Annotated in this window: 64 protein-coding genes and 2 tRNA genes (2 of these 66 only partly in view); 25 read left to right on the forward strand and 41 right to left on the reverse strand. The window is 61.9% G+C overall.

The genetic code is table 11. The annotated features are described in order from the left end of the window. The 8 genes from G6N78_RS04440 to infC all read right to left on the reverse strand — a co-directional run. Positions 1-266 carry the 5' portion of a DUF2442 domain-containing protein gene (locus tag G6N78_RS04440; protein ID WP_165216067.1) on the reverse strand. 13 nt of this gene lie to the left of the window's left edge, so the window shows 266 of its 279 coding nt (coding positions 1-266); it begins with the start codon at positions 264-266; its stop codon lies beyond the left edge, outside the window. Then, on the reverse strand, positions 250-483 hold the full coding sequence (locus G6N78_RS04445) for a DUF4160 domain-containing protein (protein ID WP_165216069.1): 234 nt from the start codon (positions 481-483) through the stop codon (positions 250-252). Before G6N78_RS04445 ends, G6N78_RS04440 begins: the two co-directional genes overlap by 17 nt. Before the next feature lie 4 nt (positions 484-487). Continuing rightward, entirely contained in the window at positions 488-850 is a 363-nt protein-coding gene (locus tag G6N78_RS04450; protein ID WP_165216070.1) for a BrnA antitoxin family protein, read from the reverse strand. Beyond that, positions 786-1,082 carry a BrnT family toxin gene (locus G6N78_RS26020; RefSeq protein WP_165216072.1) on the reverse strand — a complete coding sequence of 99 codons (297 nt, stop codon included), beginning with the start codon at positions 1,080-1,082 and terminating at the stop codon, positions 786-788. The genes G6N78_RS04450 and G6N78_RS26020 overlap by 65 nt, the downstream gene beginning before the upstream one ends. 37 nt (positions 1,083-1,119) lie before the next feature. Beyond that, positions 1,120-2,205, reverse strand: a complete 1,086-nt coding sequence (gene pheS, locus G6N78_RS04460) for a phenylalanine--tRNA ligase subunit alpha (protein WP_165216073.1) — start codon at positions 2,203-2,205, stop codon at positions 1,120-1,122. 144 nt (positions 2,206-2,349) lie between these two features. Then, positions 2,350-2,754 carry a 50S ribosomal protein L20 gene (gene rplT, locus G6N78_RS04465; protein WP_165216075.1) on the reverse strand — a complete coding sequence of 135 codons (405 nt, stop codon included), beginning with the start codon at positions 2,752-2,754 and terminating at the stop codon, positions 2,350-2,352. 39 nt (positions 2,755-2,793) lie between these two features. Next, positions 2,794-2,997 (reverse strand): 50S ribosomal protein L35, encoded by a 204-nt coding sequence (gene rpmI / locus G6N78_RS04470; RefSeq protein ID WP_165216076.1) that lies wholly within the window; start codon positions 2,995-2,997, stop codon positions 2,794-2,796. Between the two features lie 195 nt (positions 2,998-3,192). Continuing rightward, entirely contained in the window at positions 3,193-3,729 is a 537-nt protein-coding gene (infC, locus tag G6N78_RS04475) for a translation initiation factor IF-3 (protein ID WP_165221277.1), read from the reverse strand. Between the two features lie 181 nt (positions 3,730-3,910). Here infC and G6N78_RS04480 point away from each other — a divergent pair, with 181 nt between their 5' ends. Next, complete coding sequence (locus G6N78_RS04480) at positions 3,911-4,705, forward strand: alpha/beta hydrolase (RefSeq protein ID WP_165216078.1); 795 nt, start codon at positions 3,911-3,913, stop codon at positions 4,703-4,705. A 139-nt stretch (positions 4,706-4,844) separates the two neighbouring features. Beyond that, positions 4,845-5,459 (forward strand): transglutaminase-like cysteine peptidase, encoded by a 615-nt coding sequence (locus G6N78_RS04485; RefSeq protein ID WP_165216079.1) that lies wholly within the window; start codon positions 4,845-4,847, stop codon positions 5,457-5,459. 99 nt (positions 5,460-5,558) lie between these two features. On the opposite strand, the gene mbfA is transcribed toward G6N78_RS04485, so the two are convergent. Beyond that, complete coding sequence (mbfA, locus tag G6N78_RS04490) at positions 5,559-6,539, reverse strand: iron exporter MbfA (protein ID WP_165216081.1); 981 nt, start codon at positions 6,537-6,539, stop codon at positions 5,559-5,561. A 232-nt stretch (positions 6,540-6,771) separates the two neighbouring features. Here mbfA and G6N78_RS04495 point away from each other — a divergent pair, with 232 nt between their 5' ends. From G6N78_RS04495 to G6N78_RS04505, 3 genes are read left to right on the forward strand one after another with little or no spacing between them, the layout of a single operon-like run. After that, positions 6,772-7,878 carry a TRAP transporter substrate-binding protein gene (locus G6N78_RS04495; protein WP_165216082.1) on the forward strand — a complete coding sequence of 369 codons (1,107 nt, stop codon included), beginning with the start codon at positions 6,772-6,774 and terminating at the stop codon, positions 7,876-7,878. Positions 7,879-7,896: 18 nt separating this feature from the next. Beyond that, positions 7,897-8,343: a hypothetical protein gene (locus G6N78_RS04500; RefSeq protein WP_165216084.1), complete on the forward strand. Its 447-nt coding sequence runs from the start codon at positions 7,897-7,899 to the stop codon at positions 8,341-8,343. A 42-nt stretch (positions 8,344-8,385) separates the two neighbouring features. Next, entirely contained in the window at positions 8,386-8,637 is a 252-nt protein-coding gene (locus G6N78_RS04505) for a hypothetical protein (RefSeq protein WP_165216085.1), read from the forward strand. Positions 8,638-8,671: 34 nt separating this feature from the next. Here G6N78_RS04505 and G6N78_RS04510 read toward each other — a convergent pair whose 3' ends face one another. Next, positions 8,672-8,854 carry a hypothetical protein gene (locus tag G6N78_RS04510; protein WP_165216087.1) on the reverse strand — a complete coding sequence of 61 codons (183 nt, stop codon included), beginning with the start codon at positions 8,852-8,854 and terminating at the stop codon, positions 8,672-8,674. Positions 8,855-9,029: 175 nt separating this feature from the next. Between G6N78_RS04510 and G6N78_RS04515 the strand changes: the two genes are divergently transcribed. Then, complete coding sequence (locus tag G6N78_RS04515) at positions 9,030-10,094, forward strand: alpha/beta hydrolase family protein (RefSeq protein ID WP_165216088.1); 1,065 nt, start codon at positions 9,030-9,032, stop codon at positions 10,092-10,094. Position 10,095: 1 nt separating this feature from the next. On the opposite strand, the gene G6N78_RS04520 is transcribed toward G6N78_RS04515, so the two are convergent. Together G6N78_RS04520 and G6N78_RS04525 are read right to left on the reverse strand one after the other, a co-directional pair. Beyond that, entirely contained in the window at positions 10,096-10,614 is a 519-nt protein-coding gene (locus G6N78_RS04520; RefSeq protein WP_165216090.1) for a GNAT family N-acetyltransferase, read from the reverse strand. Between the two features lie 24 nt (positions 10,615-10,638). Continuing rightward, a complete protein-coding gene (locus G6N78_RS04525) occupies positions 10,639-11,214 on the reverse strand; it encodes a helix-turn-helix domain-containing protein (RefSeq protein ID WP_165216091.1) in 576 nt (191 codons plus the stop codon). Positions 11,215-11,403: 189 nt separating this feature from the next. Between G6N78_RS04525 and G6N78_RS04530 the strand changes: the two genes are divergently transcribed. Continuing rightward, a complete protein-coding gene (locus G6N78_RS04530) occupies positions 11,404-12,693 on the forward strand; it encodes an MFS transporter (protein ID WP_165216093.1) in 1,290 nt (429 codons plus the stop codon). On the opposite strand, the gene G6N78_RS04535 is transcribed toward G6N78_RS04530, so the two are convergent. Next, positions 12,684-13,085 (reverse strand): ketosteroid isomerase-related protein, encoded by a 402-nt coding sequence (locus G6N78_RS04535; protein ID WP_165216094.1) that lies wholly within the window; start codon positions 13,083-13,085, stop codon positions 12,684-12,686. The two genes, G6N78_RS04530 and G6N78_RS04535, sit on opposite strands and share 10 nt — an antisense overlap. A gap of 122 nt (positions 13,086-13,207) precedes the next feature. Between G6N78_RS04535 and G6N78_RS04540 the strand changes: the two genes are divergently transcribed. The 5 genes from G6N78_RS04540 to G6N78_RS04560 all read left to right on the forward strand — a co-directional run bounded on the left by G6N78_RS04540 (position 13,208) and on the right by G6N78_RS04560 (position 17,155). Next, on the forward strand, positions 13,208-13,798 hold the full coding sequence (locus tag G6N78_RS04540) for a GNAT family N-acetyltransferase (protein WP_165216095.1): 591 nt from the start codon (positions 13,208-13,210) through the stop codon (positions 13,796-13,798). Beyond that, positions 13,795-14,667, forward strand: coding sequence for a carbon-nitrogen hydrolase family protein (locus G6N78_RS04545; RefSeq protein ID WP_165216096.1), 873 nt, complete (start codon positions 13,795-13,797; stop codon positions 14,665-14,667). The genes G6N78_RS04540 and G6N78_RS04545 overlap by 4 nt, the downstream gene beginning before the upstream one ends. A gap of 73 nt (positions 14,668-14,740) precedes the next feature. Continuing rightward, positions 14,741-16,561, forward strand: coding sequence for a translation elongation factor 4 (lepA, locus tag G6N78_RS04550; protein WP_165216097.1), 1,821 nt, complete (start codon positions 14,741-14,743; stop codon positions 16,559-16,561). 64 nt (positions 16,562-16,625) lie between these two features. Then, positions 16,626-16,856, forward strand: coding sequence for a type II toxin-antitoxin system CcdA family antitoxin (locus tag G6N78_RS04555; RefSeq protein WP_165216098.1), 231 nt, complete (start codon positions 16,626-16,628; stop codon positions 16,854-16,856). Continuing rightward, positions 16,856-17,155 (forward strand): CcdB family protein, encoded by a 300-nt coding sequence (locus G6N78_RS04560; RefSeq protein ID WP_165216099.1) that lies wholly within the window; start codon positions 16,856-16,858, stop codon positions 17,153-17,155. Before G6N78_RS04555 ends, G6N78_RS04560 begins: the two co-directional genes overlap by 1 nt. A gap of 61 nt (positions 17,156-17,216) precedes the next feature. On the opposite strand, the gene G6N78_RS25690 is transcribed toward G6N78_RS04560, so the two are convergent. From G6N78_RS25690 to G6N78_RS04585, 5 genes are all read right to left on the reverse strand, one after another. Next, on the reverse strand, positions 17,217-17,963 hold the full coding sequence (locus G6N78_RS25690) for a PRC-barrel domain-containing protein (protein ID WP_206531603.1): 747 nt from the start codon (positions 17,961-17,963) through the stop codon (positions 17,217-17,219). 113 nt (positions 17,964-18,076) lie between these two features. Further along, a complete protein-coding gene (locus G6N78_RS04570; RefSeq protein WP_165216100.1) occupies positions 18,077-18,265 on the reverse strand; it encodes a YegP family protein in 189 nt (62 codons plus the stop codon). Between the two features lie 156 nt (positions 18,266-18,421). Next, on the reverse strand, positions 18,422-19,204 hold the full coding sequence (locus G6N78_RS04575; RefSeq protein ID WP_165216101.1) for an ATP-binding cassette domain-containing protein: 783 nt from the start codon (positions 19,202-19,204) through the stop codon (positions 18,422-18,424). A gap of 1 nt (position 19,205) precedes the next feature. Then, positions 19,206-20,354 carry an ABC transporter permease gene (locus tag G6N78_RS04580; protein WP_165216102.1) on the reverse strand — a complete coding sequence of 383 codons (1,149 nt, stop codon included), beginning with the start codon at positions 20,352-20,354 and terminating at the stop codon, positions 19,206-19,208. Positions 20,355-20,502: 148 nt separating this feature from the next. Next, positions 20,503-21,444: a sugar ABC transporter substrate-binding protein gene (locus tag G6N78_RS04585; RefSeq protein ID WP_165216103.1), complete on the reverse strand. Its 942-nt coding sequence runs from the start codon at positions 21,442-21,444 to the stop codon at positions 20,503-20,505. Between the two features lie 438 nt (positions 21,445-21,882). On the opposite strand from G6N78_RS04585, the gene G6N78_RS04590 reads away from it, so the two are divergent. Together G6N78_RS04590 and G6N78_RS04595 are read left to right on the forward strand one after the other, a co-directional pair. Beyond that, positions 21,883-22,182: an Rdx family protein gene (locus tag G6N78_RS04590; RefSeq protein ID WP_165216104.1), complete on the forward strand. Its 300-nt coding sequence runs from the start codon at positions 21,883-21,885 to the stop codon at positions 22,180-22,182. Positions 22,183-22,316: 134 nt separating this feature from the next. Continuing rightward, positions 22,317-22,403: transfer RNA gene (locus G6N78_RS04595), tRNA-Leu, on the forward strand. 83 nt (positions 22,404-22,486) lie between these two features. Here G6N78_RS04595 and G6N78_RS04600 read toward each other — a convergent pair. The 4 genes from G6N78_RS04600 to G6N78_RS04615 all read right to left on the reverse strand — a co-directional run bounded on the left by G6N78_RS04600 (position 22,487) and on the right by G6N78_RS04615 (position 25,608). Continuing rightward, positions 22,487-22,843 carry a hypothetical protein gene (locus tag G6N78_RS04600; protein ID WP_165214233.1) on the reverse strand — a complete coding sequence of 119 codons (357 nt, stop codon included), beginning with the start codon at positions 22,841-22,843 and terminating at the stop codon, positions 22,487-22,489. 89 nt (positions 22,844-22,932) lie between these two features. Continuing rightward, positions 22,933-23,784, reverse strand: coding sequence for a C40 family peptidase (locus tag G6N78_RS04605; RefSeq protein ID WP_165216106.1), 852 nt, complete (start codon positions 23,782-23,784; stop codon positions 22,933-22,935). Positions 23,785-23,807: 23 nt separating this feature from the next. Then, entirely contained in the window at positions 23,808-24,158 is a 351-nt protein-coding gene (locus G6N78_RS04610) for a MarR family winged helix-turn-helix transcriptional regulator (protein ID WP_165216107.1), read from the reverse strand. 61 nt (positions 24,159-24,219) lie between these two features. Beyond that, positions 24,220-25,608 carry a leucyl aminopeptidase family protein gene (locus tag G6N78_RS04615; protein WP_165216109.1) on the reverse strand — a complete coding sequence of 463 codons (1,389 nt, stop codon included), beginning with the start codon at positions 25,606-25,608 and terminating at the stop codon, positions 24,220-24,222. 146 nt (positions 25,609-25,754) lie between these two features. Here G6N78_RS04615 and G6N78_RS04620 point away from each other — a divergent pair, with 146 nt between their 5' ends. Beyond that, positions 25,755-26,597: a tetratricopeptide repeat protein gene (locus G6N78_RS04620; protein ID WP_165216110.1), complete on the forward strand. Its 843-nt coding sequence runs from the start codon at positions 25,755-25,757 to the stop codon at positions 26,595-26,597. Between the two features lie 85 nt (positions 26,598-26,682). Here G6N78_RS04620 and G6N78_RS04625 read toward each other — a convergent pair whose 3' ends face one another. The 9 genes from G6N78_RS04625 to G6N78_RS04665 all read right to left on the reverse strand — a co-directional run bounded on the left by G6N78_RS04625 (position 26,683) and on the right by G6N78_RS04665 (position 35,503). Then, positions 26,683-27,663, reverse strand: a complete 981-nt coding sequence (locus G6N78_RS04625) for a type II secretion system F family protein (protein ID WP_165216112.1) — start codon at positions 27,661-27,663, stop codon at positions 26,683-26,685. Between the two features lie 10 nt (positions 27,664-27,673). Continuing rightward, the gene (locus tag G6N78_RS04630) at positions 27,674-28,678 is read right to left on the reverse strand and encodes a type II secretion system F family protein (RefSeq protein ID WP_165216113.1); all 1,005 of its coding nucleotides are present in this window, start codon (positions 28,676-28,678) and stop codon (positions 27,674-27,676) included. A 22-nt stretch (positions 28,679-28,700) separates the two neighbouring features. Further along, complete coding sequence (locus G6N78_RS04635) at positions 28,701-30,197, reverse strand: TadA family conjugal transfer-associated ATPase (protein WP_165216115.1); 1,497 nt, start codon at positions 30,195-30,197, stop codon at positions 28,701-28,703. Positions 30,198-30,229: 32 nt separating this feature from the next. Next, a complete protein-coding gene (locus G6N78_RS04640) occupies positions 30,230-31,516 on the reverse strand; it encodes a CpaE/TadZ family protein (RefSeq protein WP_165216116.1) in 1,287 nt (428 codons plus the stop codon). Positions 31,517-31,540: 24 nt separating this feature from the next. After that, positions 31,541-32,191, reverse strand: a complete 651-nt coding sequence (locus tag G6N78_RS04645) for a CpaD family pilus assembly protein (RefSeq protein ID WP_234905878.1) — start codon at positions 32,189-32,191, stop codon at positions 31,541-31,543. Between the two features lie 13 nt (positions 32,192-32,204). Beyond that, positions 32,205-33,779: a type II and III secretion system protein family protein gene (locus G6N78_RS04650; protein WP_165216118.1), complete on the reverse strand. Its 1,575-nt coding sequence runs from the start codon at positions 33,777-33,779 to the stop codon at positions 32,205-32,207. Positions 33,780-33,797: 18 nt separating this feature from the next. Further along, a complete protein-coding gene (cpaB, locus tag G6N78_RS04655) occupies positions 33,798-34,619 on the reverse strand; it encodes a Flp pilus assembly protein CpaB (protein ID WP_165216119.1) in 822 nt (273 codons plus the stop codon). Between the two features lie 106 nt (positions 34,620-34,725). Next, positions 34,726-35,238 (reverse strand): A24 family peptidase, encoded by a 513-nt coding sequence (locus tag G6N78_RS04660; protein WP_165216121.1) that lies wholly within the window; start codon positions 35,236-35,238, stop codon positions 34,726-34,728. Positions 35,239-35,320: 82 nt separating this feature from the next. Then, positions 35,321-35,503 (reverse strand): Flp family type IVb pilin, encoded by a 183-nt coding sequence (locus tag G6N78_RS04665; protein ID WP_165216122.1) that lies wholly within the window; start codon positions 35,501-35,503, stop codon positions 35,321-35,323. Positions 35,504-35,941: 438 nt separating this feature from the next. Here G6N78_RS04665 and G6N78_RS04670 point away from each other — a divergent pair, with 438 nt between their 5' ends. From G6N78_RS04670 to G6N78_RS04700, 7 genes are all read left to right on the forward strand, one after another. Then, positions 35,942-36,307: a pilus assembly protein N-terminal domain-containing protein gene (locus G6N78_RS04670; RefSeq protein WP_370691507.1), complete on the forward strand. Its 366-nt coding sequence runs from the start codon at positions 35,942-35,944 to the stop codon at positions 36,305-36,307. 136 nt (positions 36,308-36,443) lie between these two features. After that, positions 36,444-37,034: a TadE/TadG family type IV pilus assembly protein gene (locus tag G6N78_RS04675; protein ID WP_165221286.1), complete on the forward strand. Its 591-nt coding sequence runs from the start codon at positions 36,444-36,446 to the stop codon at positions 37,032-37,034. Continuing rightward, positions 37,031-37,642, forward strand: a complete 612-nt coding sequence (locus G6N78_RS04680) for a TadE/TadG family type IV pilus assembly protein (protein WP_206531604.1) — start codon at positions 37,031-37,033, stop codon at positions 37,640-37,642. The genes G6N78_RS04675 and G6N78_RS04680 overlap by 4 nt, the downstream gene beginning before the upstream one ends. A 100-nt stretch (positions 37,643-37,742) precedes the next feature. After that, complete coding sequence (locus tag G6N78_RS04685; RefSeq protein WP_165216124.1) at positions 37,743-38,963, forward strand: phosphopentomutase; 1,221 nt, start codon at positions 37,743-37,745, stop codon at positions 38,961-38,963. Further along, entirely contained in the window at positions 38,960-39,967 is a 1,008-nt protein-coding gene (locus G6N78_RS04690; RefSeq protein ID WP_165216126.1) for an adenosine deaminase, read from the forward strand. The genes G6N78_RS04685 and G6N78_RS04690 overlap by 4 nt, the downstream gene beginning before the upstream one ends. Positions 39,968-40,042: 75 nt before the next feature. Continuing rightward, entirely contained in the window at positions 40,043-40,672 is a 630-nt protein-coding gene (upp, locus tag G6N78_RS04695) for a uracil phosphoribosyltransferase (protein WP_165216127.1), read from the forward strand. A gap of 105 nt (positions 40,673-40,777) precedes the next feature. Beyond that, positions 40,778-41,317: a TIGR02281 family clan AA aspartic protease gene (locus G6N78_RS04700; protein WP_234905880.1), complete on the forward strand. Its 540-nt coding sequence runs from the start codon at positions 40,778-40,780 to the stop codon at positions 41,315-41,317. A 4-nt stretch (positions 41,318-41,321) separates the two neighbouring features. On the opposite strand, the gene deoA is transcribed toward G6N78_RS04700, so the two are convergent. From deoA to G6N78_RS04750, 10 genes are all read right to left on the reverse strand, one after another. Then, on the reverse strand, positions 41,322-42,632 hold the full coding sequence (deoA, locus tag G6N78_RS04705; protein WP_165216131.1) for a thymidine phosphorylase: 1,311 nt from the start codon (positions 42,630-42,632) through the stop codon (positions 41,322-41,324). Positions 42,633-42,638: 6 nt separating this feature from the next. Further along, positions 42,639-43,409 carry a deoxyribose-phosphate aldolase gene (gene deoC, locus G6N78_RS04710; RefSeq protein WP_165216132.1) on the reverse strand — a complete coding sequence of 257 codons (771 nt, stop codon included), beginning with the start codon at positions 43,407-43,409 and terminating at the stop codon, positions 42,639-42,641. Positions 43,410-43,525: 116 nt separating this feature from the next. Further along, positions 43,526-44,329, reverse strand: coding sequence for a purine-nucleoside phosphorylase (locus G6N78_RS04715; RefSeq protein WP_165216134.1), 804 nt, complete (start codon positions 44,327-44,329; stop codon positions 43,526-43,528). Beyond that, positions 44,326-44,718, reverse strand: coding sequence for a cytidine deaminase (locus G6N78_RS04720; protein ID WP_165216135.1), 393 nt, complete (start codon positions 44,716-44,718; stop codon positions 44,326-44,328). The genes G6N78_RS04715 and G6N78_RS04720 overlap by 4 nt, the downstream gene beginning before the upstream one ends. 6 nt (positions 44,719-44,724) lie before the next feature. Next, on the reverse strand, positions 44,725-45,696 hold the full coding sequence (locus G6N78_RS04725) for an ABC transporter permease (protein ID WP_165216136.1): 972 nt from the start codon (positions 45,694-45,696) through the stop codon (positions 44,725-44,727). A gap of 10 nt (positions 45,697-45,706) precedes the next feature. Continuing rightward, a complete protein-coding gene (locus G6N78_RS04730; protein WP_165216138.1) occupies positions 45,707-46,810 on the reverse strand; it encodes an ABC transporter permease in 1,104 nt (367 codons plus the stop codon). A 13-nt stretch (positions 46,811-46,823) separates the two neighbouring features. Next, positions 46,824-48,335, reverse strand: coding sequence for an ABC transporter ATP-binding protein (locus G6N78_RS04735; protein WP_165216140.1), 1,512 nt, complete (start codon positions 48,333-48,335; stop codon positions 46,824-46,826). A gap of 78 nt (positions 48,336-48,413) precedes the next feature. After that, on the reverse strand, positions 48,414-49,406 hold the full coding sequence (locus G6N78_RS04740; protein ID WP_165216141.1) for a BMP family lipoprotein: 993 nt from the start codon (positions 49,404-49,406) through the stop codon (positions 48,414-48,416). Positions 49,407-49,640: 234 nt separating this feature from the next. Beyond that, positions 49,641-50,294 carry a peptide-methionine (S)-S-oxide reductase MsrA gene (msrA, locus tag G6N78_RS04745; RefSeq protein WP_165216143.1) on the reverse strand — a complete coding sequence of 218 codons (654 nt, stop codon included), beginning with the start codon at positions 50,292-50,294 and terminating at the stop codon, positions 49,641-49,643. A gap of 75 nt (positions 50,295-50,369) precedes the next feature. Beyond that, entirely contained in the window at positions 50,370-50,684 is a 315-nt protein-coding gene (locus tag G6N78_RS04750) for a hypothetical protein (protein WP_165216144.1), read from the reverse strand. A 203-nt stretch (positions 50,685-50,887) separates the two neighbouring features. Between G6N78_RS04750 and G6N78_RS04755 the strand changes: the two genes are divergently transcribed. The 3 genes from G6N78_RS04755 to G6N78_RS04765 form a co-directional block, all read left to right on the forward strand. Beyond that, positions 50,888-50,977: transfer RNA gene (locus G6N78_RS04755), tRNA-Ser, on the forward strand. Between the two features lie 188 nt (positions 50,978-51,165). After that, the gene (locus tag G6N78_RS04760) at positions 51,166-52,584 is read left to right on the forward strand and encodes a phosphomannomutase (protein ID WP_165216146.1); all 1,419 of its coding nucleotides are present in this window, start codon (positions 51,166-51,168) and stop codon (positions 52,582-52,584) included. A gap of 79 nt (positions 52,585-52,663) precedes the next feature. Continuing rightward, a protein-coding gene (locus tag G6N78_RS04765) for a mannose-1-phosphate guanylyltransferase/mannose-6-phosphate isomerase (protein ID WP_165216147.1) crosses the window boundary here: on the forward strand, positions 52,664-53,256 show its beginning. 841 nt of this gene lie beyond the right edge of the window; 593 of the gene's 1,434 nt are visible here — the first part of the coding sequence; its start codon is at positions 52,664-52,666; the stop codon falls past the right edge of the window.

Genomic DNA, 53,256 nt, shown 5'->3' on the forward strand with positions numbered 1-53,256 from the left:
TCCGGCGCCTTCGCACCCGGGGCCTTCCAGCCGGCCAGCATTCCACGAATGGACAGATCCTCATCGACATCAGGCCAGTGAACACCGGCCAGCATGAGATGGACATTGTTGCGCTGTGCCGGCGTTGCGTTCAGGAGGCGAGGATACCACCACAGAGGCGTGGAAACCTGTCGCCCATCGGCGAGACGCACATGCAACGTGTGCAGGTCGCACCAAGCCTCGGTCGGTCGCTCCGCCTCGATATAGGAATCATGCGAAATATTCATTCCATGCCTCCAGCATCTGCTGCCTGTGTTCCTCGACCACTTCCAATATACGGGCAAGGTCCCTCTGGCTAAAGCCCCCTGCTTCCGCAACCTTTAGATCCGTCAGCCAGACTTTCGCTTCACCTCCCTGTCCATCGACATGAATATGAGGCGGCTCATATCGGTCAGCGGAGTAGAAATGGAAGCGGAACCCATATTTTCGAAGGACAGTCGGCATCGGATCAATCCTTGGCTCGACCTGGGCCATCCTTCACATAGTTCTCGAGCACCTCATTGATCCGGCTTTGCCAGCCCGGCCCCGTGTTTCGAAAATGCTCGACCACAGTCTTGTTAAGACGAAGCCCGACGCGTTCCTTGACCGGCGCCTTCTGCGGACCGCGCTCGCCGCGCTGCCTGAAAAAACCGGCGAGTTCCGGAAACTCCGACACCGGACGCGCCTGCGTCATGGTGTCGTCCGTCAGTTCCGCGCTGTCTTCGCCATGAGCGATTTCATACTCCTCGAGCGTCACTCGTCCCGCGTCAACATCCGCCAGACTTGGGAGAGCATGTCCTTGCTCTTTCGTAGACTTTGCGTTCGCGGTCATTGATCTTCCTCATCGAAATGATGCGCATTTTGCCATGTCTCGGAGTCCAGCAGATCCGACAAAGGACACCGTCCAGGGAGCCGGTCATGTTATAGCGAATTTCGCCGTAGTCGCGGCGGGTATCAAGATCGATCACGACACTCGCCGGATCGAGATACACGACATCGGCAAAATCCAGCCCACGCTCCCGAAGGGTCGCCTGCCGCTTCTCCTCATCCCACTCCAGGTCCATAGCTTACCACGCACATTTGTTTGTGGCCACAAATAAATCAGCTACTCAAACCGCCGAACAAAGTCGGCATGTCGAGCGGGCGGAAGCCGTAGTGGCTCATCCAGCGCACATCGGCGTTGAAGAAGTCGCGCAGGTCCGGCATGCCGTATTTCAGCATGGCGATGCGGTCGAGGCCCATGCCCCAGGCAAAGCCCTGGTACTCGTCGGGATCGAGGCCGCCGGCGCGCAGCACGTTCGGGTGCACCATGCCGCAGCCGAGGATTTCCATCCAGTCGGTGCCTTCGCCGAACTTGACGATCGGGCCGGAGGAGCGGTCACACTGGATATCCACCTCGAAGCTCGGCTCGGTGAAGGGGAAGAAGGAGGGGCGGAACCGCATGGTGACGCTGTCGACCTCGAAGAAGGCCTTGCAGAACTCCTCCAGGATCCAGCGCATGTTGCCGACATGGCTCTTCTTGTCGACGACGAGGCCTTCCACCTGGTGGAACATCGGCGAATGGGTGGCGTCGGAATCCTGGCGGTAGGTCTTGCCGGGAAGGATGATGCGGATCGGCGGCTTCTGCGCTTCCATGGTGCGGATCTGCACCGGCGAGGTATGCGTGCGCAACACCTTGCGCTCACCCTTCTCGTCCGGCTGGAAGAAGAAGGTGTCGTGCATTTCGCGGGCCGGATGGCCTTCCGGGAAATTGAGGGCCGTGAAGTTGTAGTAGTCGGTCTCGATATCCGGACCTTCGGCGATGGAAAAACCCATGTCGGCGAAGATCGCGGTGATCTCGTCAACGATCTGGCTGATCGGATGGATGCGGCCACGCTCGGCGGGCGAGGAGCGGACCGGCAGCGTCACATCAAGCGTTTCGGCGGCGAGCCGCGCATTGATCGCGGCGTCCCGCAGAACCGTCTTGCGGGCGTTGAGCGCCTCCGTCACCTCGGTCTTCAGGGCGTTGATCGCCGCACCGCGGGTCTGCCGCTCCTCCGGGCTCATGGCACCCAGCGTCTTCAGGAGGTCCGAGACAGATCCCTTCTTGCCAAGCGCTGCGACGCGCACGGCTTCGAGGGCCGCTTCTTCGCCAGCAGCCGCAATTTCCGTCAGAAGCGAGGTTTTCAGGTTTTCCAGATCGGACATGGTGTCTTCCGTGTGATGCTCGGCAAAAGTTCGGGTGCGGGACCCTGACGTGCGATCGTGACAATCCAATGAAAAACCCGCGCCAGCCCAAACCAGCGCGGGTTTCCCAAATCTACGAAGCTTTTTAAGCCTGGGAAGCGCTGGTTAACGAACCGCGCTTTCAAACTCGTTGGTCGTGCCGGCGTCCTTGAGGTACTCGAGTGCCTTCTTGGAAGCTTCGACGAGCGCACCGAATGCGGCCGGCTCATGGATGGCCATGTCGGACAGAACCTTGCGGTCCACTTCGATGCCAGCCTTGTTCAGGCCGTCGATGAAACGGCCGTAGGTCAGGCCGAATTCGCGAACAGCAGCGTTGATACGCTGAATCCACAGAGCGCGGAAGTTGCGCTTGTTGACCTTACGGTCGCGCGTGGCAAACTGACGCGAACGGTCCACAGCCGCCTTTGCGGCGCGGATGGTGTTCTTGCGGCGGCCGTAGAAACCCTTGGCGGCCTTGAGGGTCTTGGTGTGCTTGGCGCGGGAAGTTACGCCACGTTTTACGCGTGCCATGTCATGATCTCCTTAACGTGTTCCGGTAGCGAATGGGTCTCAGAGACCGTTCGGCAGGTAGTTCTTGATAACCTTCTTGCCATCGGGTTCGGCAAGGATCATCGTGCCGCGAGCATCGCGGATGAACTTGTTGGAACGCTTGATCATGCCGTGACGCTTGCCGGCGGCGGCTGCAACGACCTTACCGGTCGCGGTAACCTTGAACCGCTTCTTGGCGGACGACTTCGTCTTCATCTTGGGCATTTTGCTACTCCATAATTCTTGTATCGGATCCGGCTGATGAGGCCAGTTCCAAGCTATTCAAAAACGGCCACGGCATGCCCTGCCGGACCGTTCGGACGCGCGCTTATAGCGGCACATACCGCAAAGCGCAATGGGGGTGGTGCGGATTGCGATGAGATGACCGGTGGCGGCGATGGCCGGCAACCGGAGCTGGCCTCAGCGAGGGGCCAGCACCATCATCATCTGACGACCTTCGAGCTTCGGTTCGGCTTCCACCTTGGCAATCGCCGCGGTGTCTTCCTTCACCTGAAGCAGAAGCTTCATGCCGAGTTCCTGGTGCGCCATTTCGCGGCCACGGAAACGCAGCGTCACACGAACCTTGTCGCCATCCTCGAAGAACCGAATGATGGCCTTCATCTTCACCTCATAATCATGGGTGTCGATGTTCGGGCGCATCTTGATTTCTTTGATTTCGACGATCTTCTGCTTCTTGCGCGCTTCGGCCGCCTTCTTCTGGTTGGCGTATTTCAGCTTGCCGAGATCGAGGATCTTGCAGACCGGCGGGTCGTTGTTGGGAGAAATCTCGACCAGATCGAGCCCCGCCTCTTCCGCCATCTTGAGCGCCTGATCTGTCGGCACGATGCCGAGGTTTTCACCCTCTGCGTTGATCAGCTGAACGCGGGGGATGCGGATTTCCCGGTTTGAGCGCGGCCCGTCCTTGACTGGAGCGTCGGCTTTGAAAGGTCTGCGAATGGTCGTATTCTCCTAGAATTATCCCTGGATCGCAACGGCGATCATCTGCGCCCAGCGCAATAGCGGGCAATGTCGTCAACGCTGCGGCGAAGTCAATAGCATAGTTCGTGCAGGAAATCACCTGCTGCCGGGTTTTTGCGAATCTGTTTTATAGAGTGCCTCGATACAGATGGAGGCAGACATGAATTCAACGCAATCGACGCCCGCACTTCGGACCCTCTCCGTCGGCCAGGCGGGCGATGAACGCGCGATCGCCGTGCTGCACCGCGAGGCAACCGATGGCGGCAACACCCAGCTCGTCTGGCTCGGCGGCTACCGCTCCGACATGACGGGAACGAAGGCGGCCGAAACGGACAGGCTGGCGGCAGAGCTCGGCCTTGCCTGCCTGCGCTTCGACTATTCGGGTCACGGCCAATCCGGCGGCGCCTTCCGGGACGGCACGATCTCGCGCTGGGTGGAGGAATCGCTCGCCGTCATCGACGCCCATCCGGCCGAACGGCTGGTCCTGATCGGCTCGTCGATGGGGGGCTGGATCGCGCTTCGGGTCCTGCAGGAGATCCGCAAACGCGGCAGCGGTCCGAAGATCGCCGGCATGGTGCTGATCGCGCCGGCGCCGGACTTCACCAGCGCGCTTATCGAGCCGGCGCTCACGGAAAACGAACGCCGGCAGCTTTCCCAGCGCGGGTTTTTCGAAGAAGTCTCCGAATACAGCCCGGAGCCGAACATCTTCACGCAGGCCCTGCTGGAGGACGGACGCCTCAACCGCGTGATGACCGGCCTCATCGAAACCAGGTGCCCCGTGCACATCCTGCAGGGCATGCGGGATGAAGATGTTCCCTACCGGCACGCCATGACGCTGCTGGAGCACCTGCCGGCGGACGATGTGGTGCTGACGCTCATTCGTGACGGCGACCACCGCCTGTCGCGGCCCCAGGACATCGACAAGCTGCAGGCGGCGATCCGGGCAATGGTCTGATCGGCCACACCGTTAGCTGCTGCTAAAATGCAGCAGTCTTAACCATAAATTGCGAGAACAGCCGTTAAGACTTCGTTCATAATTGACACCCGCCCCTTCCCGATCTTAACGTTTCGTTAGGATTTTAAGGGACGGGTCCATGATGAATGCCCTCAAGGCACGGCACTTTGCCGTGGCTGTTGTTGCTATGCTTGCTCCGGCGACTGCCGCCATTCCGGCTCCGCGCTCGATGGCCCACATGACGACGGGTCAGATCACCTCGCAGCCGATCGGCCACTACGAATTTTGTCAGACGCATGTGGACGAGTGCAATCAGCGCTTCGCCTCCACCCCGGCGCCGAAGGTGACGGAATTCGGCTGGTCCGCCATCCGCGACATCAACATCTCGGTCAATCACCGCTACGAAGCCAAGACGGACATGGAAGTCTATGGCCGCGAAGAGGTCTGGGCCTATCCGGTCACCGCGGGCGACTGCGAAGACTATGCGCTGGAAAAGCGCAAGGAACTGGCGGAAAAGGGCTTCTCGCTCGCCGACCTGCTGATTACCGTGGTGCGCAAGCCGGACGGCGAAGGCCATGCCGTGCTGACGGTGCGCACCTCCGATGGCGATTACATCCTCGACAATCTGACAGACGACGTGAAGATGTGGACCGATACGTCCTACACCTTCCTGAAGCGCCAGGCCTCGTTCAACACCGGCCGCTGGGTGACGATCGAAGACGGTCGCGAGATCGTCGTCGGCGCTCTGCGCTGACCACGCTCCGGATCGCCGGATCGAGCACTGAAATCAACAAACTCTAAGGCCGGCGCGAACCGGCCTTATTCGTTCCTGGATATGGCGCTGCAGGCCTGATCATCCGTTGCCGATGAGAATGCCCGCCGCCAGCACCAGCGAGCCACCGAACACGACCTGGAAGACCGCCCGCAGGAAGGGTGTTTCCATATACTTGTTCTGAATGAAGGCGATCGCCCACAATTCGAAGAACACGACGATGGCTGCGACAATGGTCGCCGTCCAGAAATGCGGGATGAGATAAGGCAGGGCATGGCCAAGGCCGCCAAGCGCCGTCATGATGCCGGAGGCAAGACCACGCTTGAGCGGCGAACCGCGGCCCGACAGCTTGCCGTCATCATGGGCGGCTTCCGTAAAGCCCATCGAAATGCCGGCACCGACGGAGGCCGACAGGCCGATGAGGAAGGTCTGCCAGGTATCCTGCGTGGCAAAGGCCGCGGCGAAGATGGGGGCGAGCGTCGAGACGGATCCGTCCATCAGGCCGGCCAGGCCCGGCTGCACATAGGTGAGGATGAACTGCCGGCGCTCCGTCTGGTCCTCCTCCTCCCGCACCTCATCCGGCGTATGTTTTTCGCCCAGCCGATGGGCGATTTCCCCGTGTCCCTGTTCGGCCAGCGCCAGGTCGCCCAGCAATTGCCGTGTGCCGGCATCGGTGACGCGCTTGCCTGCTTCGGTATAGAAGCGGAAGGCCTGGGCCTCCATCAGTTCCGCCTGGGCGCGGATGGTCTCCAGCGACAGATTGCTCATCAGCCAGTCCGGCCGCCGCTGGTAGAAGCCACGCACATGTTCGCGGCGGATCAGCGGGATATCTTCGCCGAAACGCTGGCGGAACTGCGAGATCAGCATGTTACGGTGCGCCTGCTCCACCTCCGCCATATCCCGGAAGACCTTGGCGCTGTCGGGTGCCCGATCGGACAGGGAGGCAGCATAGGACTGGTAGATGCGGGCATCCTCCTCTTCCGAGGAAATGGCAAGCGCCAGAATTTCCGGCTCGCTCAGGCTTTCAAAGGCACGGCGGCCGCCGCGAAACAGATCCAACATGGGAAAATCCTTTTTAGAATTATTCTAATTCTATTCCACCGTTTCGAGATTTCAAGAGGCTCTTTCACGGCCGCGGCTGACGCAAGGACAGATCAAAAACCGAGCAGGGCACGCAATTTTCCGTCCTTTTGCCTTGCAGGGCAGGCAACAAAGTGGTTTAGCACCGCCGAGCGTGAGCGTTTGCTCACACTCCGTCCTTCCATCGGCCGTCATTTCAAAGGCATCGCGTATCATGAACCGCAGATCATTCTTCCGCCAGGCCGGCGCTGCCGGCGTTGGCGCGGCTGCAGCCACCGCTCTCGCCGCACCGGCACTCGCTCAGGAAAACCCCGAAATCACTTGGCGCCTGACCTCGTCCTTCCCGAAGAGCCTGGACGTGCTGTTCGACAGCGCTACCGAAATTGCCAAGAGCGTGTCCGAGGCGACCGGCGGCAAGTTCCAGATCCAGACCTATGCGGCCGGCGAAATCGTTCCCCCGCTGCAGGCCGCCGATGCGGTGGCTGCCGGAACGGTCGAGATGGCGCATACCTGCGCCTATTATTACGTCGGCAAGGACCCGGCTTTCGCGCTCGGCACCGCCATTCCCTTCGGCCTCAATGCACGGCTTGCCAATTCCTGGTTCTCCGTCGGCGGCGGCAACGAGCTGATCAACGAATTCCTCGCCGGCTATAACCTCTATGCGCTTCCCGCCGGCAATACCGGCGCCCAGATGGGCGGCTGGTTCCGCAAGGAAATCAAGACCGTCGATGACCTGAAGGGCCTGAAGATGCGCATTGCGGGCCTCGCCGGCCAGGTGATGACCAAGGTGGGCGTGACCCCGCAGCAGATCGCCGGCGGCGATGTCTATGCCGCGCTCGAAAAGGGCACGATCGACGCCACCGAATTCGTCGGTCCGTATGACGACCACAAGCTCGGCTTCTACAAGGTGGCCAAGTACTACTACTACCCGGCCTGGTGGGAAGGCGGCCCGACGGTGCATGCCTTCTTCAACCTGGAGAAGTTCAACGCGCTGCCGAAAACCTACCAGCGTGTGCTCACCGATGCCTGCGCCCGCGTGAATGCGCTGATGCTGGAAAAATACGACGCGCTGAATGCCAAGGCGCTGCGCGAACTGGTGGCGGAGGGCGCGATCCTGCGTCCGTTCAGCCAGGACATTCTGGACGTTTGCTACAAGGCGGCCCAGGAAACCTATGCGGAGATCTCGGCCAAGAACGCCGCCTTCAAGAAGATCTACGACAGCCAGCAGGCGTTCAAGAAGGACGGTTACCTGTGGATGCAGATTGCAGACTACAGCTTCGACACCTTCATGATGATCCAGCAGCGCAACGGCACGCTCTGAGCCCTGCACAAGCACCGCATGTCCGTGCGGCGTAACTTTTTCGATCTCCTGCGGATCCTGCAGGAGATCGATCCTCTCCTCCTGATCACCCCGCATGCGATGAACGGGACAACAAAACGACTGACCTTCATGGTGATCGGCCCCGCCTCGTTCCTCAAGGAACGGACACGGGGGGTCTGGTCGGATGCCGCCGTCGATCTCGTGGGGCCGGTCGCGGCTGCCGATCTGTCGACGATGGTGTTGGACGGAGATCTGGACGGCGCCATCATCGACGTGCGCTACGACCCTGACATCCTGCTCTCGATCCTCGATATCCTGCAGGCGCAAAAGACACCGGCACTGTTCGCAAGCCCGATGTCGCTGACCGCGCATCTGACCGGCGGATTCGTGCTTTCGCGCAGGGCAGAGGACATGGCGGCTATCGTGCGGCAACTTCTGGGTGATCGGAATGCCACCCTGCACTAGCATTTCAGGTTGCACTCTGCGCCGATGCGCCTATGCTGGGGGATGACACATCACCATTCGACCGGCAATCCGATCCGCGGATTTTACCCCTACATCTTCTTCTCCGAAGATATGGAGCGGATGGAACTGGCTCTCCGTTCGGCCCTGTTTGCCTGTCGTCGCCACCAAACCGACATCGATGTGGAGCAGGCGGCACGGCTGGTGCTGAGGCTTTACCGCATGGGCCTGACCGAACCGGAAAAGCTGGCGATCCTGACCACCCGGATGTTGGCCCACAGACGCACAGCCCCATAGAAAACGAGGGCCGCTTGCGCAGCCCTCGAAAAGATTAAAGACGGGAATCACCACCGGTGTTTTGCCGCGCCTTGGCGCCGACCCGATCATTGCCGTTCATCGTCTTGCCGTCCGGCTCCTGGCCGTAATAGGTGCCGCCCAGATGGCCGCCGGCGCTGGTGTTCTTGACCTGCGCCTTGGCGCGGGCCTGCTGTTCCTTGACGTTGGTCTTGCTCATGATTTGCCTCCGTTATTGGCGGGGGTTGACGTTGACCAACCGCTGAGGCGCGTGAAGGTTCCGAACCATCGCGGGGCCCGGATCGTGATCCGGGACGTCCTTGATCGTGTTCCAGGTCGAGAAAACGGCTTGTGGACGTCAGTCTCGCCTCGTCTCCAACCGACGAGGTTTCCTCATGAACAGACGTCTTCTTCTGACTGCGCTCGCCACCATCACCCTCCTTCCCTGGACGGCTTCGGCCGAACCATCCGTCGGCGCAACCACGATCTCCATCCCCTCCCCTCACCGCGGCAAGCCACTCTCCGTCGATGTGTGGTACCCGTCGGATGCGAAGGCGCCGGACACGCTGATCGGCGACAACCGCATCTTTACCGGCGCTGCAGCCAAAGCCGATGCGGCCATCGATCCCGGCCGCCACCCGCTGATCCTGCTCTCGCACGGTTCCGGCTCGCGGGCCCAGGGCATGGCCTGGATTGCGGCGCGCCTGGCGGCGAAGGGTTTTATCGTGGCCGGGCCGGATCATCCCGGCACGACCAGCGGCGATTCCACCCCGATTGCCACGCCGCGCATCTGGGAGCGGACGCAGGACCTTTCCGACATCATCACCTGGATGACCGGTGACGCCCGCTGGACGGGGTCGGTCGATGCCGCGAAGATCGGCGTCATCGGCTTTTCGCTCGGCGGCAGCACGGCGCTGGAACTGATCGGCGGACGCGCGGATCTTAACGCCTATGCCGATTATTGCGACCGCTACACAATGATGATGGATTGCCAGTGGTTTGCCGGCGGCATCGGCTTCGTCGATGGCAAGCGGGTTGCCTCGCCCGTCGTAAGACTGCGGGCGTTCGACAAGGCGCATTTCGAGCAGTCGAATCTCGATCCGCGCGTGACATCCGGGGTCATCGTCGATCCGGGTCTTGCCACGTCCTTCAAGGCCGACAGCCTCAGGCAGATCAAGGTTGCGACGACGATCATCAACCTCGGCAGCCCGGGCACCGTACCCGTCGCCGTCTATGCCCAGAAGCTGTCCGCCGAGATCCCCGGCGCCCAGTACCACCAGATCCCCGGCTCCAACCACTTCAGCTTCCTGCCGGTCTGCAAGCCGGATGCGCAGGATGTGCTGAGCGAATCCGGCGACCCCGATCCGATCTGCGACGGCAAGGGCCTGCGCGACCGCGCCGAGGTGCACAAGGATGCGGAGACGCTGATTGTCGAGGCCTTCCAGAACACGCTGAAATAGATCAGCCGATCCGTTTGTAGAAGAAGGTCGAATCGCAGAAGCCGCCCTGCGGCCACAGCGCATAATCGGGAATGACGCCCACCTTTTCCCAACCGAAGCGGGGGTAGATCGCCTCCGCTTCGCTGCCGGTTGCCGTATCCAGCACCAGAAGCGAGCGGCCTCGACGCGCCGCTTCGGTTTCCACCGCCGCCATCAGCTTGCGCGACAGGCCAAGGCCGCGGGCAGAGCGGTGGACGAGAAGTTTCATCAGGTCGCCCCGGTGCGGCTGATTGGGTTTTTGCGCGAGTCCCACCTGCACCGTGCCGACGACGCGCCCCTCGTGTTCCGCCACCGCCAGGATGATCTGCCCGGCGGCGACGCTCGCAAACACATCCCGCCAGTAGCCGACCGCATCCTGGGGCGCAAACGGCAGCATGAAGCCGAGGGAGGCGCCGCCGTTGACGCAGTCCGACAGGACTTCGCTGAGATCGGACAACAGCGGGAGCGCCTCTTCGGCGGAGACGATACGGATCATGGACATGGCAGACTGCATCCTTGGCTTTAATCAGCGCCCGCGGTCGAGAATGACGGCGTAGCGGACGGGTTTGTCGGTCGGATTGTGAAACTGGAAGGCGTCGCCGATATCCATGAACAGGCAGTCGCCGGCTTCCAGCCGATGGGTCTCGCCGGGCAGGACCATCTCCAGCACGCCCTCGAACACCCAGATATGCTGGGTCATGGAGCGGCTTTCCTCGCGCGGTGGAAAACTGACGCGGGCGCCCGGCGGAAAATCCACCTCGACGATATCCACCCGCGAGGACACGCCGGGCGGAGAGATCGACCGACGCAGATAGCCGGTGACGGGATCCCGCCACAGCCGCTGGTCCTTACGGCGGATGAGCGGTGAGCGGCTCGGATCGTCCGGCGCGAAGAATTCCGACAGGGAGAGGCCGAGCGCTTCACAGAGCCGCGCCAGAAGGGCCGCCGTCGGGCTCGCCTCGCCGCGTTCGATGCGCGAGATCATCGCCCGGCTGACGCCCGATGCGCCTGAGAGTTGATCCAGCGTGAAGGCCTGCCGCGCCCTCAGCGCCTTCAGCCGATCGCCCAGCGCGCCTTCGAATTGTTGATCCGTCTGTTCCATGGCGTGATCATGGATTTCTACTATAGTGGAGTCAATAGGCTCTATAATGGATTTTTCTCGCCGCGCCCGGAGCAGATCACGGCGCGCCTGCGACAGTCCGGCGCAAGCCAAGGCGATAAGCTTTCGGCAACATCACGAATCTCGCCGCTGGCGCTGGTCTCGTCGCTGTTTTGTCTTTGCGGAGGCGTCATGCACGGCCAGCCTGAACGGGGAACATCCCCCTTGTCGATCGCCAGCATCGTGGCCTCGATGACAACCGCTGCGGTCGGAAGCGGCCTGATGTTTGCCTACAGTCCTTACATGCTGTCGCTATCGCCCGATGCGGCCTGGGCGCCGGGGGCAGCGGTCACCGCCGTCGCCTTCGGTGGGCTGGTGGGCTGCGTGGTGACGGGACCGCTGATCCAGCGGGTGGGGCATGCGCGGCTGTTTGCCTGCTCGATGGCAATCGTGATCATCGCGGCCGCGCTGATCGCCTCGAACCTCTCGGTCACCCTGTGGATTCTCGCCCGTGGCCTCTATGGCGCTGCCGCCAATTGCAATTTCATCATCGCCCAGAGCTGGCTGAACCATGCCGCCTCCAACACCTGGCGCGGACGGGCGATGTCCTTCTTCTACATGGCCTATGTGCTGGGGCTTGGCTGCGGCGCCTGGCTGTTCGGGCAGATCCCGACCTCCGGCAACCTGACACCGCTGCTGACGATCTTCTTCACGGCGCTTGCCATCCTGCCGATCGGCTTGACGCGCCTGCCGAACCCGCCGGCACCGGCGCGGGTGAACGTGGATATCGGCATGGCCTGGCGGATCTCGCCGGTCGGCCTTATCGGCGTGCTGGCGTCGGGCGGGCTTTCCATGGTGGTGCAGGGTTTCGTGCCGATCTATGCGACCACCAACGGCGTCAGCCAGAGGGAGGTCGGCCTCCTGATGTTCGTGATGCAGACCGGGCTGCTGTTCGTGCAGTATCCGCTCGGCATTCTCTCCGACCGGATGGACCGGCGGCGTGTGCTGCTGATCACCTGCGCCATCATCCTTCTTGCCGGCACCGCGGCGCTCTTTGCATCCTTCACCCAGATGCTGCTGTTCATGCTGATCTTCCTAGTCTTCGGCGGCGCCATCGAGACGATCTATTCCATCGCCAACGCCCATTCGAACGACCGTGCCGATCCGGGCGACTATGTTCCGCTCTCCAGCACGCTGCTGGTCGCCTGGTCGGCGGCCGCAACCGTGGTGCCGCTGGCGGTCACCGCGCTGATGCCGGTGTTCGGCGAAAAGACCTTCATCGGGGCCGCCCTCATGGTGGCGGCGGCCTATCTGGTCTTCACGCTCTGGCGATTGAACGAGCGCGATCCCGTGCCTTCGGATGCGCGCGAGACCTTCGAGCTGCGCAGTGCCCAGCTGCCGAACGCCGCGGTGCTGACCGATCCCGTTGCGCTGTTGGCCGAAGCCGATAGCCAGCGGGACGATCTCGGCCCTCAGCCCTGAACCTGGGCAATCCAGTCGTTGAGGCTGTAGTAATTGGTGACGCGCGAGACCTTGCCATCCTGCAGGGCGAAAAAGGCGCCGGCCGGCAACCGATAGGTCTGGCCCTTCGCTTCCGGCAGGCCTTCATCCGTGGCGAGATAGGTGCCGTTGACGATGAATTCCGCCGCAGCACGCGTGCCATCCTCGCTTGCCATGATGACGATATCGGTCAGGGTTTCCTTGTAGCAGCGGTTCATGTGCGCCATGAAGGCGGCAAAGGCCGGCTTGCCCACCTGCCGCTCACCCTGGTTGATGTCGTGCACGACGTCGTCGGTCAGCAGTGCCAGGAAGGCCTGCATGTCCTGAGCGTTGAACGCATCATAATAGGCACGGATGGTAGCGGTGGCGGTCATGCGGCATTCCTCAAGCTAAGGCAGGTGATCGGAGACTTGAACGGCGGAGACTTGGATGGCGGAGACTTGGATGGCGGAACGGCGAAGGGTATAACCTGCCCGAAACGGACTGAACATACTCTATGGCACTCACCATCACATCCTATTCCGGCCGCGACGCGACAGCCTTCTTTGACGACCTGGCGCGGCTGCGCATCACCGTTTTCCGGGATTTCCCTTATCTCTACCATGGCGACAGTGACTACGAGCGCCAGTACATGGAGATCTATGCCCGCTCCGAAGGCTCGATCTTCGTTATCGCCGTGGACGACGGGTTGGTGGTCGGCGCGTCGACAGGCACGCCCATGGCGAGCGAGACGGACGAGGTGAAAGGGCCATTCCTTACGGCGGGATATGACCCGGACACGATCTTCTATTTCGGTGAAAGCGTGCTGTTGCCGGCCTATCGCGGCCGGGGCATCGGCATTGCCTTTTTCGAACAGCGGGAAGCGCAGGCGCGAAAGCTCGGCCTTTCCACCTGCACCTTCTGCGCCGTGGAGCGCCCCGCCGACCACCCACGACGCCCGGCCGATTACGTGCCACTCGATGCCTTCTGGGGAAAACTCGGCTACACGCATCACCCGGAGCTTCGCACGCATTTTTCCTGGCGCGACTTGGATGAGGCGGAAGAGAGCCCGAAACCCCTGTCCTTCTGGTTGAAGACACTGCCATGACCATCACGCTTGCCGCCTGCCAGTATCGAATCGAGCTGATCGAAAGTTTCGAAGCCTATGAGGCGCACCTGACGGCGCTGGTGGAAGAGGCCGTGGCGCAAGGGGCCGAGCTTCTGCTTCTGCCGGAATATGCGGGCCTGGTGCTGACCGGACAGCTCGATTCCGCGACACGATCCGACCTGCATGGCTCGATTGCCGGCATCCAGTCGCTCATTCCGCGCTGGATGAACCTGTGCGAGCGGCTGGCCCGCGAGCATCGGATTGTCCTGCAGCCGGGATCGATGCCGGTGCTGGACCCGGACGGCGCCTTTCGCAACCGCGCGCCGCTCTTTGGCCCCGACGGGCTTCTCGGCCATCAGGACAAGCAGATCATGACGCGCTTCGAGCGCGAACAATGGCAGATCGCCGCCGGGCGGGACGGACTGAAGGCCTTCGAGACGCCGCTGGGGCGCATCGGCATCCTCATCTGTTACGACACCGAGTTTCCGATGCTGGGACGCAGGCTGGCCGAGCTTGGCGTGGAGCTGGTGCTAACGCCCTCCTGTACCGATACGCTGGCCGGAAGCTACCGCGTGCGGATCGGCGCGCAGGCGCGGGCACTGGAGAACCAGTATGCGGTGCTATCTGCGCCGACCGCCGGCACGGCTGCCTGGTCTCCGGCGTTCGATGAAAACCGCGGCCGTGCGGCGCTTTACGTACCCTCCGATTACGGCATGCCGCCTTCCGGCATCGTGGCGGAAAGCGAAGAGGACACGGTCGAAGAGACCCGCTGGCTGATCACCCGCATCGACCTTGCCGACGTTGCACGGCTTCGAACCGAGGGGCAGGTGGCGACCCGGCGGGACTGGCTGGAGCAATTTGATCGCTGAAGCCTGGTTTTCTCAGGCTTTGCCGCAATTTCCCGCTAGGCGTTGGTAGAGCTCGCTGCTATATGCGCCGACCATGAGCACCGATCGCACGCCCCTCGACCATATCCGCAATTTTTCCATCGTCGCGCATATCGACCATGGCAAATCGACCCTGGCAGACCGCCTCATCCAAAAGACCGGCGGACTGGCCGAGCGCGAGATGAGCGAGCAGGTGCTGGACTCGATGGATATCGAGCGCGAGCGCGGCATCACCATCAAGGCCCAGACGGTTCGCCTGCACTACAAGGCGAACAATGGCGAAACCTATGTGCTGAACCTTATCGACACGCCCGGCCACGTGGACTTCGCCTATGAAGTCTCCCGCTCGCTGTCGGCCTGCGAGGGCTCGCTGCTGGTGGTGGATGCCTCCCAGGGTGTCGAAGCCCAGACGCTCGCCAATGTCTACCAGGCGATCGACAACAACCACGAGCTCGTCACCGTTCTGAACAAGATCGATCTTCCGGCGGCCGAGCCCGACCGCATCAAGGAACAGATCGAGGAAGTCATCGGCATCGATGCGTCCGACGCCGTGCTAATTTCGGCGAAGACCGGCCTTGGCATTCCCGATGTTCTGGAAGCGATCGTCAACAAGCTGCCGCCGCCGAAGAGCGAAGGCGGCGAAAAGGCGCCGCTGAAGGCGCTGCTGGTCGACAGCTGGTACGACACCTATCTCGGCGTCATGGTTCTCGTGCGGATCATCGACGGCGTGCTGACCAAGGGCCAGCAGATCCGCATGATGGGCACCGGCGCCAAATACGGCGTGGAGCGCGTCGGCGTGCTGACCCCGAAGATGGTCAATGTCGACAGCCTCGGCCCCGGCGAGATCGGCTTCATCACGGCGTCCATCAAGGAAGTGGCCGATACCCGCGTCGGCGACACGATTACAGACGACAAGCGCCCGACGGAAAAGGCCCTGCCGGGCTTCAAGCCGGCCCAGCCGGTGGTGTTCTGCGGTCTCTTCCCGGTCGATGCCGCGGATTTCGAAGACCTGCGCGCCGCCATGGGCAAGCTTCGCCTGAACGACGCCTCTTTCTCTTTCGAAATGGAAAGCTCGGCAGCGCTTGGTTTCGGTTTCCGCTGCGGCTTCCTTGGCCTGCTCCATCTCGAAATCATCCAGGAACGCCTGGAGCGCGAATTCAACCTCGATCTCGTCGCCACCGCGCCCTCCGTCGTCTACCAGATGACGCTGACCGACGGCACGGAGAAGGAACTGCACAACCCGGCCGACATGCCGGACGTGGTGAAGATCGACGCCATCCGCGAACCGTGGATCAAGGCAACCATCCTGACGCCGGACGAATATCTCGGCGGCATCCTGAAACTCTGCCAAGACCGGCGCGGCATCCAGACGGAGCTGACCTATGTCGGCACCCGCGCGATGCTGACCTATGAACTGCCGCTCAACGAAGTGGTGTTCGATTTCTACGACCGCCTGAAATCGATCTCGAAGGGCTATGCCTCCTTCGACTACAACATCATGGACTACCGCGAAGGCGACTTGGTGAAGATGTCGATCCTCGTCAACGGCGATCCGGTGGATGCGCTTTCCATGCTGGTGCACCGCTCCGCCGCCGACCGGCGCGGACGCGGCATGTGCGAGAAGCTCAAGGAACTCATTCCGCCGCACATGTTCCAGATCCCGATCCAGGCCGCAATCGGCGGCAAGGTGATTGCGCGTGAAACCGTGCGCGCGCTGCGCAAGGACGTGACCGCCAAGTGCTACGGCGGCGACGCCACCCGCAAGCGCAAGCTGCTGGAAAAGCAGAAGGAAGGCAAGAAGCGCATGCGCCAGTTCGGCAAGGTGGAAATCCCGCAGGAAGCCTTCATTGCCGCGCTGAAGATGAACGACGAGTGAGGCTTTTCAGCGTCGCATTTCTGCGCCATACTCCCTGCCTGTAACCTGGACGGGATGTTCTCCAATGGTGCAATCGGCGCGTAAAAAAGGTGAAGTCGCGATCGACAGCCGCCTGTTGGCGGAAGCCCGCGACCTGAAGCTCGACATTTCGAGCGCAGCGGAGGACGGGCTGCAGCGGGCCATCCGCGCCGAAAAGGAACGGCTGTGGCGCATCGAGAACGCCGATGCGATCGCCGCGGAGAATGCTTACATCGAAAAGCACGGGCTGCCGCTCGCCAAATATCGGATGTTCTGATGGCGCGGTTTTCGGTCTACCGATCTCAGGAGCAGGATATCCTGTTGCTCGATCTGCAGACCGACATTCTCAATGCGTTGAAGACGCGAGTCGTGGTGCCGCTCTACAAGATCGAGTCCATGTCCTGGTCCATCGGACGGATGAACCCCCGCTTCGACATCAACGGTCAGCGTTATGTGATGGCGACCCAACGGATGGGGGCAATCAGCACGAGCGAGATTGGTGCGCTCGTTGCAGACCTTTCGCCACGCGCTGACGACATCACCGCCGCGACGGATTTTCTTTTCCAAGGTTTTTGACGGCAAAAGGCCCCGCGGCGAAAACCGCAGGGCCTGGTGTTCTGATCTTCGGCTGGTCCGCTTAGCGGGCCGGCGTCACGCCTTCAAACGCCGGAGCCTGTTCCAGCTGGTCGCGGGTGACGTTCAGCACGATGCGCTCCGGCAGGCCGTCTTCGCCGATCTGGGCGTCGTTGTCCATGTTGGCGCGGTTTGCGGCCATATCCTGGTTATTGGCGCCCGGCTGTGCCATGCCCGGCGTGGTGGCTGCGGTATTGCCCGCTGCGCCCATGCCCGTGCCGCCGGCCGTGGTGTTGGCGCCCGGAACAGGGTTGGAGGTGTTGGCGCCGGTGGTCGATGCCGTGGTTTCGCCCGACACGGCCGGAGACGTGGCCGCTGCGGCGTTTGCCTCATCCTGCGTCATGCCCGGGCCGAGCTGCAGAGCGCTCATCTGCACCGCGACATCCTTTTCGCCGATGCCGAGGAAGCCACCGACGCCGATGATCACGGCGTTGACGCTGCCATCCTGGCTGACGAGGACATCATTGATGTCACCGATGTTTTCACCCTCTGCGCCATAGACGGTCTTGCCTTCCAGATCGCTCACGCGCCATGCACCCTGATTGGGAACCTGGACGAACGGGCCGCCGGCCTGCGTCATACGCGGGCTGTCAGCCATGCCGCCGCGGGCATTGTTCTGATTGGTCATGGCGCCATCCTGCGCTGCCGGCGGCGTGCCGGGCGCTGCAGGAGTCGTCGTGCTCGTCTGGGCCAGTGCGGCGAACGGCAGAACGGTGGAAAAGGCGAGAGCGGCGATCAGTTTCTTTGTCATGGGTATTCCTCCTTGTTCGTTGGAACTGAGGACTGAACCCTTGCCCGCGCGGATTGTTCCGAAAAATCGGTCCCGGCGGCTCTCGGCAACCGGGACGATCCTGTCGTTTTCGGTCAGGAGGATGCGATCGTCTGATCCTCGACGGTCGCTTCGGGCGCGTTTTTCTTGATCGACTCGATCGCCTTCAGCGCCGACGCCTTCGCCTTATAGCCTTCCGAGCCGAACATCTGTTCGCCATTGGACGCCCGGAACCGGAACCGGAACTCGCCGGCCTTGTCCTTGTAGACTTCGAATTTGTACATGCCTTCCCCCTTCTATGCTTCACCATCAGCTTAATTAGCCGGTTTTGCCGAGGCAAGGGAGAAATAGAGATGGCTTGCGGAAAAGTATCTCGGGAAAAAAGACCGGCCAGATGCCTTGGACAGCATCCAGCCGGTCAGGAGGAGACCGTTATCCGCTCAGACCGTGCCGCCGAGCGAGCCTTCGAGTTCCGCAAGATCCGCGCCACCGGCCATCAGATCCTGCAGTTCTTCCGTGGAGATGTCGCCGCGCTTTGCGGTTCCGAGCGTCTTGCCGCGGTTCAGGACCGTAAACCGGTCGCCGACCGCCATGGCATGGCGCACATTATGGGTGATGAACACCACGCCGACGCCGGATTTGCGCACGCGGTCGATCGTCGCCAGCACCTGCGAGGTCTGGCGCACGCCGAGCGCCGAGGTCGGCTCGTCGAGGATCAGCACCTTGGCGCCGAAATGCACCGCACGGCTGATCGCCACCGTCTGGCGCTCGCCGCCCGACAGCGTGCCGACCGCCTGCGACGGCTCGCGCAACTGGATGCCCATGCTGCGCATGGCGTCCATCGCGACCCGATCGGCCGTTTCGAAATCGAAGAAGCTGAACGGACCGAACTTCTTCTTCGGCTCGCGACCCATCCAGAAATTGCGGGTGACCGACATCAGCGGGATCATCGCCAGATCCTGGTAGACGGTGGCAATGCCATAGGCCATGGCTTCGCGGGGGCTTTCGAACAGCACCGGTTTGCCATCCACGAAGATCTCGCCCTTGGTCGGCTTGTAGACGCCGGACATGGTCTTGATGAAGGTGGATTTTCCGGCGCCGTTGTCGCCCAGCAGGCAATGGCATTCGCCCGGCATGATGGAGACGGTGACGCCGGCGAGCGCGATGACGGAGCCGAAATGGCGTTCGATGCCGCGCAGTTCGATCAGAGGGGTCTCGGACATCTCAGCGTTCTCCCGTGATCAGGCGGCGGATATAGGTGTTGAGCACGACGGCGAGCAGCAGGATAACGCCGAGGAAGACACGAAAGAGCGAGCTTTCGACGCCGGCGAAGAACAGGCCCTGCTGCACCACGCCGAAGATCAGCGCGCCGAGAGCGGCGCCGATGACCGAGCCATAGCCGCCGGTCAGGAGCGCGCCGCCGATGACGACGGAGATGATTGCCTCGAACTCCTTCAGAAGCCCGCGGTCCGCGGCGGCCGAGCCGAACTCCATCACTTGGCAGGTGGCAAACACGGTGGCTGTGAAGGCGGTGAAGACGAACATCAGGATTTTGACCCGCGCCACCGGCACGCCGACATAGCGCGCGGCCTGCGCATCGCCGCCGGCGGCAAAAATCCAGTTGCCGAACTGGGTGCGGGTGAGCAGGATATGGCCGAAGATCACGAGGCCGATCGCCCAGACCATCAGCATCGGCACGCCATCGATGACCGGCTGGCCGGCGCGGGTTCCGGCGGTGAACTTGGCGACCACGCCGATATCCGCCAGCCAGGTAAACAGGCCTCCGAGGATCTTGCCGCCGAAGACCGGCGCCAGCCAGTCACCCGCCGCGGCCTCCTTCACGCCGCCGATGATCGTCTTGCGGGTGGTGCTGATCGCGATAAAGATGGTGAGCCCGCGCAGGATATAGAGCGAGGCGAGCGTGACGATGAAGGATGGCAGGCCGGTCTTGATGACCAGATAACCATTGGCGGCGCCGATCAGAAGCGACAGCACGAAGGCCGCAATGATGGCGGCCCAGACGGGCCAGCCAAGCGAGACGCTCAACAGCGCGATGACAATGCCGGAAAAGCCGATCATCGAGCCGATCGACAGGTCGAACTCGCCGGCGATCATCAGCAAGCAGGCGCCGACGGCCAAAATCATGAACTGTGCCGAGACCGTCGACCAGTTCATGATGCCTTCCGGCCCGAACATGCCCGTGTCGCGCGCCACGAGAAAGAAATAGACGAAGACGAGAATCGTGCCGGTGATTGCGCCAAGTTCGGGCCGGATCATCATCTTGCGCAGGCGCGAAATGTCCTTGACGCGCTCATCACGCGCAACCGCCGGGCCTGCTTGAGCGGGCTTGGGCGTCGGGCTTGCGTCACCCATGGTCTTCTCTCCCTGGATTTCAGAATGCACGGCTCCAGCCCCGCTTTCGGCGGACGGGCGAGCACGCATTTTCAAGTGTCTTCAAGCACCGCAAGACCGGTGCGGGATCAACCGGCGGCAGATCTGCCGCCGGTCTCATCCGAGCATGTCAGCGATATTCGCCGGCAAGCTTTTCCACCTGGGCAATATTGTCCTTGGTGATGTAGCCGGGTCCCGAATTGATCGAGTTCGGCGGGATGACGCCGTAGCGGGCATAGTTGGTCAGAAGCACGACCGGCAGATAACCCTGCAGGTAAGGCTGCTGGTCGATGGCGAAGTTGATGATGCCGTCCTTGATCGCCTTCGAGATGTCACCGGAGAGATCGAAGGTGGCGAAGAACATCTTGCCGGCGGTGCCGTTTTCCTTCAGCGCGGCAATTGTCGGTTCAGCCGAGTTGGGGCCGAGCGTGATGATGCCGTTGGTATCCGGGTTGCTGCGCAGGTAAGCGAGCACCTTGTTCTTCACTTCCGACGGGTCCATCCCGGAATCGATCATCTGGTTGCCGAGCTTGACGCCGAGCGCATCGGCAAAACCCTGGCAACGTTCCACCGAAGCGGGGTTGGTGATGTAGTGGTTGACGCAGACGAACTTGGTGACGCCTGCCGCCTTCGCCTTTTCACCGGCGCCCTTGCCGGCATCATATTCCGGTTGGCCGATGTGCAGCAGGGCGCCCAGGTCCTTCGACTGCTTGATCGTGCCGGAATTGACGGTGATGACCGGAATTCCCTTGGCGACGGCATCCTTGATCGGGCCGCTCAGCACATCGACATCGGCAATCGTGGTGATGATGCCGTTCGGGCTCGATGCCGACGCCTGCTCGATGATGCGCGCCATGTCGGCCAGGTCGCCGCTCGGCGGGTTACGATATTCGGTGGTCACGCCCATCTGCTTGCTGGCGACGTTCAGCGCGTTCTTGATCGTGTTCCACCAGGAATCGGAATCGGGCGCGTGCGAGACGAACACAAAACGTTCGTTATCGGCATGCGCAATCGTTGCCGGACCACCAAGGGCGGCCGCCACCAGGCCAAAGGCCAAAAGCAATTTCTTCATTGTTTTCCTCCTCAAGGGGTCTCCTCACCCCGTTTTGCAAAGCGCCCTCCGCCGGCGGCAGGTCGGGCAGACGGCGCTTGTCTCTCTCCCAGCAAGCGCGCCTTCTCTTTACATTCGGAATTTTTGTTCCATTTACTGCTTTAGTCAATAGATTTATTCTTTGTATGCAGCGCACTCACGCGCCCTTCGCGGCGCAAAACAGGCGTGACGGGCGGGGGCTGGCGCATCGCCGTGCGTTAGCATTTCGGCGAATGCAAATCATTTCATGGGTTTCGCGACGATGCTGGCGCGGGCAGCCGAACCGGGGCGGACGGAGCCGGGTCCTTAAAAATTTTCCGTGACCGCGCGCGGTCCCTCCCCCTGACCTTGCGGATTTGAAATCGTCCCGCACCTTCCGCTACAAACGAAATGAGAGCTGACACGAAAGGGCATCCGAGGATGACGAAGCCGAGAATCACCATCGCCTACTGCACCCAGTGCAACTGGCTTCTGCGGTCCGCCTGGATGCTGCAGGAACTACTGCAAACCTTTGGCGACAGCGTTGGCGAAGTGGCGCTGATCCCCGGAATCGGCGGGATTTTCGAAATTCGCGTCGATGAGACGCTCATCTGGGAAAGGGTCCGGGACGGCGGTTTTCCAGGCCCAAAGGACCTCAAACAGAGGGTGCGCGATTGCATCGATCCGGAGCGGGATCTGGGGCACCTGGATCGAACTTCCAAACAAAAACAAGAGGGATAGCGGAACGACAGCCGCGGCCAGCAGTCACTTGCCCCGGCATTGACGGCAGTTTTTCCACAAAATGCAGGACTGACACAGAAAGTTCAAAAAGGTCGTTGACAGCCGCAGCCGGGACCAGTACATCGCTCCTCGTCGCCCAGATGGCGGAATTGGTAGACGCGCCAGCTTCAGGTGCTGGTACTCGCAAGGGTGTGGAGGTTCGAGTCCTCTTCTGGGCACCAAATTCCAAACAAAAAGCTCGCTTCGGCGGGCTTTTTTGTTGCCTGAAATTTAGGGGAAATCGAACTGCCTCCCCCGCCCGGCCTCAGCGCTTCGGCAGGTCGTAGGGGTTCAGCCCTGGCACCCAGGGGCGGTTCGGCAGTTCGGTGCCGGAATAGACCACGCCGTTCTTTTCACAGCGATAGACGCGCACCGGGAAATCCGGAAAGGGTTCACCGCGGTGCCAGCGGCGGTTTTCAATCGCGACCGTGCAATCACCCGGATCGTTCTCATCGGAGGAGCGCACCATGCTGTCATGCGGCACGACGCCCGGCAGGTCCTTGTAGACGGGCGCGGGATTATTCCAGTTGAGCTTTGGTGACGGTTCGGCCGCAGAGGCCGGCAGAGCCGCCGCTCCAAGCACGAGCAGCGCCAGACTGGCGCACTTCAACCGGGTGAGCATGGGAGACGTCCTGTTCTTCATGGTTCCAATGTAGGCGCTCCGCCGGGCCTTCGCCAGCGGAGCCACAAACATCTGCGTGAAGAGACGAATCAGAGAAAGCGGCGATAACCGGTCGGCTGACCGTAAAGCCAGCCGATCCGCTCGATGGCCGCGTCCAGCGGCTCGCGGGCGACGGTCATCGTATGGCCATTGGCATGCAGGATGGTGTCGGGGTCTTCCAGGATCGCCACATGACCCTTCCAGAAGGCAAGGTCCCCCCGTTTCAGCTCCTGCCGTTCAAGCGGCTGGCCGAAATTCGCCTGCATGTCGGAATCGCGCGGCACGCTGTGACCCGCCAGCATCGCGGCCAGCTGGACCAGACCGGAGCAATCGATACCGAAGCCGGAGCGGCCGCCCCAGAGATACGGCGTTTCCAGATAGAGGCCGGCGAGCGTGACGTAATCCTCTGCGGGTGCCGTGCCGAGTGGCAGGCAATGGCGGGCAATCACCGCGCCGCCGCCTTGCAGCAGGAAATAACGTGTGCCGCGCGTTTCCGCCTCACCGATGACGCGGATGCGGCTGCCCATGGAGAGTGCAGAGAGCGGCACCTTGCGCAGTTCCGCTTCCGGATAAACGAAGGTGCGCGGCACCGTGATCCAGTGGCTGGGTGTCACGGGCTGATCGAGATGCTCCTCCGGCACATAGCCGACATAACCGTCAATCTCCGCCTGAACCCAGGCCCAGCCGTCCTGCCGGTCGAAGACACGCACGGGTTCGCCGAAGAGAAGTTGTGTGTCGATGCCGCTGGACAGATCCGGCTTTGGCCGCAGATCCGCGACGGGCATCACGACTGAGGCCGGCGCACCATCTGCGAAACGGTCCGCGGTCACCTGGCCCTGCAGGCGCCGGTCGGCAAGATCGGGGCGGTAGGCATTCAGGCGGCGGTCGAGAGGGCTGGACATGGCTTTTCCTTCAGGCGCTTTCCTCAGGGTCCGGTGCGGCGCGCTTCCGACCGGATCAGATCGCCCAGTTTTTCGAGATAGAGCGCACCGGCGAGCGTGCGCTTGATGATGACGTTGCGGCGGTCCTTTTCGTCCCGCTCGCGATCGACAAGATGGAGGGCGCCCATGGTATCGAGCGCCCGGGTAATCACGGGTTTGGTGACACCGAGCGTGGCCGCCAGACCCCGCACCGTATGCGGCGGCGGCACCAGGTAGATCTGCAGCAGGATCGACAGCTGGCGCAGGCTAAGGTCGTGCCCATCATGGCGCACCTGCTCCAGCACAACCCGATGCCAGAGGCTGAGCGCCTCCGTGGCGGTCAAATCAGCAGGCATCACCACTCCAGACCACTCTGCCAGCTTTCATTGTCCGTCGATCCCACATGCTTCGCAAGCCTCAGCCGCCCTTGGCGATGACGGAAAACAGGGCGCGGATCGCCTGGGCTTCGCCACCGATCGGCGTCTGCGGCTTTCCGTTCGGCGACCAGGCGAAAATGTCGAAATGCGCCCAGCTTTTGGCACCGCCGGCAAAGCGCTTCAGGAAGAGCGCCGCGGTGATGGAGCCTGCCATGCCGCCGGAGGGGGCGTTGGTGATATCCGCCGCCCGCGAGCGAATATCCTTCTCGTAGCCCTTGAACAGCGGCATGCGCCAGAGCGCATCGTCTTCCTCATTGCTTGCGGCCATCAGCGCGCTTGCCAGTGCCTCGTCATCGGTGAAGAAGGGCGGCAGATCCGGGCCGAGCGCCACGCGGGCGGCCCCGGTCAGCGTCGCCATGTCGATCATCAGGTCCGGCGCCTCTTCGCCGGCATAGGCCAGCGCATCGGCGAGGATCAGCCGGCCCTCGGCGTCGGTATTGTCGATCTGCACGCTGATGCCCTTGCGGCTGCGGTAGATATCGCCGGGACGGAAGGCATTGGCGGAAATGGAGTTCTCCACCGCCGGCACCAGCACGCGCAGATCCACGTCGAGCCCGGCATCCATGATCATCAGGGCAAGCGCCAGCACATTGGCGGCACCGCCCATATCCTTCTTCATCAACAGCATGGAGGCGGCCGGCTTGATGTCGAGACCACCGGTATCGAAGCACACACCCTTGCCGACGAGCGTAACCTTGCGGGCGCCCTTGCGGCCGAACCGCATGTCGAGCAGCCGCGGCGCTTCGGCGCTGGCGCGACCAACCGTGTGGATCAGCGGAAAATTCTGGGCCAGCAGATCCTCGCCGACAATGCTGGAAGACATAGCGCCATAGTGGGTGGCGAGCGCGTGGAACACCTGTTCCAGGCGCTCCGGCCCCATGTCATTGGTCGGCGTATTGACGAGATCGCGCGCGAGGAAGACCGCTGCCGAGGTGCGTTCCAATTCGGCCGGATCGACACCCTCCGGCACGGCGAGAAATGTCTCCGGCGTCTTTGCCGTCTTGTAGGTGTCGAAACTGTAGGTACCGAAGGCAAAACCAAGCGCCAGTTGCTTGGCAGAGAGCGCCGCGCCTTCGATCCGCCAGACGCCGGCCGGCAGGGCGCGCGGCAGCTTGCCGGTGATGAAGGGCTGGTCGGCCGGTTCGCTGCCAAGGCCGAAGAGTGCACCTGCCACCGCACCATCCGAACCCGGCAGCAGCAGAAGACTGCCGGCATCCGCCTTGAAGCCCGCGGACTTCGCCCAGGCCACGGCCTCCGGCGAGGGCTTCCCCGCCTCGAGTTCGGCCGGGGTCACCGCGTGCACGGTGCGGGTGGCCTCCGCGGCTTGACGGAAGGGAGACGGTCTTTCGATGAACTGGAAGGGAGCCATGGGACGCTTTCTGGGAATGCTTTCGGGTTGCGGCTTAACGAACTGTTAGGGTTAACAGATTATTGCTGGAGGCAGGAGAGTGCCACCCTTCTGCGCGATGGTTTTGCGCACGAAGCAGGCGGCGAAGGATACCGCGAGACGCCACGATGACCAGACCCCTTTTTCCATCTGCACACCGTCGGCTTTGGCAAACGGTCGCCTGTTCGGCGCTTCTTGCCCTGACGCTCACCTCCTGCAACACGACACAGCGCAATGCGGACAAGCTGACGACGGGCTCCATCCCTTCGATCAACCTGTCGAAACCCGTCGAGAGCATGACGGCGCCGGAGCTGGCGGCGGCCGAACGCACCGTGGGTGCCGCCTACGACCAGAACCCGAAGGACCGCAACACCGGCCTCAGCTATGCGAGCATCCTGCGCATGAACGGCAAGAACACGCAGGCGCTCGCCGTGATGCAGCAGGTGGCGATTGCCCATCCGACCGACCGCAACGTGCTGGCCGCCTATGGCAAGGCGCAGGCCGCGGCGGGTCAGTTGGAGCAGGCGCTGAACACGATCAACCGGGCCCAGACGCCCGACCGGCCGGACTGGCGCCTCTATTCCGCGGAAGGTGCGGTTCTCGATCAGCTCGGCCGCTCGGACGAAGCGCGCAGCAAATACCGCCAGGCGCTCGACGTGCAGCCGAACGAACCGAGCGTCATGTCCAATCTCGGCATGTCCTATGTGCTTTCGGGTGACCTGAAGACGGCGGAGAAATATCTGCGCAACGCCGCCGACCTTCCGGCGGCCGACAGCCGGGTGCGGCAGAACCTGGCGCTGGTCGTTGGGCTGCAGGGCCGCTTCGCCGAAGCCGAGACCATTGCGCGGCGGGAATTGTCGCAGACCCAGGCGGAAGCCAATGTCACCTATCTGCGTTCGATGCTGTCCCAGCAGAATGCCTGGGCAAAGCTTGCCGACAAGGATGGCAAGAAACCCCAGGCGACGAACTGATCCGTCCCAACACCTTTTTTTCAAAACAACAAAGCCGGCCACTGCGCCGGCTTTCTGCTGTCTGAGGGGTGATGTCGCCTGATCGTCAGAAGCGGTCGGCGACCTGGATTCCGGCCGGGCCGAGAATGACGGCCACCAGCACCGGAAGGAAGAACAGGATCATCGGCACCGTCAGTTTCGGCGGCAGGGCAGCCGCTTTCTTCTCGGCCTCGTTCATGCGCTCGTCACGACCCTCCTGGGCGAGCACGCGCAGCGCCTGGGCAACGGGTGTTCCGTAACGCTCCGCCTGAATGAGGGCCGTGGTCACCGCCTTGACGATATCGAGCTGGGTGCGGACGGCCAGGTTATCCAGCGCCACGCGCCGATCCGGCAGGAAGGAGAGTTCTGCCGTGGTCAGCACCATTTCCTCGGCCAGTTCCGGTGATTGCTGCGCCATTTCCTCGGCGACGCGACGCATGGACGCTTCCAGCGAAATGCCAGATTCCACGCAGATCAGCATCAGGTCCAGCGCGTCCGGCCAGGCACGTTTGATGGACGCCTGGCGCTTGCCGATGCGGTTGCTGATGAAGATGTTGGGCGTGTAGAAGCCGATATAGGCCGCAACGATGGTGACCAGAAGCCGGATCGCGAAGGGTCGCTCCGACAGGTTTCCAAGACCGAAAATCCAGATCCCGACGACCGCCAGAAAGACGAACGGCAGCACGAAGCGGCAGAACAGGAAGATGTTGAGCGCGTTCTGGGTGCGCAGGCCGGCAGCCTTTAGCCGGTTGACCGTGTTTTCATCGACAAGCGCTTCGCGCAGGTTGAACTTCTCGACGATCTGGCGAACCGGCTGGTTGTTCTGGGTGCGCAGAGAGCCGCGGCTTGTATCGCTTTGCATACGCGCGCGTTCGCGGCTGCGCATCTGTTCGCGCTCGGTGGAGACGGCGCGCATGCGCTTGTTGAGGTCCCGGCCCTCCAGCAGCGGCATAATGAGCGTGTAGAAGGTCGCAAAGACCGCCACTGCCACCAGAACGGCCAGCAGGGTGGATGGATTGGTGAGGCGTAGCGCAATATCGTCATTCATGGTCTTCGCCTCAGATGTCAAAGTTGATCATGTTGCGCATGACGAAAATTCCGATCGACATCCAGAAGCCGGAAAACAGCAGGATCAGGTGGCCGCGCGGATCCGTGAACAGCACCATGATGTATTGCGGCGAAGTGAGATAGACGAGCGTAGCGACGATGAAGGGCAGCGCCCCGATGATGACGGCAGAGGCCTTGGCCTCCATCGACAGCGCCTTCACCTTGGCCTTCATCTTGCGACGTTCCCGCAGCACCTTGGAAAGATTGCCCAACGCTTCCGACAGGTTGCCACCGGCCTGGCTCTGGATCGCGATGACGATGGCAAAGAAATTCACTTCCGGCAGCGGCATGGTGAGCATCATGCGTGCGCAGCCCTCCGGGATCGACAGGCCGACCTGCTGGGCTTCGACCACCCGGCGGAACTCGCTCTTCACCGGCTCCTGCCCGTCGCTGGCAATCAGACGCATTGCGTCGTTCAACGGCAGGCCCGAGCGGATGGAGCGGACCATCACATCCAATGCGTTGGGCAGTTCCTCGAGGAACTTGTTCTGCCGGCGCGAAATGATGAAACCCAGTACCCAGCGCGGAACGCCGATCGCTGCGGCGAAGGAAAGGCCAAGAACGGCGACCATGGGCAAGCCGGCAATCAGACCCAGCAGGAAACTCAGGCCTCCGAACAGGACGCTGAACAGATAAAAACGACCGGGCGTCAGTTTCAGGCCGGAACGGGCGAGCCTGGCCTTGATGCTTCGATCACCGAATTTCTTGTCATTTTCCTGCTGCTTCTTCTCCAGATCCTTCAGGGAATCCTGGACGGACTTGCGGCGCTTCGACAGTTCCTGCACACGATCGCGCGCAGCCTTGACCTTCACCCGGTCGGTTTCGGCGGAGCCGACCCGGCTCACACGGGAGGCGGTTTTCTTTTCCACCTCGATACGAGAGAACATCAGGCCATAGGCGAGGGCTGCCGCGGCGATGGCGACCAAGGCTGCAAGTGCCACGACCGTGATGTCCATGTCGTCGTTTCCCTCATTGGCCTCAGTTGGAGGCGGCTTCCATCTGGTCGAAGGCAGCGGCAAGCCGCTTTTCTTCGTTGTAGTAGCGGGCGCGGTCCCAGAAATTCGGCTTGACGATACCCGTCGAGACATGCCGCCCGATCAGGCGGCCGCTGGCGTCTTCACCGTCGATGTCGTAGCGCAACAGGTCCTGGGTCACGATCACATCGCCTTCCATGCCGATCACCTCGGTCACATGGGTGATGCGGCGCGAGCCATCGCGCAGGCGGGCCGCCTGGATGATGACATCCACCGAACCGGAGATGATTTCGCGCACCGTCTTTGCCGGCAGCGTGAAGCCGCCCATGGCGATCATCGATTCCATACGGCTGAGACACTCACGCGGGGTGTTGGCGTGGATCGTGCCCATCGATCCGTCATGGCCGGTATTCATCGCCTGCAGAAGGTCGAAGACCTCCGGTCCACGCACTTCGCCGACGATGATGCGTTCGGGACGCATACGAAGGCAGTTCTTGACGAGATCACGCATGGTGATTTCGCCTTCCCCTTCGATGTTCGGCGGGCGTGTTTCAAGACGCACCACATGCGGCTGCTGCAATTGCAGTTCGGCCGTATCCTCGCAGGTGATGACGCGTTCGTGGCTGTCGATATAACGGGTCAGGCAGTTCAACAGCGTCGTTTTACCAGAGCCCGTACCGCCGGAGATGATGACGTTACACCGGACGCGGCCGATGATCTGCAGGAGGGTGGCGCCAGCCTGGTTGATGGAGCCGAACTTGACCAATTGATCAAGCGTCAGCTTGTCCTTCTTGAACTTTCGGATCGTCAGCGCCGGTCCGTCGAGAGACAAGGGTGGCGCAATGACGTTGACGCGCGAACCATCCGGTAGGCGCGCGTCGCAGATGGGGCTGGATTCATCGACGCGGCGACCGACCTGGCTGACGATCCGCTGGCAGATGGAGAGAAGCTGCTGATTGTCGCGAAACCGGATTTCGGACTCGATCGTCTTGCCGCTCACTTCGATGAAGGTCTGGCCAGCGCCATTGACCATGATATCGGCAATGTCGTCCCGCGCCAGAAGCGGTTCCAGCGGGCCGTATCCCAGGACGTCGTTGCAGATATCCTCGAGCAGTTCCTCCTGCTCGGCGATCGACATGGCGAAGTTCTTGATCGTGATGATATCGTTGACGATATCGCGGATTTCTTCACGCGCGCTCTCGCCATCGAGCTTCGAGAGCTGCGACAGATCGATCGTGTCTATGAGCGCAGAGAAGACCTGCGACTTCGTGTCATAATACCCTTCGTCGCGTGCCGTGCGGCGTCTGGCGGCGGGCGGCTGCTGCGGTGCAAGCGGTGGCGGCGACACCGACTGACGGGTTCCGGTCACCGTGGTGCCGGGAGCTTCCTGCAAGACTTCCGGACCCTGCGCCGGCGGTGCGTCCGACGCAGCCACGGGCGGCTTCGGCGAAACGACAGCGCCCGCCTTGCCGAATCCATCACTTCCGCGCTTACCGAACATGCTTCGATCCAGTTCTGATACTCTTTAAAGACTTACTTGCGGCCAAGCAGGCTCAAGACCTTGCCGAGACCGCCTCGTTTGTTCTTTTTCCCCGTCGATCGCCCCGTGACGACATGGGCGATCTGCGAAAAGGTTTCCGCCGTCGGCGACTTGGCATCCATTTCCGAGATCATCCGACCGCTGTTGGCGGCATTGCCGAACAGCGGCGCATCGAACGGAATGATGGCGATCGGCTCGAGCTCCAGGGGCTCGATGAAATCGGACGGAGCGATTTCCGGACGCTTCGGCATGCCGATCTGGTTGAGGATCAGATGCGGGCTGCGGTCGTTCGGCCGCAGTTTCTTCAGCGCATCGATCATGTTCTTGGTGTTGCGCAGGTTGGCAAGGTCCGGCGTCGCCGTGATGACGATCTCGTCCGCCTCTGCCAGAACGGCACGGGTCCAGTCGCACCAGACATGCGGCAGATCGAGGACGGCAACCGGCGCACTGCGCTGCAGAACCTCGATGACCGGCAGGAAGGAATTGCGGTCGAAATCATAGGCACGGTCGAGAAGCGAGGGAGCCGCCAGAAGCGACAGATGTTCCGAGCACTTGGTCAGCAGTCGATCGAGAAAGACCTCGTCGAGACGCTCTGGCGCGAACACCGCTTCGGCAATGCCCTGGGCCGGATCCTGGTCGAAATCGATATTCGCCGTGCCATAGGGCAGATCGAGATCCGCCAGGATCGTTTCGGTGGAGAACAACGAGGAAATGCCGAAGGCGCAGTTGTGCGCGACGGTGGAGGAGCCGACGCCGCCCTTCGCGCCGATGAAGGCAATCGAGCGGCCGAGCGGTTCGGCTTCCGGATCGACGAAGATATTGGCAATAGAGGCCAGGAGATCGGGCATCTTCACCGGTGCCACGAGGTATTCCGAGATACCGTTGCGGATGAGCTCGCGGTAGAGGGTGATGTCGTTGTGGCGTCCGATGATGATGACGCGCGTCGACGGATCGCAGACTTCAGCGAGGGGCGCGAGTTCCTGCAGCAGACCCGCAGGCGCGGCATCGGTTTCCAGCACGATCAGGTTTGGGGTCGGTGCCGAGGCAAACATGTTGGCCGCCGCCGACACGCTGCCGCTTGTTACCCGAAGATTGACCTTCGCCATGCGCCGATCGAGGCCCAGCCGTTCGATCACGCGGTGCATGCCTTCGCTTTCGCAGAAAACATGCACGGAAATACGCGGCAAGGGGCGCGTCTTTTCCATCTCTCCGGGACGCAAGGGGTCTGCGGCGGCCTCGTCCTCCTTCGAGGTGCGGATGTCGTAGTCGATCGCACTCATGTTCTTTTCCAGTCCCAACAGGCGTTATTCAGACGTCGTGTCACTGCCGCTGCGGTATTTGCCGATGACCGTCGAGCGGCGGGCCGCATCAATGGGTGTCATGCCGCGCGGGCCGAGAAGGTCCGTCGGATTGGCGATCTGCGCCGCCAGGTTGTTTTGTGAGGCACAGCCGAAATTGTACCAGTTCCGATTATTCATGGTGTTGTCCGACAGATCCTCCGGCCATTCGCCGCAGGAGGAGGTCACCGCCTTGGTGGCGATGAAGGACAGGCGGATGGGCGCCGCATCCCCGTTCGAGCCGGCCGCGTAGGCGGTCATGACGATGTTTTTCGCGTGGACGCCGGACGCGACGAGAGCGCTGCGAACCTCGTGGGACAGGCGGGAGGCCGCCGGCGCGTTCAGGCCGCCCTGCGGCACCTGCACCTGGACATAGGAGGCGGGCGAGGCGGTGAAGCGCTGGGCAAAACCCTTGATCGTATCCTTCATGCCGGTCGTCAGCCGGGTGTCGTTGACGCCGACCGGCAGATCAAGCGCTGTTTCGGCATCCGTCAGCACGATCGGATGGCGCTCGCGGTAATCCATGGGGATCGAGCCGGTCACATCGCGATTGGCGCAACCGGACGTCATGGCGGCAGACAACAGCAGGATGGCAGCGGCAAACGGTTTCTTGAGCATGTTCACGTGCCTCTTACTTGTAGATGAAACCGACGGCGCCATGGTAGCGACCGGCATTCACCGGCTCCTTGCGTCCGTAGATCTTGTTGACCCGATTGAGGAAATACATTGCGCCGTCGTTTTCCGGATTGAAGTTGTCATCCGGGCGGGCAATCTCGTTGCGGGCCACGGGGCGCACCAGATAAGGCGTTGCGATGATGACCAGTTCGGTCTCGTTGCGGATGAAGTCCTTGCTGCGGAAGAGCGTGCCGAAGACCGGCACCTTCGAGATGCCCGGAAGCCCCGACATCGCCTGGCGGACATTGTCCTGGACGAGACCTGCAATGACGATGGAACCGCCGGAGGGAAGTTCGACGCTGGTCGAGGCTTCACGCTTGCGGATCGAGAGGTAGGTCGAACCGGGAATGGAGGCGGATGAACCGTTGCCGGTGACGGCCGATCCTTCGTAGGTCGGCTCGGAGACGTTCGTTTCAATCTTGAGGCTGATGCGACCGGCGGAGAGGACCACCGGGCGGAAGTTCAGCTCGACCCCGTAATCCACCGTTTCGACGGTCCGCGAGACCGTGGTCTGGTTCGTTTCGCTGTCGTTGGAGACTTCCTGCTGACCGGCGATCCGGTACTGCCCGCCGACATAGAACTTGGCCTGCTCGCCGGAGATGGCGGTCAGGCTGGGTTCTGCCAGCGTGCGCATGACACCGGCCTGCTCCATCGCATTCACGTAGGTCGCAAGATTGACGTCGCCGATCGCGCCGGTCGCGCGTCCAAGGCCTGCCACGGACACTGCGTTGCCGAGGTTGGTCGGATTGGCGAAGGAGATCCCGCCGCTGGCGGCCGATCCGATGGTCGAGATGGTGCCGTTGAAGCCGAGCTGCTTCAGAACCTGACGGCTGACTTCCGCCACGGTCACCTTGAGCGTTACCTGATCTTCGCCCTCAATGGTGAGCAGGTTGACGATCTGCGATTCCTGGCGGTCTTCCGCATAGATCGCCACGGCGCCGTCGCCGCTACTGTTGCTGGTCGCCGTTGTGTTGCGGGTGGTGGCTTCACCACCCTTCAGGAAGGCACGTGCAAGCTTCTCCGCCTGTGCGGCATCCTGTGGGGTGCGCACGGTGCCGGTCAGCACGATGTTATCGGAGACGATTTCCACCTTGATATTCGATTCCGGCAGGAACCGGCGCAGGTTCTGTTCGAGACCGCTGATGTCGCGTTCGACCTCCAGGTCCAGGCTGACGATTTCTTCGCCGCCGGGGCCGAAGATGAAGATGTTCGTCTGTCCGACGGATTTGCCGAACAGGTAGATGCGCCGGGATGTCCGGGTGATGGCATCGGCAACAGACGGATCGGCCACGAGGATGTCATGCGCATCCGCAGGAAGATCGACGACTAATGCCTTGTTGAGGCCGAGTTGCAGGCGCTTGCGGCTGCCGCGACCGGATTCGGCGATGCGGATGATGCTCTGCTCGGCGGCCTGCGCCTTCGCGACCGTCAGCTGCCCGGCGACAAAATCGGGCGTGATGCCAGAAAATGCCACGGAAAAGCAAAGGCTTGCTACGGCAACGGTGCGAGATCTTTTGTACAAGTGCGTCACGTTTGCGCCCTCTTCGACTTACCGTTGGACCGGTGTACTGCTGCTACTGCTGTTGCCGGTGACGATGGCACCCGACTTGATGACCTGAACCTCCGCCTTGCCGTCGCCACCGGCCAGCAGGTAATCGGCTGCCGTGGTATCCGGCTCCTGGACATCCGCGACCGACCGGAGCGCCAGGGTCAGCCTGTCAGCCATCTGCTGTGCGACGGCGATGACCTTTGCCTGATCCGGCGTGAGTTCGAGGGTGGCCGTGGTGCCGACGACGGCCTTGCTGCCGTCTTCCTTCTCTTCGATGTGCTGGTCGATCGCGAGAACGCGGATATTGTTCAGCACGTTTTCCGTGAGGTAACGGCCTTCCGTGTTCTTGCGGACCATGATGACGTCCACCCGGTCATTGGGCAGCACGAAGCCGCCGGCACCGGTCGCGACCGAGATTTCGGTTGCCACGGCGCGTTTGCCGGAAGGGAGGATCGAGGACATGATGCGGTTGGAGGAATCAGCGACCTTTTCGGCGCGCACCGGTTCGCCGGCAAACATCGGCAGGCGGACGACCGCGCCGTTCAGTTCGGCGAGCGCCTGAGGTCGGGCTGACTCGGTGATGAAACCTTCGGTCACTCCACCTTCCGGCCAGGCCATCCAGCGGATCGACTTTTCGTTCAGACGGCTGCCGACGGGCAGATTTTCAGCGGAGACCAGGACATTGACCGTCGGCTCCTTGCGGATGATTTCCTTCGCCTCCTGTACGACGGTCTTGCCGCCGGTCAGACGCATGGCAAGCAGACCGGCAAGGCCTGCCGCAACGACTGCGACGGTGAGAATGATAAGGCGCGCGGGTTTCATGACCATTCCTTAAGGGAAACCGAACATCCCCCGCACAATGGTCCGCCAATGGTGTAATTATGGTTAATGTATCACTTAACGGTATGGTTAAATTTCTTGATACTTTTTACGCGCCCGCCTGCATCAGGAGTTTGTACAACGGCGCCTCGCTCCAGGCGAGCAACCCTCCGGCGGCGATGGCAATAGCATAGGGAATCTTCTTGGCCGCGATCAGTGAGTGCGGCAGGCGAAGGCCAATCGCCATGAGGCTATCCGACTGGGATCGAAGCAGCAGGATCAGAAGCGTCAGAACGCCGCCGGCCACCGACACCAGAACAAGAAAGGAAACAAGGGAGGCACTGTAGCCGAACCAGAGCGCGGCGGCCGTGAGCAACTTGGCATCACCGCCACCCATGACATTCATGGCAAACAGAGCGAAACAGCCGGCGAACACGGCGAGCGCAACCATGGTGGCAACGCCGAATTGGGCGACATCAAAGCCGGCCAGATAGGCCGTCGGATAGAAGGCCACGATCAGCGCGAGCGAGACCCAGTTGGGGATCTTCATCGTCAGAAGATCCGTCGCGGCGGCAATGGCAAGGGCGACGGGGAGGATGACTGCCAGAATATTTTCCAACACGGAATCCCCCTCCTCCGACACACGCCGCAGACGTAAAGTCGCCAACTCGTGGCGACTTTAAAGCAGTGAAGCGCTTGCCGACTTAGTATTTGGTGGAAGCCGTAGTCATCTTTGTGGAGATGTTGTTGAACGTCGTGCTCAGGCTGTTGCCGAGCGTGGTGGCGCCGGCGATCAGGGCAACCGAGATCAGGGCGGCGATCAGGCCGTACTCGATAGCCGTGGCGCCCGACTCGTCTTTAAGAAAACGTGCGAAAATCTTGGACATGCTACTCTCCTAATCCGGGTTAACTTCAGCACTGCCGACAACTGTTGTCCGCTGTTCGGTGTCGCCAAATTACGAGGGCTCGATTTCCATCCGCTTAAAAAATGCAGTTAATAAAGTCTTGCGAGACAGCAAGAGAAGACAGGGTAAACCTCCCGTCAAAGACATTGCTCAAATTCGATATATGTGCCAGCACACATAAGGAACATCGAATTCACCTTGATTGCCGGGTGGTTGGCGTCCTTCCTCCAGGACAGAATGCGTCATAGCAGCACGCAACCGCCGCCAAGGGCGTGTATCAAAATGAAAAGTCGAACGAATTTAGGACGTTCACGCTTCATTTACCATTCCGCGCCATGCTTTCATATGGAACACCCATTTCAAGAAGGCGGATCGACCATGTCCCCGGTAATGCTTGCACGTGTCGCTTCTGTCGCGACGATGCTGTTGTCCGGCACGGCTGCCGCCATGGATTCGGGCGACGGCCTGTTGCGTGTCTTCATGAATCAGGCGCGCGTTCTGAAACTGGACCGTCCCGTCAGCAAGGTCATCGTGGGCAACGCGGACGTGGCCGATGCCACCGTTGCCGACCCCACAACCATTGTCCTCACCGGCCGCAGCTTCGGGACCACCAATCTTGTTCTCCTTGATTCTGAAGGCAATGCGATTGCGGACGAGCGTATCCTCGTCTCGATCGACGAGGGAAATACGGTTCGTGTCTTTCGTCAGACCGAACGCACCGTCCTTTCCTGCACACCGAACTGCGAACAGCACTCCGATGCCAAGTCTGCGTCTACCGGCAACTGATCTGTGCCGCATCGACGCAAACTGTAACGGTGGAAGAAACGAAAAATCAATATAATCCGCTTAGCGTCAGGGCCTCGAAGGAGATCCGTAAGCCGTGTGCGAGGATGTTGATCAACGTTTGACACCCGACACATCCATGGTGCCGAAGGCAGCGTGGAGACGGATCTGGCCATCCCGTGACGGCGCAGCCGCCATCGAGTTTGCCATTCTGGCCATTCCCTATTTCATGATCATCTTTGCGATCATCGAAACCTTTGTCGCCTTTACCGCGGAACAGCTCGTTTCGAACGCGGTCGAAAACATCTCGCGGCAACTGAGGACGGGCCAGATCACGGCAGGTCTCGGTCGTTCCACAGACAAGACCAGGACCGAGTTCCGCAAGATCTTCTGCGATGACATCGCCATCCTGATCCAATGCTCCGCGGAAGAGATCGCAACACCGAACAAGCTTTTTCTCGACGTGCGGACGTTCACCACCTTTGCGAACATTCCGACGACGATCCCGCGTAAATCGGCCGACACCTATGCGGATATCGACACCACATCCTTCGGTTATTCGCCGGGCGGGCCGAAGTCGATCAACATGGTGCGCGCCTACTATCGCTGGCAAATCATCACCGATCTGGTGCGCCCGTACATCACGAATATCCGGCCCGCGGATAGTTCGGTGCCGAACTACTTCCTGATCGTGGCAACCTCGGCGTTCCAAAACGAGGATTATCCATGACGTGGGAACGACACCCGATTGTGAGGTCATCGCGCCCGAAGGGAATTCTGCTACCGCTGCGGCGGCTGATGGCCGACCGGCGGGGAATTGGCGGCGTGGAATTCGCCATCATCGCCCCGATCCTGATTGCGCTTTACATCACCTGCTTCGAACTGACGATCGGCTTCAGCGTCTCCAAGCGCGTCACGCGTTCCGCAGGCACTGTCGCTGATCTGGTGACGCAACGGTCGGAGGTAGACAAGGCCTTCCTCAAGACGATGGTGGATGTCTCGAAGGCGATCTTCGTTCCCTACAACAGCAGCTCTGCCAACATTTCATTGAAGCTCACCGGGATTCTCGTGGACCCGACCGGCACACCAAAAGTGGTGTGGTCCTGGGATCAGAGCAATGGCAAGCCTTACGCTGTGGGAACAACAGTGACCGGCGTTCCGACAGAGATGAAGACGGCAGACACGTTTCTCGTCCGTTCGGAGCTCTCTGTTCCGCACGAGCTCCTGATGTTCCTCCCCGGCATCGTATCGCCGGAAACACGCTCGATCACGATCGGCAGGACCTATTTCTATCGGCAGCGGGTGGGTAATTCCGTACTCTGCAAGGATTGCACGTAAGGCACTGATCCTTTGCAACGCTGCCGGCTGCCCTGTATGAAGGCTGCAAACACTCAAACTTCCCTCATCAAGGGTTGATGCCCTGCAAACGTGGTGATTGATGGCACGTGCCTTTCTTTTCGTACTCGATTCCTTCGGCATCGGCGGCGCGCGGGATGCGGCGAAATATGATGACCTGGGCTCCAATACGCTCGGCCATATCGCAGAATTCTGCGCCGCCGGCGCCGCCGACAGAACCGGCCTGCGCAGTGGTCCCTTGATCCTGCCGAACATGTCGGCGCTGGGACTTCTCCACTCTGCCCAGCAGGCCTGCGGCGACTGGCCGGTCGGCATGCCGGTGCCGGAGCGGATCTTTGGCGTGCACGGTGCCGCCAGCGAGGTCTCCCGCGGCAAGGATACACCGTCCGGTCATTGGGAGATCGCCGGCACACCCGTGATGTTCGATTGGGGATACTTCTCAACGGAAGGCGATGCCTTCCCGGAGGATCTGGTAGAGGCGATCTGTCGCGAGGCGGACCTGCCCGGCATTCTCGGCAACTGCCATGCCTCCGGCACGGAGATCATCGCACGGCTGGGCGAGGAGCATATCCGCACCGGCAAGCCGATCTGCTACACTTCGACAGACTCCGTCTTCCAGATCGCCGCGCACGAAACCCATTTCGGGCTCGACCGACTGATCGCGCTCTGCCAGACGGTGCGGAAACTGGTCGATCCGCTGAACATCGGGCGGGTCATCGCCCGGCCCTTTGTCGGGGAGACGTCCGAAACCTTCGAGCGCACCGGCAACCGGCGCGATTTTTCCGTGCTGCCGCCGGAGCAGACCCTGCTCGACCGTCTGGTGGAGGCCAAGCGCACGGTGCATGCCGTCGGCAAGATCGGCGACATCTTTGCGCATCAGGGCGTCTCCCGCGTCATCAAGGCAAACGGCAACGAGGCCCTGATGAATGCGACGCTGGCTGCCATGGACGACGCGGAGGATGGTGATCTCGTCTTCACCAATTTCGTTGATTTCGACATGCTCTACGGCCACCGCCGCGACGTGGCGGGTTATGCGGCGGCGCTGGAGGCGTTCGACCGGCGGCTTGGCGAGGTGCATCGCAAGATGAAGCCCGGCGACCTGCTGCTCCTGACGGCGGACCATGGTTGTGATCCGACCTGGCGCGGCACGGACCATACGCGCGAGCGGGTGCCGATCCTCGCTTACGGGCCTAGCATTGCCGCCCGCGATATCGGCATCCGCGACACCTATGCCGATATCGGCGAAAGCATTGCGGTGCATCTCGGCATCGCCAGAGGCAAATACGGTCGGAGCTTCCTGTGACCCATCATCTCCTGAAAGCGGAAATCCACTGTCATATCGAAGGGGCGGCTCCACCGGCGCTCAGCCTGCGGCAGGCGGAGAAATACGGCGTCGATGTCTCCGGCTTCGTCCACGGCGAAACCTATGTCTGGCGGGACTTTGCCGAATTCATCCAGTGCTATGACAAAGTGGCGTCGCTTTTCCGCTCGGAGGAGGACTATGCGCTTCTGACCGAAAGCTACCTCCTGGAACTCGCCGAGATCGGCACGATCTACAGCGAGATCATCGTCTCTCCCGATCATGGCGACCGGATCGGCCTTGGCGCGGATGCCTATCTTGCCGGTATCACCGATGGCATCCTGTCTGCCAAGGCAAAGACCGGCATCGAGACCCGCATCATCGTAACCGGCGAGCGGCATTTCGGACCCGAGCGGGTGATCGCCGCTGCCGAATATGCCGCGCGGAGCCACAATCCGCTGGTCACCGGCTTCAACATGGCCGGCGAGGAACGCATGGGCCGCGTGGGAGATTATGCCCGCGCCTTTGACATCGCGCGCGATGCGGGGCTCGGCCTGACGATTCATGCCGGCGAAGTCTGCGGCGCCTTCAGCGTCAGCGATGCGCTCGATCTCGTCAAACCGTCGCGCATCGGTCACGGCGTGCGCTCGGTGGAAGATCCGGCTCTTCTGCGGCGTCTGGCGGAGGAAGGCATCGTGCTGGAGGTCTGCCCCGGCTCCAATGTGGCGCTCAGCGTGTTTGCCGATTTCGACAGCCACCCGCTTCGCCAGTTGATGGATGCGGGCATCCGCGTCTGCATCAATTCGGACGACCCGCCCTTCTTCAAGACGTCCCTCAGGCGGGAATACGAGATTGCTTCGGACATCATGGGGTTCTCGGAGGCTGAGATCAATGGGATGACGCGCACCGCGCTCGAAGCAGCCTTTGTGGACGAGGAGACGCGCAAGACGCTTCTTTCGCGTTTCGATGCGCATGTGGCTGGGGATCATGCGGCAAAGCAGGCCTGACCGCTTGCGGCAGAACCGGTTTTCCGTGAAAGAGTGATGGCAGCAAAGAGATAAGAAGAGCAAAGGCAGGTTCTCATGGACGGCGTTACAGTCATCGATCATCCGCTGGTGCAGCACAAACTGACGATCATGCGTCGGAAGGAGACCTCGACGTCGAGTTTCCGCCGGCTGCTGAGGGAGATTTCCACCCTGCTCTGCTACGAGGTGACGCGCGATCTCGAGCTGACGATGGAAACGATCGAGACGCCGCTGACGGAAATGCAGTCGCCGATTCTCGAAGGCAAGAAGCTCGTCTTCGCTTCCATCCTGCGCGCCGGCAACGGCCTGCTGGAAGGCATGCTGGAGCTGGTGCCGGCCGCCCGCGTCGCCCATGTCGGCGTCTATCGCGACCACGAGACACTGCAGGCGGTCGAGTATTATTTCAAGGCACCGGAATCCCTCTCGGAACGCCTCGTCATTGTTGTCGATCCCATGCTGGCGACCGGCAATTCCTCAATTGCCGCGATCGAAAAGCTGAAGGAACGCGGTGCGAAAAACATCCGATTCCTTTGCCTTCTCGCTGCACCGGAAGGCATCAAGAACTTTTGCGAGGCGCATCCGGACGTGCCGGTCTACACCGCCTCGATCGACAGCCACCTGAACGAGAAGGGTTACATCGTTCCGGGGCTCGGCGATGCGGGCGACCGCATGTACGGCACCAAGTAAGCTTCCGTTAACATCAAGTTCGAAATGCGCCCGCGCCGACAGGTTGCGGGCGTTTTTTGTTCAGGCTTGCGCGCTACCGTCAGCCGGAGACACGGAGCCTCACTCATGCTGCGCATGCTGCTGCTTTTCGCCTTCGCCGCCGCGATTGCATCGCAAATCCCCTACCTGCTGGGGCTGACGGATCTTGGCCGGACGGAACTGACGCCAGCAGCCAGATCGGCAGTTGCAACGCCGAGCCAGCCGATCTCGTTTGCCGCGGTACGGCCTGCCACTCCCGGCACGGTCGTTCTGCCCGCGGATGCCCGCGGCCATTTCTCGTCCACTTTCAAGCTGAACGGCAAGCCCGTGGAGGGCATGGTCGATACCGGCGCAAGCCTGTTGGCGATCAACGAATCGACCGCCCGGCGTCTCGGCTTTTCCGCCAACAGCCTCGATTTCAAGTACACGACATCGACCGCGAACGGCGAAACCAAGATGGCGTTAGTGACGCTCGACCGGGTGGAAATCGACGGTATCCGGGTTTCCGGCGTGCGCGCCGCCGTGCTTCGCGACACCTCGCTCTCCGACACGCTGATCGGCATGAGTTTTCTCACGCGACTGGCCTCGTTCAAGGTCGAGGCCGGCCAGTTGCAGCTCAAACAGTAGGCGACTAGCCGATCTTCTTCAGGACCACCGACCTGTCGGACGGTTTCTCCGGGGCGATCTGGTAGAGCGCGGAGACGCTCTCGGCCACGTTCTCCCCGATCGACTGCTCGGCGGCATGGACGAAGGCGATCGGCTGCCCCTTTTCGACCTTCGTGCCGAGCGGCAGGAGCCTGTCCAGTCCCACGCGGGGATCGATGTCATCGGAGGCGCGTTTGCGGCCACCGCCCAGTTCCACCACGGCAAGTCCGAGGCCGCGTGTATCGCAGGCGGAGAGGAAACCATCCGCCGATGCCGGAACGGCGGTCACATAGGGTGCACGCGGCAGGTAATCCTGCGGATGGCGGACGAAATCCAGCGGCCCGCCCAGCACGTGGACCATCCGCGAGAAGCTCTCCATCGCGCGGCCGGACGCCAAGGCTTCGGAGGCCTTGGCAAGCCCGTCGTCCACCGTTTCCACCACGCCAGCCTGCAGCAGCATTTCGGCGGCAAAGGCGAGCGTCACTGCTTCCACCCGCGTGCCCGCCTTCTTGCCGGCCAGGAACTCCACACAATGCATGACTTCGAGCGCATTGCCGGCGGCATCGGCGAGCGGTTCGTTCATGTCCGTCAGCAGCGCGGATGTCTTCACCCCGGCCCCATTGGCGACCTCGACGAGCGACGTGGCCAGCGCTTCGGCATCTTCTTCACTCTGCATGAAGGCGCCATTGCCGAACTTCACGTCGAGGACCAGTGTCTGAAGCCCGGCGGCGAGCTTCTTGGAGAGGATGGAAGCGGTGATCAACGGGATCGATTCAACCGTCGCCGTCACATCGCGGATGGCGTAAAGCCGTTTGTCGGCGGGCGCCAGATCGCCCGTCTGGCCGATGATGGCGCAGCCGGCCTCCTTCACCGCCTTGCGGAAGAGGTCCTCGCCCGGCATCACCCGGTAGCCGGGAATGGAGGCGAGCTTGTCGAGCGTGCCGCCGGTATGGCCAAGCCCACGACCGGAAATCATCGGCACGGCGAGCCCGCAGGCAGCGACGATCGGCGCCAGCATGAGCGAGATGTTGTCTCCCACGCCGCCGGTGGAATGCTTGTCGGCGATCGGTTTGCGGATGTCCTGCCAGGAGAGCACATCGCCGCTGTCGCGCATGGCAAGCGTGAGCGCGATGGTTTCGTCGCGCGTCATGCCGCGGAAGAAGGTGGCCATGGCGAAGGCCGCAACCTGGCCCTCCGAAATGCGCTCGGCGGTGAGCGCCTCGATGAAGGCGCGGATCTCGGCGGCGGACAATTCCTGCCCGTCGCGCTTCTTGCGAATGATTTCCTGCGGGATCATGGCCGATCAGTATCCCGTGGAGGCGCGCGGACCGGCCGTGCCGGCAATGGTGGCCAGGATATCATCCAGCAGGCCGGAGGCGCCGAACCGGAAGGTGGAGGGCATCAGCCAGTTGGCGCCCATGATGGTTTCGGCGAGCCGCAGGTAAAGATCGGCATCGGCGACGGTGGAAATGCCGCCCGCCGGCTTGAAGCCGACCTTCTTGCGGCTGTCGCGGATCGCCTGCAGCATGATGTCGGCGGCCTCGAGCGTCGCGTTCACGCTCACCTTGCCCGTCGAGGTCTTGATGAAATCGGCGCCCGCCTCGATCGCGAGTTCGGAGGCACGGCGGATCTTGCCGCTTTCCTTGATTTCGCCGGTTTCGAGAATGACCTTCAGGCAGGCGGAGGGGCAGGCCGCCCTGACGGCCGTGACCATTTCGGTCACGGCTGCTTCGTTGCCGGCGAGGAAAGCCCGGTAAGGGATGACCAGATCGATCTCGTCCGCGCCATCGGCAATCGCCTGACGGGTTTCCTCGACGACCGTCGAAACCGGCAGTTCGCCGGAGGGAAAATTGACCACGGTCGCGATCCTGACCGGATGCCCCTCTCCCAGGATGCCACGTGCCTGGGCGACGAAGCGCGGCCAGATGCAGATGGCGGCGGTTGCGCCATGGGGGCTCTGTGCACGGCGGCACAGCGTCTCGATGGCGGCTGCGTCGCAATCCTCGCGCAGATTGGTCAGATCCAGCAGCGTCAGGGCGAACATCGCCACCTCCCGCGGGCTCAACAATTCCATGGCTTGACCTCCCGGTTTGCTCGGAGCGTCCATAATTATCCTTCAATCGATTAGAGGCAACCCAAGACAGGGCGGTGACAGATCGACGCGCCCCACCCGTTCAGCCCGACCTCAGGTCAGGCGAGGGTCTCGTGGTTGAACATGTCCCGCAGGATGGCGGCCAGGCGTTCGCCGCCCTTCGGCGCCATCTCCTTGGTTTCGTCGTGCGACTGCTCGAGGCCCGTCATGCCCGCGCCGAAATTGGTGATGACCGAACAGGCGGCCACCTTCAGGCCCACATAACGCGCGAGGATCACCTCCGGCACGGTGGACATGCCGACCGCATCGGCACCGAGAAGGCGCGCCATGCGGATTTCCGCCGGCGTCTCAAAGCTCGGGCCGGAGAACCACATGTAGACACCGGAATAGAGCGGCGTCGTGGTGCGGATCGCCGCATTGCGGATGGCAAGCGCCAGGTCCGCATCATAGGCGGTGGTCATGCCGACGAAACGCCGGTCGCCGCTTTCGCCGATCAGCGGGTTCATGCCGGAATAGTTGATGTGGTCGGAAATCTGCATCACCGAGCCGGGCGGCATGTCTTCCCTGAGCGAGCCTGCCGAATTTGTCAGAATCAGCGACTGCACGCCGATGCCGTGCAGCACCTCGATCGGAAAACGCATGGCAGAGGCATCGCCATGCTCGTAGTAATGCGCCCGACCGGACAGCATGATGACCGGATAGCGCCCGAGGCGGCCGGCGACCAGTTCGCCCGCATGGCCCGTCACACCGCTTGCCGGAAAGCCCGGCAGTTCGCTGTAGGACACCCGGACCGGGTTCTCGATGGCGCTCACCAGAGAACCAAGCCCCGAGCCGAGCACGATCGCATGCCGCGGCATCAGCCCATCGAGACGGTCCACCAGAAGATCGATGACCGACTTCATCCGATCACATCCGTCTGGAAGGAGAAGGGCAGCAATTCGTCCATGGTGAGCGTCTTCTGCACGCCCATGTCGTCACAGAGGTAAACGCGCGTTTCCGGACCGGCAAATTCGGCGATCTTCTGACGGCAGCCGCCACAGGGCGGGCAACAGGCGAGCTTTTCCGCGATCACGGCGATCTCGAGGATTCGGCTGCCGCCCCCCATTACCATGTTGCCGATTGCGGTGGGTTCGGCGCACCAGCCTTGCGGAAAGGACAGGTTCTCGACATTGGCGCCCACGTAGATCTTGCCGTCATCGGCGCGGATGGCAGCACCGACCGGGAACTTGGAATAGGGCGCGTAAGCGCGTGCCATGGCCCCGCGGGCAGCTTCGAACAGGTCGTGCGACATGAGAACTCAACGCTCCTTGGTATAGGCGACGCCACCGGCCTTCGGCGGCCGGGCGACCCCGATGAACCCCGCCAGCAGGATGCAGGTCAGGATATAGGGCAGCGCCTGGAAAATCTGCACCGGCACTTCGCCGATGCCGGGCACGGCCTTGCCCTGCATGAAGTTGGCAAAGGCATCGAGGAAGCCGAACAGCAGGCAGGCGAACATCACCGGCACGGGCTTCCACTTGGCAAAGATGAGCGCGGCAAGCGCGATATACCCCTTGCCGGCCGACATATCCTTGATGAAGGCCGCCGACTGGGCAATCGAGAGGTAGGCGCCGGCAAAACCGCAGAGGAAGCCGGCGGCGATGACCGCCCGGTAACGCAGCCAGGTGACCGAGATGCCGGCCGTATCGACCGCACCCGGATTTTCGCCGACGGCGCGCAGGCGAAGGCCGAAGCGGGTGCGGAACAGCACCCACCAGGTGATCGGTACGGCGAGGAAGGCGAGATAGGTCAGGATATTGTTGCCGGAAATGACATTGGCATAAAGCGGGCCGATGATCGGCACCTCGCGCATGGCATCGGCAAAGGGCAGGATGATCGGCGTGAAGCGCCCATCGCCGGAGACCTGCGGCGTGCGCCCGCCCTGGCCGAACCAGGCCTGGCCCAGCACGACGGTCAAGCCGGCGGCGACGAAGTTCAGCGCCACGCCAGAGACGATCTGGTTGCCGCGATTGGTGATCGAGGCAAAACCGTGGATCAGCGAGAAGATAATCGAGACGGCAATGCCGCCGAGCAGACCAAGCCAGGCATTGCCCGTCAGATAGGCGACACAGGCGGAGGCAAAGGCCGCTGCCAGCATCTTGCCTTCAAGCCCGATGTCGAAGACGCCGGCGCGTTCGGTAAACAGGCCTGCGAGCGCCGTGAACAACAGCGGAATGGAGAGCCTGATCGTGGAGCCGAGGATGCTGACGACGATATCGAAGAAATCCATGACGTCCTCCTCAGGTCCGTTTGAAGCGCTGGTAGATGTGAACCATGGTCGGCCGGAACATGTATTCCAGCGCGCCGGCAAACAGGATCACCAGACCCTGGATCACGACGATCATCTCACGGGTGATGTTGGGCATCTCGAAGGACAGATCCGCACCGCCCTGATAGAGGATGCCGAACAGCAGCGCCGCCAAGACGATGCCGAGCGGATGGCTGCGGCCCATCAGCGAGACGGCGATGCCGACGAAACCGGCGCCACCGACGAATTCGACCTGCAGGCGGGCCGAGGCCCCCATCACCGGGTTCAGCGCCATCATGCCGGCAAGACCGCCGGAGATCAGCATGGCGATGATGACGGTGCGGGCATAGGGAATGCCGGCATAGACGGCGGCAGATGGGCTGATGCCGAGCGTACGCATCTCGTAACCGAGCTTGGTGCGCCAGATCAGCACCCAGACGAGGAAGGCCATCACGAGCGCGATGAGGAACGAGACGTTGAACGGCGCCGGGCCGAGCTTCAGGCCGAACCAGGCCATCAGCCAGTCGAGTTTCGGCAATTGCCCGCCGGGCAGGAAGGTGCGGGTTTCCGGCGCCATCTTGCCGGGCACGATCAGCACGTTCACCAGCAGGTAGACCATCAGAGCCGCGCCGATGAAATTGAACATGATGGTGGTGATGACGATGTGGCTGCCGCGCTTGGCCTGCAGCCAGGCAGGGATCAGTGCCCAGCCGGCACCGAAGAGCGCCGCGCCGATGACGGCGAAGGGCATCGTCACATACCAGGGCACATACTTGTCGAGTGCCAGCGCAACGAGGGCAGCCCCCAGACCGCCGAGATAGGCCTGACCTTCGGAACCGATGTTGAAGAGACCGGCATGGAAGGCAACCGCGACGGACAGACCGGTGAAGATGAAGCTCGTCGTGTAGAACAGCGTGAAGCCGATGGCATCGCCGCGACCGAGCGATCCCTCGATCAAGAGGCGCAGGGCTTCAAACGGATTTTCGCCGATCCACCAGACCACGAGGCCCGAGATGAAGAAGGCCACCAGCAGGTTGAGAAACGGCATCAGCCCGTAGGTGATCCAGTTGGGCAAGGGTACGGAAGCGGTGCTCATCAGAGGGTCTTTCTCATGCGGCGATGCCTGCCATCATCAGGCCCAGCGTCTGTTCTCCGGCATCCGCGGTCTTTTCGCCCACCACCCGGCCGGCGAACATCACGAGGATACGATCCGACAGCGAACGGATTTCGTCCAGTTCGACGGAGACGAGCAGCACGGCCTTTCCGGCATCACGCATGTCAACGATACGGCGGTGAATGAATTCGATGGCGCCGATATCGACGCCGCGGGTCGGCTGGCCGATGATCAGCACCTTGGGATCGCGCTCGATCTCACGCGCCACGACGATCTTCTGCTGGTTGCCGCCGGAGAAATTGGCGGTCTTCAGAAGCGGGTTCGGTGGGCGGATATCGTATTTCTCGATCTTCTCCACCGCTTCGGCCTGCATGGCCTTCAGGTCGAGAAGCCCGGCGCGGCCGTAACGGGAATCGCGATGATAGCCGAGAACGGCATTTTCATATTCGGAGAACTTGAGGACGAGGCCCATATGGTGGCGGTCTTCCGGAATATGCGCCAGACCCAACGCCCTTAAGCGAGCCGGATCGGCCCCCGCAATCGGCTTTCCATCGATCAGGATTTCGCCGGAGGCCGGCTTGCGGATACCGGCAATCGCTTCAAGCAGTTCCGACTGGCCATTGCCGGCAACGCCTGCAAGACCGACGATCTCGCCCTCGCGCACCTCGAAGGACACGTTATCGACCATGGTCACGCCGCGGCCATCCTTGACCGTCAGGTTCTTGACGGAGAGGAGTACCTTGCCGGGGTTTGCCTCACCTTTTTCGACGCGCAAGAGGACGCGACGGCCGACCATCAGTTCGGCCAGTTCCTCGACGCTGGTTTCCGCCGTCTTGCGGGTCGCGACCATCTCGCCGCGGCGCATGACGGAGACCTCGTCGGTGATCGCCATGATCTCGCGCAGCTTGTGGGTGATGAGGATGACCGTCTTGCCCTGGTCGCGCAGCACCTTCAGCACCTTGAACAGGTGATCGGCTTCCGCGGGCGTCAAGACACCGGTCGGTTCATCGAGGATCAAGATATCGGCCTTGCGGTAGAGCGCTTTGAGGATTTCCACGCGCTGCTGGCGGCCGACCGGCAATTCCTCGATCACGGCATCCGGATCGACATCAAGGCCGTATTCCGTCTCCAGGCGCTTCAATTCGGTGCGGGCTTCCGAAACGCCCTTGGCCAGCAGTTGCCCGCCTTCGGCGCCGAGAATGATGTTTTCCAGGACGGTGAAATTTTCGACCAGCATGAAGTGCTGGTGCACCATGCCGATGCCGGCGGAAATGGCCGCCTGGCTGTCGCGGATGGTCATCGGCTTGCCATCGATGCGGATCTCGCCGCGATCGGCCTGGTAAAAGCCGTAGATGATGGACATGAGCGTCGATTTGCCGGCACCGTTCTCCCCGATGATGCCGTGGATCGTTCCCTTTTCCACCTTCAGATTGATGTTCTTGTTGGCATGAACGGCACCGAAGCTCTTGTCGATGCCCACCAGTTCGATCGCGGGGTTCTGGCTCACACGCCTTGCCTTTCCTTGCCGGACGCCGGACATGATGAGGGCGTATGACGGATTTCGCCATACGCCCTCACTGGTTCATTACATCGGGCAGCTGTTGTCCGACATGTAATCATGCACCTTGACGGCGCCCGACACGATGTCAGCCTTGGCCTTCTCGACCGCAGCCTTCATCTCCGGGGTGATCAGCTTGGCATTGTTGTCGTCGAGCGCGTAACCGACGCCATCTTCCTTCACGCCATTGGCCTGGATGCCGCCGGTGAACTTGCCGGCTGCGGCGTCCTTGTAGGCGTTGTAGACGGCGAGATCGACGCGCTTGACCATGGAGGTCAGCACCGAACCCGGATGCAGGTGGTTCTGGTTGGAATCGACGCCGATCGACAGCTTCTTGTTGTCGGCCGCCGTCTGCAGAACACCGAGACCGGTTGCACCGGCTGCCGCATAAATGACGTCGGCGCCCTGGTCGATCTGGTTCTTGGTGAGTTCACCGCCGCGCACCGGATCGTTCCAGGCAGCACCGGTCGTGCCGGTCATGTTCTGCAGGACTTCGATCTTGCCATTGGCAGCCTTGGCGCCCTGGGCATAGCCACAGGCGAACTTGCGGATCAGCGGAATGTCCATGCCGCCGATGAAGCCGACCTTGCCGGACTTGGAGGCCATGCCGGCCAGAACGCCGACCAGGTAGGAGCCTTCCTCTTCCTTGAAGACGACGGACCGCACGTTCGGCAGATCAACCACCGAGTCAACGATCACGAACTTGGTGTCCGGGAATTCGGCCGCGACCTTTTCCATAGCCGAGGTCCAGGCGAAGGAGACGGCGACAACCGGGTTGAAGCCCTTGGAGGCGAAGTTGCGGATCGCCTGCTCGCCCTGCGTATCGCTGGTCGGCTCAAAGTCGCGGAAGTCGGTGCCGGTTTCCTTCTTGTAGGCCTCTGCGCCCTGGAAGGCGGCTTCGTTGAAGGATTTGTCGAACTTGCCACCGGTGCCATAGACCAGTGCCGGCTTGATGTCGGCGGCCAGAGCCGTGGTCGACAGCGCAAGAGTGGCAAGGAGTGTCAGAAACGATTTCTTCATCGTGCAGCCCTGTTTTTGCTTTTCATCCTGGGTCCCCCCGCACGCCGTGTCAGGCATGTCTGCGGTGCCAGCTGTTCCCATTATGCCTGGCTAGGGCCTATCCTTGCATGGCTGCACGGGAAATTCACCAGAAATTTTTCATCTGGTCAAAATCCACTTTGACTGCTCGTTCCCTCAGCAGGTGACGCCGCAGGCTGCACAAAGCTGCGGCGCGATGCCTGGAAAAGCTTCAGATCAGACCCCGACGGGGCAGCTGACGCCGGTTCCCTTCAGGCCGCAATAGCCGCCGGGGTTCTTGGCCAGATACTGCTGATGGTAATCCTCGGCGTAATAGAATTCGTCGGCCGAGGCGATTTCCGTGGTGATCTTCGCGTTGCGACCGGCATCATCCAGCGCCTTCTGGAAGGCCTGGCGTGCCGCCTTGGCCTTTTCCAGCTGCTCGGGCCGGGTCGTATAGAGCGCGGAGCGATAGGTGGTGCCGACGTCATTGCCCTGGCGCATGCCCTGCGTCGGATCATGCTGCTCGAAGAAGGTCTTCAGAAGGGCCTCGTAGGAGACGACGGACGGGTCGTAGACCACCTTCACCACTTCGGCATGGCCCGTCAGCCCCGTCGTCGTCTCGTGATAGGTCGGGTTCGGCGTCAGGCCACCCTGGTAGCCCACGGCTGTCACCCAGACGCCCGGCAGGGTCCAGAACAGGCGCTCGGCACCCCAGAAGCAACCCATGCCGAAATAGGCAACGTGCAGATGATCCGGATAGGGGCCCTTCAGCGGCTGGCCGTTGACGAAATGGAACTCGGACGTCGGCAAAGGCTCCGCGCGGCCCGGCAGGGCCGCATCCGGCGTTGGCATGACGGTCTTCTTGTTGAACATGTCGATCAGGAACATTCTTGCCTCCTTGTTCCGCAGGCGTTCCGGTGGCGGCCTTCACTCGCGGGCCTTTTGCTTATCGGCCCATCACTCTCAGGCCAGGACGCTGATCCGGCGCGGCTTTCGATAGCCGATCATCCAGAAGACGAGCGACACAGCCAAGAGGACGACGAAAGCCGGCAGCCCGATTATGCGTTGAATGCCACCACGCCAGGCTTCCGCGTGAATATAGTGTTCGACCCAGGCTTTCACCAGAGGCAGGCTGTCCGGATGAAGAGCATTCCAATCGTCTCCGAAAGGCGTGAGGACGACCGTGGATGTCGAAACGGATAGAATGGCATCCACCGTCCCGGCGGCAATCGCTGCCATCAGGAAGAAAAGACTGAAAAAGCGAAACAGAAATGCCATATCCTTGCCCTCACCGGCGACTGTCTCAGCTGGAAACACACTTAAGATCAGCTGGTTCCGGAAGGCAATCACGAAGTGCTGCGAGACAGTGGGCGAATAGGTCACAAAAGTTTCAGATTCGGGTTGATTGCTGGAAAATCATCGGTATATATCCGCCCCGACCGCTGCTTCGGCCTCTTGCGCCCCGGCAGCCCTTGGATCAAGGACAGGTGGCCGAGTGGTTGAAGGCGCACGCCTGGAACGCGTGTATACGTGAAAGCGTATCGAGGGTTCGAATCCCTCTCTGTCCGCCATCTTTTCAGCACACGATAGCCGACCCTACGCGACCTGCCGGTTCTGCCTAACGTTGACGCATCGTATCGTTCACGTACAAAGCCCGCACGCCGGTGTTCTTTTCTTGACAGACGGCGTGAAATCTTTACGCAGAACTGCCGCGATCCGTGTGTGCATCGCAGATAGTAACGATTAGCTGGAATCCAACATGAAGTTTGGTACAAGCGGCCTGCGTGGCCTCGTCGTTGATCTTCAAGGTCATGCCTCTGCCCTTTACGCCACTGCATTCGCCCGGTACCTGCTGAACAAGGGTTTTGCGAAACCAGGCGACACCCTCTTCGTCGGCGGCGACTATCGGCCGTCCAGCCCGGATATCGCGGCGACCTGCATGGGTGCGCTTGAACGGGCAGGCTTGACGCCGATCGATTGTGGCGCGCTTCCGACGCCGGCGCTCGCGTTGTACGCCATGGCGAAGGGCAGTGCCTGTCTGATGATCACCGGCTCGCACATCCCGGCGGATCGCAACGGCATCAAATTCTATCGCCCCGATGGCGAGATCGACAAGGCCGACGAGCAGGCGATCAGCGCACTTGCACGGGAACTCGACCGCGAAATCATCGATCTGACGCCGGGCCGCGGCGAGGCGGCAAACATTGACGCCATGCAGCTTTATGCGGCGCGCAACCGCACCATTCTGCCGCCGAAGGCCTTGGCGGGCCTCAAGATCGGCGTCTACCAGCACAGCACGGTCGCTCGTGACGAACTGGTGGATGTCGTTGCCGCCTACGGTGCGGATGTCGTGGCTCTCGGGCCTTCGGAGGTCTTCATTCCGGTCGATACGGAAGCGGTCTCGCCGGCCACCATCCAATTGATGCAGGCCTGGACGAAGGAACAGGCGCTCGATGCCGTGATCTCCGCCGATGGCGACGGCGACCGCCCGCTGGTGGCCGACGAGTTCGGCAATCCGCTGAAGGGGGACCTTCTTGGCTTTCTCGTGGCAAAGCTCCTGAAGCCGGACGTGGTGGTGACGCCGGTGACATCCAACTCCGGCCTCGAGCGGGCGGGCGATTTCAGCGTCACCCGAACACGCGTCGGCTCCCCGTTCGTGATCGAAGGCATGAATGCAGGCCTTGCAGCCGGCGCAAAGGCGGTTCTCGGTTTCGAAGCAAATGGCGGTGTTCTCACCGGCTCGGCCTTCGCTCCCGCCGGCACACCTTTGACAGCGCTCCCCACCCGCGACAGCGTGCTTCCCATTCTGGCTGCGCTCTACCAGGCGCGGCAGACGGAAAAACCGCTCTCCGCGCTTGCGGGCGATCTTGGCCTGCCGGTGACGGCGGCCGACCGTCTGGAAAACTTCCCGACGGAAACCAGCGCAAAGCTGATGTCACATCTTCAGGCTTCCGAGGACAATCTGGCGGCCTGGCTGAAACCGGTTGGCGAGATCGCCGGCATCGACAGCACCGATGGCTTGCGCGTCACCTTCACGGACGGCCGGATCATCCACCTGCGTCCCTCCGGCAACGCACCGGAAATGCGCTGCTACGTGGAAGCAACGAACGAGGACGCGGCCGGAAAGCTTCTGGCGCAAGGTCTCGACCTCATCCGCAGTTGGGCACAGCAGCCATAACACGATGCGGCGGCCGCCTTTCTGCTCGGCCTGCGCGTCTCAGTAAGACACTCTTGATCGTATATTGTGGGAGGGCTTGATGAGCCAGAAAATCATTCCCGTCATCATGGCCGGTGGCAAGGGAACTCGACTGTGGCCGTTGTCGCGCGCTACAGCACCGAAGCAGTTCATCCAGGTCGTTGATGAGCGCACGCTCTTCCAGGAAACTCTGGAGCGCGTGGCGGATAAGAGCCTCTACGAGGCCCCGGTCGTCATTACCAACCAGGATTTCCGCTTTGTCGTTGCCGAGCAGGCGCGCGAGGTCGATGTCGACCTGTCCGGCATTCTGCTTGAGCCGGTTGCCCGCAACACGGCAGCAGCGATTGCTGCGGCAGCGATCTATCTGCAGAGCCGGTTCGGCGAGGATGCGATCCTGCAGCTTCTGGCTTCCGATCATGAGATCGATGCGGGCGCCGACTACCGCCGCGCCATGGAAATGGCGCGTGATACGGCACTGGCCGGCAAGATCGTCACCTTCGGCATCACGCCGACGGAACCGGCGACCGGTTACGGGTATATCGAGCAGGGTGATGCCCTTGAGACCGGAGCGCGCACGGTCAAGCGGTTCGTCGAAAAGCCGCAGGCCTCGGTAGCGGAAGACATGCTGGCGGCCGGCGGCTTTTTCTGGAATTC

This window comes from Allorhizobium pseudoryzae, assembly GCF_011046245.1.
GTDB classification, from domain to species: domain Bacteria; phylum Pseudomonadota; class Alphaproteobacteria; order Rhizobiales; family Rhizobiaceae; genus Neorhizobium; species Neorhizobium pseudoryzae.

What these genes read in the sequence shown, in the direction of transcription:
- G6N78_RS04445 (WP_165216069.1), bottom strand. Translation starts at nt 483, where the DNA reads ATGCCGACTGTCCTTCGAAAATATGGGTTCCGCTTCCATTTCTACTCC.
- G6N78_RS04450 (WP_165216070.1), bottom strand. Translation starts at nt 850, where the DNA reads ATGACCGCGAACGCAAAGTCTACGAAAGAGCAAGGACATGCTCTCCCA.
- G6N78_RS26020 (WP_165216072.1), bottom strand. Translation starts at nt 1,082, where the DNA reads ATGGACCTGGAGTGGGATGAGGAGAAGCGGCAGGCGACCCTTCGGGAG.
- pheS (WP_165216073.1), bottom strand. Translation starts at nt 2,205, where the DNA reads ATGTCCGATCTGGAAAACCTGAAAACCTCGCTTCTGACGGAAATTGCG.
- rplT (WP_165216075.1), bottom strand. Translation starts at nt 2,754, where the DNA reads ATGGCACGCGTAAAACGTGGCGTAACTTCCCGCGCCAAGCACACCAAG.
- rpmI (WP_165216076.1), bottom strand. Translation starts at nt 2,997, where the DNA reads ATGCCCAAGATGAAGACGAAGTCGTCCGCCAAGAAGCGGTTCAAGGTT.
- G6N78_RS04480 (WP_165216078.1), top strand. Translation starts at nt 3,911, where the DNA reads ATGAATTCAACGCAATCGACGCCCGCACTTCGGACCCTCTCCGTCGGC.
- G6N78_RS04485 (WP_165216079.1), top strand. Translation starts at nt 4,845, where the DNA reads ATGATGAATGCCCTCAAGGCACGGCACTTTGCCGTGGCTGTTGTTGCT.
- mbfA (WP_165216081.1), bottom strand. Translation starts at nt 6,539, where the DNA reads ATGTTGGATCTGTTTCGCGGCGGCCGCCGTGCCTTTGAAAGCCTGAGC.
- G6N78_RS04495 (WP_165216082.1), top strand. Translation starts at nt 6,772, where the DNA reads ATGAACCGCAGATCATTCTTCCGCCAGGCCGGCGCTGCCGGCGTTGGC.
- G6N78_RS04500 (WP_165216084.1), top strand. Translation starts at nt 7,897, where the DNA reads ATGTCCGTGCGGCGTAACTTTTTCGATCTCCTGCGGATCCTGCAGGAG.
- G6N78_RS04505 (WP_165216085.1), top strand. Translation starts at nt 8,386, where the DNA reads ATGACACATCACCATTCGACCGGCAATCCGATCCGCGGATTTTACCCC.
- G6N78_RS04510 (WP_165216087.1), bottom strand. Translation starts at nt 8,854, where the DNA reads ATGAGCAAGACCAACGTCAAGGAACAGCAGGCCCGCGCCAAGGCGCAG.
- G6N78_RS04515 (WP_165216088.1), top strand. Translation starts at nt 9,030, where the DNA reads ATGAACAGACGTCTTCTTCTGACTGCGCTCGCCACCATCACCCTCCTT.
- G6N78_RS04520 (WP_165216090.1), bottom strand. Translation starts at nt 10,614, where the DNA reads ATGTCCATGATCCGTATCGTCTCCGCCGAAGAGGCGCTCCCGCTGTTG.
- G6N78_RS04525 (WP_165216091.1), bottom strand. Translation starts at nt 11,214, where the DNA reads ATGGAACAGACGGATCAACAATTCGAAGGCGCGCTGGGCGATCGGCTG.
- G6N78_RS04530 (WP_165216093.1), top strand. Translation starts at nt 11,404, where the DNA reads ATGCACGGCCAGCCTGAACGGGGAACATCCCCCTTGTCGATCGCCAGC.
- G6N78_RS04535 (WP_165216094.1), bottom strand. Translation starts at nt 13,085, where the DNA reads ATGACCGCCACCGCTACCATCCGTGCCTATTATGATGCGTTCAACGCT.
- G6N78_RS04540 (WP_165216095.1), top strand. Translation starts at nt 13,208, where the DNA reads ATGGCACTCACCATCACATCCTATTCCGGCCGCGACGCGACAGCCTTC.
- G6N78_RS04545 (WP_165216096.1), top strand. Translation starts at nt 13,795, where the DNA reads ATGACCATCACGCTTGCCGCCTGCCAGTATCGAATCGAGCTGATCGAA.
- lepA (WP_165216097.1), top strand. Translation starts at nt 14,741, where the DNA reads ATGAGCACCGATCGCACGCCCCTCGACCATATCCGCAATTTTTCCATC.
- G6N78_RS04555 (WP_165216098.1), top strand. Translation starts at nt 16,626, where the DNA reads ATGGTGCAATCGGCGCGTAAAAAAGGTGAAGTCGCGATCGACAGCCGC.
- G6N78_RS04560 (WP_165216099.1), top strand. Translation starts at nt 16,856, where the DNA reads ATGGCGCGGTTTTCGGTCTACCGATCTCAGGAGCAGGATATCCTGTTG.
- G6N78_RS25690 (WP_206531603.1), bottom strand. Translation starts at nt 17,963, where the DNA reads ATGACAAAGAAACTGATCGCCGCTCTCGCCTTTTCCACCGTTCTGCCG.
- G6N78_RS04570 (WP_165216100.1), bottom strand. Translation starts at nt 18,265, where the DNA reads ATGTACAAATTCGAAGTCTACAAGGACAAGGCCGGCGAGTTCCGGTTC.
- G6N78_RS04575 (WP_165216101.1), bottom strand. Translation starts at nt 19,204, where the DNA reads ATGTCCGAGACCCCTCTGATCGAACTGCGCGGCATCGAACGCCATTTC.
- G6N78_RS04580 (WP_165216102.1), bottom strand. Translation starts at nt 20,354, where the DNA reads ATGGGTGACGCAAGCCCGACGCCCAAGCCCGCTCAAGCAGGCCCGGCG.
- G6N78_RS04585 (WP_165216103.1), bottom strand. Translation starts at nt 21,444, where the DNA reads ATGAAGAAATTGCTTTTGGCCTTTGGCCTGGTGGCGGCCGCCCTTGGT.
- G6N78_RS04590 (WP_165216104.1), top strand. Translation starts at nt 21,883, where the DNA reads ATGACGAAGCCGAGAATCACCATCGCCTACTGCACCCAGTGCAACTGG.
- G6N78_RS04600 (WP_165214233.1), bottom strand. Translation starts at nt 22,843, where the DNA reads ATGCTCACCCGGTTGAAGTGCGCCAGTCTGGCGCTGCTCGTGCTTGGA.
- G6N78_RS04605 (WP_165216106.1), bottom strand. Translation starts at nt 23,784, where the DNA reads ATGTCCAGCCCTCTCGACCGCCGCCTGAATGCCTACCGCCCCGATCTT.
- G6N78_RS04610 (WP_165216107.1), bottom strand. Translation starts at nt 24,158, where the DNA reads ATGCCTGCTGATTTGACCGCCACGGAGGCGCTCAGCCTCTGGCATCGG.
- G6N78_RS04615 (WP_165216109.1), bottom strand. Translation starts at nt 25,608, where the DNA reads ATGGCTCCCTTCCAGTTCATCGAAAGACCGTCTCCCTTCCGTCAAGCC.
- G6N78_RS04620 (WP_165216110.1), top strand. Translation starts at nt 25,755, where the DNA reads ATGACCAGACCCCTTTTTCCATCTGCACACCGTCGGCTTTGGCAAACG.
- G6N78_RS04625 (WP_165216112.1), bottom strand. Translation starts at nt 27,663, where the DNA reads ATGAATGACGATATTGCGCTACGCCTCACCAATCCATCCACCCTGCTG.
- G6N78_RS04630 (WP_165216113.1), bottom strand. Translation starts at nt 28,678, where the DNA reads ATGGACATCACGGTCGTGGCACTTGCAGCCTTGGTCGCCATCGCCGCG.
- G6N78_RS04635 (WP_165216115.1), bottom strand. Translation starts at nt 30,197, where the DNA reads ATGTTCGGTAAGCGCGGAAGTGATGGATTCGGCAAGGCGGGCGCTGTC.
- G6N78_RS04640 (WP_165216116.1), bottom strand. Translation starts at nt 31,516, where the DNA reads ATGAGTGCGATCGACTACGACATCCGCACCTCGAAGGAGGACGAGGCC.
- G6N78_RS04645 (WP_234905878.1), bottom strand. Translation starts at nt 32,191, where the DNA reads ATGCTCAAGAAACCGTTTGCCGCTGCCATCCTGCTGTTGTCTGCCGCC.
- cpaB (WP_165216119.1), bottom strand. Translation starts at nt 34,619, where the DNA reads ATGAAACCCGCGCGCCTTATCATTCTCACCGTCGCAGTCGTTGCGGCA.
- G6N78_RS04665 (WP_165216122.1), bottom strand. Translation starts at nt 35,503, where the DNA reads ATGTCCAAGATTTTCGCACGTTTTCTTAAAGACGAGTCGGGCGCCACG.
- G6N78_RS04670 (WP_370691507.1), top strand. Translation starts at nt 35,942, where the DNA reads ATGCTGTTGTCCGGCACGGCTGCCGCCATGGATTCGGGCGACGGCCTG.
- G6N78_RS04675 (WP_165221286.1), top strand. Translation starts at nt 36,444, where the DNA reads ATGGTGCCGAAGGCAGCGTGGAGACGGATCTGGCCATCCCGTGACGGC.
- G6N78_RS04680 (WP_206531604.1), top strand. Translation starts at nt 37,031, where the DNA reads ATGACGTGGGAACGACACCCGATTGTGAGGTCATCGCGCCCGAAGGGA.
- G6N78_RS04685 (WP_165216124.1), top strand. Translation starts at nt 37,743, where the DNA reads ATGGCACGTGCCTTTCTTTTCGTACTCGATTCCTTCGGCATCGGCGGC.
- upp (WP_165216127.1), top strand. Translation starts at nt 40,043, where the DNA reads ATGGACGGCGTTACAGTCATCGATCATCCGCTGGTGCAGCACAAACTG.
- G6N78_RS04700 (WP_234905880.1), top strand. Translation starts at nt 40,778, where the DNA reads ATGCTGCGCATGCTGCTGCTTTTCGCCTTCGCCGCCGCGATTGCATCG.
- deoA (WP_165216131.1), bottom strand. Translation starts at nt 42,632, where the DNA reads ATGATCCCGCAGGAAATCATTCGCAAGAAGCGCGACGGGCAGGAATTG.
- deoC (WP_165216132.1), bottom strand. Translation starts at nt 43,409, where the DNA reads ATGGAATTGTTGAGCCCGCGGGAGGTGGCGATGTTCGCCCTGACGCTG.
- G6N78_RS04715 (WP_165216134.1), bottom strand. Translation starts at nt 44,329, where the DNA reads ATGAAGTCGGTCATCGATCTTCTGGTGGACCGTCTCGATGGGCTGATG.
- G6N78_RS04720 (WP_165216135.1), bottom strand. Translation starts at nt 44,718, where the DNA reads ATGTCGCACGACCTGTTCGAAGCTGCCCGCGGGGCCATGGCACGCGCT.
- G6N78_RS04725 (WP_165216136.1), bottom strand. Translation starts at nt 45,696, where the DNA reads ATGGATTTCTTCGATATCGTCGTCAGCATCCTCGGCTCCACGATCAGG.
- G6N78_RS04730 (WP_165216138.1), bottom strand. Translation starts at nt 46,810, where the DNA reads ATGAGCACCGCTTCCGTACCCTTGCCCAACTGGATCACCTACGGGCTG.
- G6N78_RS04740 (WP_165216141.1), bottom strand. Translation starts at nt 49,406, where the DNA reads ATGAAGAAATCGTTTCTGACACTCCTTGCCACTCTTGCGCTGTCGACC.
- msrA (WP_165216143.1), bottom strand. Translation starts at nt 50,294, where the DNA reads ATGTTCCTGATCGACATGTTCAACAAGAAGACCGTCATGCCAACGCCG.
- G6N78_RS04750 (WP_165216144.1), bottom strand. Translation starts at nt 50,684, where the DNA reads ATGGCATTTCTGTTTCGCTTTTTCAGTCTTTTCTTCCTGATGGCAGCG.
- G6N78_RS04760 (WP_165216146.1), top strand. Translation starts at nt 51,166, where the DNA reads ATGAAGTTTGGTACAAGCGGCCTGCGTGGCCTCGTCGTTGATCTTCAA.